This window comes from Candidatus Accumulibacter sp. ACC007, from assembly GCF_907163205.1.
GTDB lineage: Bacteria > Pseudomonadota > Gammaproteobacteria > Burkholderiales > Rhodocyclaceae > Accumulibacter > Accumulibacter regalis.
Genome location: NZ_CAJQUD010000006.1, coordinates 224,891 through 282,443, shown reverse-complemented (window position 1 = coordinate 282,443; position 57,553 = coordinate 224,891). Strand labels below are relative to the sequence as shown.

At 61.2% G+C, this 57,553-nt stretch carries 51 protein-coding genes, 2 tRNA genes and 1 riboswitch (2 of these 54 cut by a window edge); of the genes, 25 read left to right on the top strand and 28 right to left on the bottom strand.

Going from position 1 to position 57,553, the window contains the following annotated elements; genetic code table 11:
• Positions 1 to 204, bottom strand: partial view of a dihydroneopterin aldolase gene (locus QZ634_RS15130; protein WP_043562580.1) — the 5' portion only. Its footprint begins 153 nt before the window's first position; the window shows 204 of its 357 coding nt (coding positions 1–204); its start codon is at positions 202 to 204; its stop codon lies beyond the left edge, outside the window.
• Between the two features lie 160 nt (positions 205 to 364).
• Here QZ634_RS15130 and plsY point away from each other — a divergent pair, with 160 nt between their 5' ends.
• Positions 365 to 1,063: a glycerol-3-phosphate 1-O-acyltransferase PlsY gene (plsY, locus tag QZ634_RS15125; protein ID WP_291989754.1), complete on the top strand. Its 699-nt coding sequence runs from the start codon at positions 365 to 367 to the stop codon at positions 1,061 to 1,063.
• On the opposite strand, the gene tsaD is transcribed toward plsY, so the two are convergent.
• From tsaD to QZ634_RS15110, 3 genes are all read right to left on the bottom strand, one after another.
• A complete protein-coding gene (tsaD, locus tag QZ634_RS15120; RefSeq protein WP_291989752.1) occupies positions 1,060 to 2,091 on the bottom strand; it encodes a tRNA (adenosine(37)-N6)-threonylcarbamoyltransferase complex transferase subunit TsaD in 1,032 nt (343 codons plus the stop codon). The genes plsY and tsaD overlap by 4 nt on opposite strands.
• A gap of 156 nt (positions 2,092 to 2,247) precedes the next feature.
• Positions 2,248 to 4,047: a Na/Pi cotransporter family protein gene (locus QZ634_RS15115; protein WP_291989750.1), complete on the bottom strand. Its 1,800-nt coding sequence runs from the start codon at positions 4,045 to 4,047 to the stop codon at positions 2,248 to 2,250.
• 28 nt (positions 4,048 to 4,075) lie between these two features.
• Positions 4,076 to 4,576 (bottom strand): universal stress protein, encoded by a 501-nt coding sequence (locus QZ634_RS15110; protein ID WP_291989748.1) that lies wholly within the window; start codon positions 4,574 to 4,576, stop codon positions 4,076 to 4,078.
• A gap of 603 nt (positions 4,577 to 5,179) precedes the next feature.
• On the opposite strand from QZ634_RS15110, the gene QZ634_RS15105 reads away from it, so the two are divergent.
• The 8 genes from QZ634_RS15105 (at position 5,180) to QZ634_RS15070 (ending at position 13,274) form a co-directional block, all read left to right on the top strand.
• A complete protein-coding gene (locus tag QZ634_RS15105) occupies positions 5,180 to 6,721 on the top strand; it encodes a hemolysin family protein (protein WP_291989746.1) in 1,542 nt (513 codons plus the stop codon).
• A 2-nt stretch (positions 6,722 to 6,723) separates the two neighbouring features.
• Positions 6,724 to 7,998: a hemolysin family protein gene (locus QZ634_RS15100; RefSeq protein ID WP_291989744.1), complete on the top strand. Its 1,275-nt coding sequence runs from the start codon at positions 6,724 to 6,726 to the stop codon at positions 7,996 to 7,998.
• A 386-nt stretch (positions 7,999 to 8,384) separates the two neighbouring features.
• On the top strand, positions 8,385 to 8,816 hold the full coding sequence (locus QZ634_RS15095; protein WP_291989742.1) for an HIT family protein: 432 nt from the start codon (positions 8,385 to 8,387) through the stop codon (positions 8,814 to 8,816).
• 33 nt (positions 8,817 to 8,849) lie between these two features.
• Positions 8,850 to 10,460: a hypothetical protein gene (locus tag QZ634_RS15090; protein ID WP_291989740.1), complete on the top strand. Its 1,611-nt coding sequence runs from the start codon at positions 8,850 to 8,852 to the stop codon at positions 10,458 to 10,460.
• 130 nt (positions 10,461 to 10,590) lie between these two features.
• Positions 10,591 to 11,019, top strand: coding sequence for a DUF971 domain-containing protein (locus QZ634_RS15085; protein ID WP_291989738.1), 429 nt, complete (start codon positions 10,591 to 10,593; stop codon positions 11,017 to 11,019).
• Positions 11,020 to 11,051: 32 nt separating this feature from the next.
• Positions 11,052 to 11,792 (top strand): bifunctional demethylmenaquinone methyltransferase/2-methoxy-6-polyprenyl-1,4-benzoquinol methylase UbiE, encoded by a 741-nt coding sequence (gene ubiE / locus QZ634_RS15080; RefSeq protein ID WP_291989736.1) that lies wholly within the window; start codon positions 11,052 to 11,054, stop codon positions 11,790 to 11,792.
• A 13-nt stretch (positions 11,793 to 11,805) separates the two neighbouring features.
• The gene (locus QZ634_RS15075) at positions 11,806 to 12,696 is read left to right on the top strand and encodes a Tim44-like domain-containing protein (protein ID WP_291989735.1); all 891 of its coding nucleotides are present in this window, start codon (positions 11,806 to 11,808) and stop codon (positions 12,694 to 12,696) included.
• A 5-nt stretch (positions 12,697 to 12,701) separates the two neighbouring features.
• Positions 12,702 to 13,274, top strand: a complete 573-nt coding sequence (locus QZ634_RS15070; RefSeq protein ID WP_291989733.1) for a hypothetical protein — start codon at positions 12,702 to 12,704, stop codon at positions 13,272 to 13,274.
• A 105-nt stretch (positions 13,275 to 13,379) separates the two neighbouring features.
• Here the strand turns inward: QZ634_RS15070 and QZ634_RS15065 are convergent, their stop codons facing one another.
• The 13 genes from QZ634_RS15065 to mnmG all read right to left on the bottom strand — a co-directional run bounded on the left by QZ634_RS15065 (position 13,380) and on the right by mnmG (position 24,655).
• A complete protein-coding gene (locus QZ634_RS15065; RefSeq protein ID WP_291989731.1) occupies positions 13,380 to 13,799 on the bottom strand; it encodes a F0F1 ATP synthase subunit epsilon in 420 nt (139 codons plus the stop codon).
• Positions 13,800 to 13,868: 69 nt separating this feature from the next.
• Entirely contained in the window at positions 13,869 to 15,269 is a 1,401-nt protein-coding gene (gene atpD / locus QZ634_RS15060; protein ID WP_291989729.1) for a F0F1 ATP synthase subunit beta, read from the bottom strand.
• Between the two features lie 37 nt (positions 15,270 to 15,306).
• Complete coding sequence (atpG, locus tag QZ634_RS15055; RefSeq protein ID WP_291989726.1) at positions 15,307 to 16,170, bottom strand: F0F1 ATP synthase subunit gamma; 864 nt, start codon at positions 16,168 to 16,170, stop codon at positions 15,307 to 15,309.
• Between the two features lie 18 nt (positions 16,171 to 16,188).
• The gene (atpA, locus tag QZ634_RS15050) at positions 16,189 to 17,727 is read right to left on the bottom strand and encodes a F0F1 ATP synthase subunit alpha (protein ID WP_291989724.1); all 1,539 of its coding nucleotides are present in this window, start codon (positions 17,725 to 17,727) and stop codon (positions 16,189 to 16,191) included.
• A 10-nt stretch (positions 17,728 to 17,737) separates the two neighbouring features.
• Positions 17,738 to 18,274 carry a F0F1 ATP synthase subunit delta gene (locus tag QZ634_RS15045; protein ID WP_291989722.1) on the bottom strand — a complete coding sequence of 179 codons (537 nt, stop codon included), beginning with the start codon at positions 18,272 to 18,274 and terminating at the stop codon, positions 17,738 to 17,740.
• A gap of 4 nt (positions 18,275 to 18,278) precedes the next feature.
• Entirely contained in the window at positions 18,279 to 18,749 is a 471-nt protein-coding gene (locus tag QZ634_RS15040; protein ID WP_291989720.1) for a F0F1 ATP synthase subunit B, read from the bottom strand.
• A 40-nt stretch (positions 18,750 to 18,789) separates the two neighbouring features.
• Positions 18,790 to 19,047 (bottom strand): F0F1 ATP synthase subunit C, encoded by a 258-nt coding sequence (gene atpE / locus QZ634_RS15035; RefSeq protein ID WP_169065069.1) that lies wholly within the window; start codon positions 19,045 to 19,047, stop codon positions 18,790 to 18,792.
• A gap of 99 nt (positions 19,048 to 19,146) precedes the next feature.
• Complete coding sequence (gene atpB, locus QZ634_RS15030; protein WP_291989718.1) at positions 19,147 to 19,917, bottom strand: F0F1 ATP synthase subunit A; 771 nt, start codon at positions 19,915 to 19,917, stop codon at positions 19,147 to 19,149.
• 17 nt (positions 19,918 to 19,934) lie between these two features.
• A complete protein-coding gene (locus tag QZ634_RS15025; protein WP_291989716.1) occupies positions 19,935 to 20,297 on the bottom strand; it encodes an ATP synthase subunit I in 363 nt (120 codons plus the stop codon).
• Positions 20,298 to 20,442: 145 nt separating this feature from the next.
• A complete protein-coding gene (locus QZ634_RS15020) occupies positions 20,443 to 21,282 on the bottom strand; it encodes a ParB/RepB/Spo0J family partition protein (RefSeq protein ID WP_291989714.1) in 840 nt (279 codons plus the stop codon).
• Positions 21,279 to 22,088, bottom strand: coding sequence for a ParA family protein (locus QZ634_RS15015; protein ID WP_291989712.1), 810 nt, complete (start codon positions 22,086 to 22,088; stop codon positions 21,279 to 21,281). Before QZ634_RS15015 ends, QZ634_RS15020 begins: the two co-directional genes overlap by 4 nt.
• 12 nt (positions 22,089 to 22,100) lie before the next feature.
• Positions 22,101 to 22,736: a 16S rRNA (guanine(527)-N(7))-methyltransferase RsmG gene (rsmG, locus tag QZ634_RS15010; protein WP_291989709.1), complete on the bottom strand. Its 636-nt coding sequence runs from the start codon at positions 22,734 to 22,736 to the stop codon at positions 22,101 to 22,103.
• Positions 22,736 to 24,655, bottom strand: coding sequence for a tRNA uridine-5-carboxymethylaminomethyl(34) synthesis enzyme MnmG (gene mnmG, locus QZ634_RS15005; RefSeq protein WP_291989707.1), 1,920 nt, complete (start codon positions 24,653 to 24,655; stop codon positions 22,736 to 22,738). Before mnmG ends, rsmG begins: the two co-directional genes overlap by 1 nt.
• Positions 24,656 to 24,893: 238 nt before the next feature.
• Between mnmG and ahpC the strand changes: the two genes are divergently transcribed.
• From ahpC to QZ634_RS14990, 3 genes are all read left to right on the top strand, one after another.
• Positions 24,894 to 25,457, top strand: a complete 564-nt coding sequence (gene ahpC / locus QZ634_RS15000) for an alkyl hydroperoxide reductase subunit C (RefSeq protein ID WP_291989705.1) — start codon at positions 24,894 to 24,896, stop codon at positions 25,455 to 25,457.
• Between the two features lie 138 nt (positions 25,458 to 25,595).
• Positions 25,596 to 27,155, top strand: coding sequence for an alkyl hydroperoxide reductase subunit F (ahpF, locus tag QZ634_RS14995; protein WP_291989703.1), 1,560 nt, complete (start codon positions 25,596 to 25,598; stop codon positions 27,153 to 27,155).
• Between the two features lie 133 nt (positions 27,156 to 27,288).
• A complete protein-coding gene (locus tag QZ634_RS14990) occupies positions 27,289 to 29,010 on the top strand; it encodes a response regulator (RefSeq protein WP_291989701.1) in 1,722 nt (573 codons plus the stop codon).
• An 18-nt stretch (positions 29,011 to 29,028) separates the two neighbouring features.
• On the opposite strand, the gene QZ634_RS14985 is transcribed toward QZ634_RS14990, so the two are convergent.
• The 7 genes from QZ634_RS14985 to rpmH are packed head-to-tail and all read right to left on the bottom strand — an operon-like array spanning position 29,029 to position 34,442.
• Positions 29,029 to 29,808, bottom strand: a complete 780-nt coding sequence (locus QZ634_RS14985; RefSeq protein ID WP_291989699.1) for a TSUP family transporter — start codon at positions 29,806 to 29,808, stop codon at positions 29,029 to 29,031.
• Entirely contained in the window at positions 29,809 to 30,570 is a 762-nt protein-coding gene (locus QZ634_RS14980; protein WP_291989697.1) for a methyltransferase domain-containing protein, read from the bottom strand.
• 59 nt (positions 30,571 to 30,629) lie between these two features.
• The gene (mnmE, locus tag QZ634_RS14975) at positions 30,630 to 32,006 is read right to left on the bottom strand and encodes a tRNA uridine-5-carboxymethylaminomethyl(34) synthesis GTPase MnmE (RefSeq protein ID WP_291989695.1); all 1,377 of its coding nucleotides are present in this window, start codon (positions 32,004 to 32,006) and stop codon (positions 30,630 to 30,632) included.
• On the bottom strand, positions 31,972 to 33,672 hold the full coding sequence (gene yidC, locus QZ634_RS14970; RefSeq protein WP_291989692.1) for a membrane protein insertase YidC: 1,701 nt from the start codon (positions 33,670 to 33,672) through the stop codon (positions 31,972 to 31,974). The genes mnmE and yidC overlap by 35 nt, the downstream gene beginning before the upstream one ends.
• Positions 33,673 to 33,698: 26 nt before the next feature.
• Positions 33,699 to 33,908, bottom strand: a complete 210-nt coding sequence (gene yidD / locus QZ634_RS14965; protein WP_291989690.1) for a membrane protein insertion efficiency factor YidD — start codon at positions 33,906 to 33,908, stop codon at positions 33,699 to 33,701.
• A 7-nt stretch (positions 33,909 to 33,915) separates the two neighbouring features.
• Complete coding sequence (gene rnpA / locus QZ634_RS14960; protein ID WP_291989688.1) at positions 33,916 to 34,311, bottom strand: ribonuclease P protein component; 396 nt, start codon at positions 34,309 to 34,311, stop codon at positions 33,916 to 33,918.
• A complete protein-coding gene (rpmH, locus tag QZ634_RS14955) occupies positions 34,308 to 34,442 on the bottom strand; it encodes a 50S ribosomal protein L34 (RefSeq protein ID WP_081444259.1) in 135 nt (44 codons plus the stop codon). Before rpmH ends, rnpA begins: the two co-directional genes overlap by 4 nt.
• Before the next feature lie 326 nt (positions 34,443 to 34,768).
• Here rpmH and dnaA point away from each other — a divergent pair, with 326 nt between their 5' ends.
• The 7 genes from dnaA to QZ634_RS14920 all read left to right on the top strand — a co-directional run bounded on the left by dnaA (position 34,769) and on the right by QZ634_RS14920 (position 47,863).
• Positions 34,769 to 36,172, top strand: coding sequence for a chromosomal replication initiator protein DnaA (gene dnaA, locus QZ634_RS14950; RefSeq protein ID WP_291989686.1), 1,404 nt, complete (start codon positions 34,769 to 34,771; stop codon positions 36,170 to 36,172).
• Between the two features lie 211 nt (positions 36,173 to 36,383).
• Complete coding sequence (gene dnaN, locus QZ634_RS14945) at positions 36,384 to 37,514, top strand: DNA polymerase III subunit beta (RefSeq protein WP_291989684.1); 1,131 nt, start codon at positions 36,384 to 36,386, stop codon at positions 37,512 to 37,514.
• A 64-nt stretch (positions 37,515 to 37,578) separates the two neighbouring features.
• Positions 37,579 to 40,047: a DNA topoisomerase (ATP-hydrolyzing) subunit B gene (gene gyrB / locus QZ634_RS14940; RefSeq protein ID WP_291989682.1), complete on the top strand. Its 2,469-nt coding sequence runs from the start codon at positions 37,579 to 37,581 to the stop codon at positions 40,045 to 40,047.
• Positions 40,048 to 40,279: 232 nt separating this feature from the next.
• A complete protein-coding gene (locus QZ634_RS14935) occupies positions 40,280 to 41,044 on the top strand; it encodes a hypothetical protein (protein WP_291989680.1) in 765 nt (254 codons plus the stop codon).
• Positions 41,045 to 42,080: 1,036 nt separating this feature from the next.
• A complete protein-coding gene (locus QZ634_RS14930; protein WP_291989678.1) occupies positions 42,081 to 44,594 on the top strand; it encodes a sodium-translocating pyrophosphatase in 2,514 nt (837 codons plus the stop codon).
• A 119-nt stretch (positions 44,595 to 44,713) separates the two neighbouring features.
• Positions 44,714 to 45,478 carry a hypothetical protein gene (locus QZ634_RS14925; RefSeq protein ID WP_291989676.1) on the top strand — a complete coding sequence of 255 codons (765 nt, stop codon included), beginning with the start codon at positions 44,714 to 44,716 and terminating at the stop codon, positions 45,476 to 45,478.
• A gap of 156 nt (positions 45,479 to 45,634) precedes the next feature.
• A complete protein-coding gene (locus tag QZ634_RS14920) occupies positions 45,635 to 47,863 on the top strand; it encodes a 6-phosphofructokinase (protein WP_291989674.1) in 2,229 nt (742 codons plus the stop codon).
• Between the two features lie 86 nt (positions 47,864 to 47,949).
• On the opposite strand, the gene pyrF is transcribed toward QZ634_RS14920, so the two are convergent.
• On the bottom strand, positions 47,950 to 48,786 hold the full coding sequence (pyrF, locus tag QZ634_RS14915) for an orotidine-5'-phosphate decarboxylase (protein ID WP_291989672.1): 837 nt from the start codon (positions 48,784 to 48,786) through the stop codon (positions 47,950 to 47,952).
• Positions 48,787 to 48,908: 122 nt separating this feature from the next.
• On the opposite strand from pyrF, the gene QZ634_RS14910 reads away from it, so the two are divergent.
• From QZ634_RS14910 to thiC, 4 genes are all read left to right on the top strand, one after another.
• Complete coding sequence (locus QZ634_RS14910; RefSeq protein ID WP_291989670.1) at positions 48,909 to 49,520, top strand: toluene tolerance protein; 612 nt, start codon at positions 48,909 to 48,911, stop codon at positions 49,518 to 49,520.
• Positions 49,521 to 49,536: 16 nt separating this feature from the next.
• A tRNA-Ala gene (locus tag QZ634_RS14905) sits at positions 49,537 to 49,612 on the top strand.
• 25 nt (positions 49,613 to 49,637) lie between these two features.
• A tRNA-Glu gene (locus QZ634_RS14900) sits at positions 49,638 to 49,713 on the top strand.
• A gap of 263 nt (positions 49,714 to 49,976) precedes the next feature.
• Positions 49,977 to 50,076, top strand: a riboswitch (TPP riboswitch).
• Positions 50,077 to 50,187: 111 nt separating this feature from the next.
• Positions 50,188 to 52,104 (top strand): phosphomethylpyrimidine synthase ThiC, encoded by a 1,917-nt coding sequence (thiC, locus tag QZ634_RS14895; RefSeq protein ID WP_291989668.1) that lies wholly within the window; start codon positions 50,188 to 50,190, stop codon positions 52,102 to 52,104.
• Between the two features lie 235 nt (positions 52,105 to 52,339).
• On the opposite strand, the gene QZ634_RS14890 is transcribed toward thiC, so the two are convergent.
• Positions 52,340 to 52,699, bottom strand: coding sequence for a DUF1840 domain-containing protein (locus QZ634_RS14890; RefSeq protein WP_291989666.1), 360 nt, complete (start codon positions 52,697 to 52,699; stop codon positions 52,340 to 52,342).
• Between the two features lie 189 nt (positions 52,700 to 52,888).
• Between QZ634_RS14890 and QZ634_RS14885 the strand changes: the two genes are divergently transcribed.
• Complete coding sequence (locus QZ634_RS14885; RefSeq protein WP_291989664.1) at positions 52,889 to 53,611, top strand: pseudouridine synthase; 723 nt, start codon at positions 52,889 to 52,891, stop codon at positions 53,609 to 53,611.
• Between the two features lie 16 nt (positions 53,612 to 53,627).
• Positions 53,628 to 54,542, top strand: coding sequence for a hydrogen peroxide-inducible genes activator (locus QZ634_RS14880; protein WP_291989662.1), 915 nt, complete (start codon positions 53,628 to 53,630; stop codon positions 54,540 to 54,542).
• 117 nt (positions 54,543 to 54,659) lie between these two features.
• Here QZ634_RS14880 and QZ634_RS14875 read toward each other — a convergent pair whose 3' ends face one another.
• Together QZ634_RS14875 and QZ634_RS14870 are read right to left on the bottom strand one after the other, a co-directional pair.
• Positions 54,660 to 57,248, bottom strand: coding sequence for a DNA topoisomerase III (locus QZ634_RS14875; protein WP_291989660.1), 2,589 nt, complete (start codon positions 57,246 to 57,248; stop codon positions 54,660 to 54,662).
• A gap of 211 nt (positions 57,249 to 57,459) precedes the next feature.
• A protein-coding gene (locus QZ634_RS14870) for a DUF494 domain-containing protein (RefSeq protein ID WP_291989658.1) crosses the window boundary here: on the bottom strand, positions 57,460 to 57,553 show its end. 356 nt of this gene lie beyond the right edge of the window; the window shows 94 of its 450 coding nt (coding positions 357–450); its start codon lies off the right edge, out of view; it ends in the stop codon at positions 57,460 to 57,462.

Here is a 57,553-nt window from a genome sequence, read left to right as displayed (position 1 = left end):
GTGGCGCGCCGCCAACTCGCTGCGCAGGCGTTCGGCGACCGTCGCGTAATCGATGGTGTCACCGATGTCGTCACTGGCGCCGGCGCTGGCGGTCGACGTGCCGATCTGCAACGAGATTTCTATCGTCTGGGGCATCGCTTTTTCGCGCGGGTAGATGCCGATCAGCGTGGAAGCGCGAAGCGCGTCGATGAAAATGATGTCCATGCGGCGTTGCGTCAGGTCGGTGTAAAATCCCGGGCTGGTCGCGAAGTCTGCTGCGCGACGACAAGTGTGCGCATTCTAACCCAGAGCCACATCGACCATCTCACCATCCGCGCAGCCAAGCTGCCAGGCATTCCACCGTCCGCCGACCGGATCACCCCTCATGCCGCCTTCCCTGCTCACTGCCCTCGGCGTCCTGGCTGCCTATCTGCTGGGATCGATCTCGTTCGCGCTGGTCGCCAGCCGCCTTTTCGGCCTCGCCGACCCGCGCAGCTATGGCTCGAAGAATCCCGGCGCGACCAACGTCCTGCGCAGCGGTCACAAGGGAGCCGCGATATTCACCTTGCTCGGCGACGCTGCCAAGGGTTGGCTGGCGGTCTTTCTGGCCAGCCACTATTCGCGCCAGTACGGCCTGCCCGACTACACGCCCGCACTGGTCGCGCTGGCGGTTTTCTTCGGCCACCTATACCCGATTTTCCTGGGCTTCAAGGGTGGCAAGGGCGTGGCCACGGCGGCCGGTGTATTGCTGGCGATCAACGTCTGGCTGGGGCTGGCGACGCTGGGCACCTGGTTGTTCATCGCCCTGACCTTGCGCTATTCGTCGCTGGCAGCGCTGGTAGCGGCGGCAGCGGCGCCGGTTTTCGCCGTTCTGGCGTGGGGCAAGGACGGCATGGTGCTGGCCATCGGGATCATTTCGATGGCGCTGATCGGCAAGCACTGGCAGAACCTGCAGCGGCTGATGGCCGGCAGCGAACCGAAAATCGGCGGCAGGAAGGAGGCGCCGGCCAGTGGCGTCAAGCCGCCGAGACCCGTGAAATCGGCCAAATCAAGGCCCGCGACGAAGTCGACCGACTCGCGCTAAATGCAATGCAGCGGCCAGCGCGGCCGCACCTGGAAAGCACCGGCCGCTTTGCCGGCCGTGCCGGGATCGCCGGCGGTCTGCAGGCGCAAGGCGCCGGCCAGGGCGATCATCGCGCCGTTGTCGGTACAGAATTCGAGTTCGGGATAAAAGACGGCGATCCTCGCCTTGCCGGCGCGCGCGTCGAGCTGGCGGCGCAACTCACGGTTGGCGCCGACGCCGCCGGCGACGACCAACTGCTTGAGGCCGCTCGTCGCCACCGCGCGCAACGCCTTGGTGACCAGGACCTCGACGATCGCGTCCTGGAAACCGCGCGCAATGTCCGCCCGCTGCTGCTCATCGATCGTCGGCAGCTCGCGGACCTTGGTCAACACTGCCGTTTTCAGGCCGCTGAAACTGAAATCGAGATCGCCGGACTTGAGCATCGGGCGCGGCAGCTTCACCACATCCGGGCGGCCACGTTCGGCCAGCTCGGCCAGCGCCGGTCCGCCGGGGTAGCCCAGGCCGAGCAGCTTGGCGGTCTTGTCGAAGGCCTCGCCGGCCGCGTCGTCGAGCGTTTCGCCGAGTAACTCGTACTCGCCGACGCCCGTTACGCGCATCAGCTGGCTATGGCCGCCGGAAACGAGCAGGGCAACAAACGGGAAACGCGGTGGCGTGCGCGACAGCAGTGGCGACAGCAGGTGACCTTCGAGATGGTGCACCGGAACGCTGGGCCGCTCGAGCGCGGTCGCCAGCGCCTCGGCAAAGGCCGCTCCAACCAGCAAGGCACCGGCCAGACCCGGCCCCTGAGTATAGGCAACGGCGTCGATCTCGGCCAGCGAACGGCCGCTATCGGCAAGAACCTTGCGCAACAGAGGCACGACGCGCCGGATATGATCTCGCGAGGCGAGTTCCGGCACGACACCGCCGTAGTCCTGGTGCATGGCCACCTGCGAGTGCAGCGCGTGCGCGAGCAGCGCGCCGCCAGCAGAAGTGCTGTAGAGCGCCATACCCGTTTCGTCACATGAGGATTCGATTCCGAGAACCAGCATCGCGCCATTCTAACCCGGCCAGCCAGGCGACACGATTTTCGCGACTGCGACCGGTAAGCGCGGAGCAACACGACAGGCCAGGACGAAAAAAAGTCCTTGCCCGCGGAACGGGCAAGGACTTTTGCGAACGACGACTACTACGACTACTACGACTACTTAATCGCGCTGCTGAAGAACCGTCGGCAAGACGGTCTTGGCCATGCGCTTTGCGAAGTAGTAGATGCGCTTCTGCTTCTCGATGATCTCGACTTCCAGCGTGTAGGCCAGGATGCGATTGGGCTCCTCCGCCACCAGCCGGCGAGCCTCGTGCATGGCTGCCGAATCGGCGATGCGGTTGATCTCGTCCTTCATCCCGGTGACCACCTGTGCAGAGCGCTCGTTGCGCTGCGCGACGGCCATCACCGCCGCCGCAACGGCCTTGCTGATCGCGACCTGGAAGCCATTGAGTACCGCCTGGGTCTGTTCGCTGACCTCAATCTTGTCGCGAACGCGATCATGGCCGAGGACCACCAGATTGGTTTCGACGATGTCGCCGATGTTCTCCAGGTTACTCACCGCTTCCATCAGCTGCATCAACTCCCTGGTCTGTTCTTCAAGCAGCGGCTGTTTGCTGATCTTGGCCATGTAGTCGAGAATTCCCGCGTGCAGGATATCGACCGTGTCGTCCATCTGGCGTATTTCCTCGAGCGCCTTGGTATCGCCCTTGATGATCGCCGGCATGATCCCCTTCAGCATCGCGTTGACGGTCTCGCCCATGTGCATGACTTCCATGCGCACACTGTCCAGCGCCAGGGTCGGCGTGGTCAGCAGTTCCTCCTGCAGGAACTTGGTACGTACGATCATCGCTTCCTCTTCGAGCGGCTTGTCAGGCACCAGCCACTCCGCCGCCCGCGCGATATAGGTGGTGAACCAGATGAAGATGCAGCCATTGGCGACGTTGAAGAAGGTGTGCGCGTTGGCGATCTGGCGCGGTGTTTCCGCTGCGAGCAGCTCCATGCCGCTGAGCCCGGGATAAACCGGCGACATGGCGACGGCCGCATCCCTGATAACGCTGACAAACGGAAGCCACATCAGGACGCCGGTAGTGGCGAGACCGGTATGCACGATGGCGCAACGCACGGCTTCGCGCGGCTTGCCGATGGCGGCCAGCAGCGCCGTCACGCAGGTGCCGATATTGGCGCCCATGACCAGCGGGACACCGGCATCGAGGCTGATGAAACCTTGCGAGGCCATGACGATGATGATCGCGGTGGTGGCCGAGGAAGACTGGATGATCCCGGTAAAGATAGCCGAGACGAGCACGGCGAGGAGCGGGTTGGTCATCGTCTGCATCAAGTCGAGGAAGGGCTGGTAGCTGCGCAAGGGGTGCATAGCCTCACCCATCACGTGCATGCCGAAGAACACCAGGCCCAGACCCATCAGCATGCCGCCATAGGCCTTTATCTTCTCGTTCTTGGAGAGAAAGAGCATGCCGAAGCCGCCGGCGACCATCGCCAGCGCCGCCTTGGTGATCTTGAAAGCGACGATCTGGCCGGTAATCGTGGTGCCGATCTTGGCACCGATGATCACGCCAACCGATTGCGGCAGCGACATCAGCCCGGCCGAAATGAAGCCAACCAGGAGGACGGTGGTAACCGATGACGACTGGATCACCGCCGTCACCACGGCGCCGGTTCCGACGCCCGCGAAGCGGTTGACGGTCAGCTTGGCGAGGATGCTCTTCATGCGCTCGCCGGCCACCGCCTTCAGCCCTACTTCCATCTGCGTCATGCCGTAGAGGAAGAGGGCCAGGCCGCCGAGCAGCTCCATGGTCATGCCACCCCAGTTCATGGTGGCGTTGCTGCCGGTGGCGGCCAGCGCGGGCCAGGCGATGACGCCCAGAACTGCGCCGACGATGCCTAGCGCAACCAGCGCACCGTTGGTTGTCTGGGATTGTTTCAGATAGGTGTTGAGCATAGGTACGGTCTCCTCCGGTCGTTTCGACTCAGTATTTTGGTTGTTCTTTGACGATAGTCACCGGCAGCTTGGCGAGGCCAAGGACCTGCTCGGCCACGGAACCGAGCAGCAGGTGCCGCAGTCCTGTCGCACCCTTGCTGCCCATGACGACCATGCTGGCCTTCTCTTTCTCGACCACCTGCAGAATCCGCGTCACCGGAATTCCCTTGACCAGCAGCATCTCGGCCTTGTGCAAGGCGTGCCGCTCGGGATGCCGCTTCTGAACTTTGGCCATGAATTCGTCGAGCATTTCGCCCGCAATATCCGCCATTCGGGTCAGGGTCTTCTTGCCGGCCATGCGCGCGTAGTAGCCAGGCATGTTCTGTGGGTCGTGCACCACGTGCAGGACCACGAGTTTGCACCCCAGGCCGTCGGCAAAGTCACTGGCGAGCAGCAGCGCGGCCTCCGAGTGCGCCGAGAAGTCGACCGGCACGAGAATCGGGCCGCGGGGCGGTTCGTGCGAGGGTGAATCTGGTTTCTTGTCAGCCATGGGGCAAATGCTCCTCTCTTCTGGTGGCAACTGGCTTGTGCAGTCGCCGGATGGGAATCCAGGCCGCCGACCGCGGCGGGTCACGACCGTCCGGGCGCTTTCGCCGCCACCTGGAGGCCACTTCTCCAGCCAACCCGGTCACCGGCGATACCCGCAGGACAATTCATTGGAAACCCGCCTTCGGCTGTTCTTCGATCGCAACCTGTAAACGGGCAGACGCAAGAATACAATAGATTCCGTCTCTATCCCGTGTTTTTCGTGCGTAGATTACGCGACCAACGCGCATGTCTAGCGGCCAAGGACGAAGGGCTCTTGCCCTGGCAGCCACTTGGGGAGAGCTGCACCGTGTTTCGGCAAGCACGCGCAACGAATGCGCGGGATCGAGCTGCCGACGACGCCTCCGCGGCCGCCAACAGCCGGAAAAGTCGGCGTTTTTCCGCGCCAAGGCTTGTTTCGTGCCTACATTGCGCCTATCCTTGCCGCTTGCGCGTCCCCGCATGGTTTCGGCTGCCGGCCGGTTGATCAAAGGGCCGTGCACACTGCGATCCGGCACGCCAAATGGCGGTCTTTGCTGGCCAATAATTCCTGGGACGGGGGCATTTCATGGACTGGTTGAGGGAAACCGTCGACTTGATCAATCTGTCGGAGATCGATTGGGAACTGACCATTCGAATTCTGATTCAGTGCATTCTGTTCTCGTTTTCAGCGTTTTTCTCCGGCTCCGAAACCGCACTTTTCTCGCTTAGTCGCATCGATCTGCAGAAATTGCGCAACTCGCGCAACCCTCATTCCGAGAGCATTCACGCGATGCTCGACGAGCCACGGCGGCTGATCGTCTCGTTGCTCTGCGGCAACGAGTTGGTGAACATCGCGGCGGCTGCCAACATGACCATGATTCTGGTCACCATGTTTGGCGAAAAGGATGCCGGCTGGATCAATATCGTCGTCATGGTGCCGCTACTGCTGCTCTTTGGCGAAGTCACTCCGAAAACGATCGCCGTCAATGCGCCGGTAAAGTTCGCCACCAAGCTGTCAGCGCGTTTTCTGCCGAAGTGGATTTTCCTGGTCACCCCGCTGCGCGACGTCGTGCGCCTGGTTGCCGACCGGGTCACTACCTTCGTCGTTGGCGAGCACGTCGACCGCGAGAACATCCTCAAGCCGGACGAGCTGCGTACGCTGATGGCCGACAGCGAGGAGACCGGGGTCATCGAGGCGTCGGAGAGGGTGCTCATCGACAAGGTGCTCGAGGCGGCGGAAACCGAAGTGGCACGAATCATGACGCCGGGGCCGCGCATCCGCTTCCTCGACGCCGATCTGCCAATCGAGGAACTGATCGAGCGCTTTCGCGGCTATCGGCACCCGCGTGTTCCGGTTTACCGGGGCCACTGGGACAACGTGATCGGCTTCCTGCAGGCCGAGGATCTGCTGCGCCGGGTGCGCGTTGATGGCGATATCTCGAAAATCGAGCTGCCGGAAATCCTGAAACCGGCGCATTTCGTTCCGCCAACCAAGAAAGTCGACGAGATGCTGGAGTATTTCCAGCGTTTCAACACCCGCGCTGCGGTGGTCATCGGCGAGTACGGCGAAGTCCTCGGAATCGTCACCATCAAGGACGTGATGACATTCATCTTCGGCGAAATTTCCGGGAAGATGAGAGGACAGGAGCACTATCAGCAGGAACACAACAACAGCTTCACCGTCCCCGGTTATATGCGACTCGCGGATTTTCGCACGCTCACCAACTTCGACATCGACGACCCGTTGATGAACACCATCGGCGGCGTCGCGCTGGTACTTTTTGGCCGGCTGCCGCGGGTTGGCGAGAAGATCTTCAGCGCCGACTACGAGCTCACGGTGAAAGAAGTGAGCGGCATGCGCATCACCAAGGTTCGCGTCTCGTTTGGGCGAACGCAAGAGGAGGATGGCAGCTCTGCTCCGGCGGAACCGCTGGACATGGAGAGCCTTGCCGAGTCAACGTCCGACGAATCACCGGCAGATCAGGAACAGGAGTCACTCGACGAATACGAGGACGAGCTGTTGCGGGAAGCGCGGGAAGAGGAAGCGGAGTCCAGCGGCGCGCAGGCGACCGACGGCGACCAGAGCGTAGATAACACCGCTGCCGCTGATAACGAGGCGAGGAGATAACGATGGACTGGATCCCGTTCGATTGGGGCTTTCACCTGGTGGTGATCCTCATCTTCCTGATACTCAAGGGCTTCTTCTCGGGATCGGAGTTGGCAATGGTCAACGCCGACAAGATTCACCTTCGCCATCAGGCACGCCTGGGTGACCCGGGAGCGAAACTGGTGCTGGAGCTCTTTCGAACGCCCGACATCATGCTCGGGACGACGCTGGTCGGGACCAACATCGCGACGGTGACGATCACCACCATTGGCACGCTGATGTTCATCGACCTCCTGGGAGAGTCGGGTGACCTGGTTTCGGTGCTGGTGTTCACACCCTTCCTGCTGATTTTCGGCGAGATCGTTCCGAAGAGTATCTTCCAGCAGAAATCCGACTGGATCGTCACCAAAATCATCTACGGACTACGCTTCTTTTCCTACCTTTTCTATCCGGTGATTTTCGTCTTCAGCCGCGTGGCCCGCTTTGCCGCACGCCTGTTCGGCGGCGCGTCGTCGGGGCAGATCGGCTTTATCACCAAGGATGAGTTGCGCGTTTTGCTCGATCTCTCGGAAACGCCCGCTGACGGCGGCGGCGCCACCAATAAACAACGCATTCGGCGCATCTTTCGCTTCGCCGACACAACGGTCGGCGAAGTGATGACGCCGCTGGCCGAAGTCATTGGCTTCAGCGAGAATCGCGGCATGGACGAGGCGGTACGGCGAGTCTGGGAACACGGTTTCAATCGCCTGCCCGTCTTCCGCGGTAACATCACCAACGTCACCGGTGTGATGACGCTGACCACCTGGGATCTGTTGCTGCCGGACATTGGCAAGCGTTCGGTCAGCGACTTCATACGCCCGGCGCTCTATCTTTCTCCGAAGCAGACCATCGATCAGGTCCTGCCGATGCTGCGGGCGCGCAACGACCACATGGCCATCGTCGTCGACGAGTTCGGCTCGGCGATCGGTATCCTGACCATGGAAGACATCTTCGAGGAGGTCGTCGGGACGGTGGACTCGGGCTACGATTTCGACAACATGAAGCCGCCCCGGGTGGTCATCGAGTCGGAGACCGACGATCGCCATCTGGTCGGCGGGCGGGCGCCAATCTCCGAACTCAACGATTCGCTGCGGCTTAATTTGCCGGTCGGCGAAGCGCACACGCTCGCCGGCTTCCTGATCAACCGCCTGCGCCACATTCCGGTCGTCGGCGATAGCGTGGAAGAACGCGGCTTTCGCTACACGGTGATCGAAGCGGATGCGCGCTCCGTCACCAAGGTGCGCGTCGAACGCTTGTAAGGCCTGCCGTCACCGGCTGGTTTTAACCGTGCAAGCGGCGCTGCTCGAGTGGCGCCGCTTCGCTTTCCGGGTTGTTGCCGCACGGCCCGCGACCTCGTCCAGCCAGTCGCCGCTTCCCGTCCTTCGCCCTGTCGTGAGAGGCTCGTCAGCTACGGAGCACGCGGATGGCCGATCGTGCGCCGGACTGCAAGCCCGCGCTGAGTTCCTCGGCGGCGGTCTCGAGCGCCCCGTTCGGAGCTACCCGCCGCGGCTCCTGGAAACCGATGGCTTTCCCGGGATTTTGTCTCTCGGTCCGTGACCTATTTCCTCTCGCGTTTCGGCGCACAGGCCTATCGTCTCGGTCAACACGGCGCATTGGCGCCGGCCGGTCGACAAGGAGTCAGGAAGTGAGTGAAGGCGGTTTGGAGAATTGCGAGCTATGCGACTCACCAGGCGGAGAAGTCATCTGGGAGAACGGCATCTGTCGCGTGGTGATGGTAGCGGACCCGGATTATCCGGGTTTCTGCCGGGTGATCCTGCACCGCCATCTCCGCGAAATGACCGACCTGCCGCACAAGGAGAGAATGCAGCTGATGACGGTGGTGTTCGCTGTCGAGAGTGCTGTGCGCAGCCTTTACCAGCCGGACAAGGTCAATCTTGCGAGCCTGGGCAACATGACGCCACATGTTCATTGGCACCTGATTCCACGTTGGCGGGACGACAGAAACTTTCCCCAGCCGGTCTGGGCAGCCGCGAAACGGACCACTACCACACGGCGCCAGCCGGTTGATGGCCGGAAATTGGGTGACCAGATCATCGCCGCCCTGCGTACCACCTAGACCGCGGGCAGCGGTCAGCCAGGAGGCATCATCATGAGCGCAGTCCTTACCACAGCCCCAGCCACCATGAAAATTTCGGACCTGCAAACGGGTTTCAGAATTCTCTCACGCCTGCCGTTGGCCAACTCGCGTCAGGCTCAGTTCGAGATCAACAACTTCCTGGATAGCCTGCTGCAGGCTCCGCCACCGGGGGACGTCTACCTGCAACTCCTTGAGCAGACGCGAATTTCGCTGTGCTTCATTGAGGAACAGCTGGCTCGTGAATACACCAGTAAGGCGCTGCCGCTGGGCGACGCCGAGGAGGCCGCTTTTCAGCAGGTGGTCGCCACCTGGCTCAAGGCCTCGCGTGCCTACGCCCATTGCGCGCGGCTGCAACCGCCTGATGACGACGACGACGACGCCGCCGACCGGCTGGCGCTTATCCTGCATCGCTGCATCTACTACACCGGGATGGCGATCAGCGAATATCATCGCGCTCGCCGGCAACTGCCGCGCGGCATGTGGCTGAATCTGCACGGCTTCTACGCCAGCGCCGAGGAGTGGGGCGTGGCCACGCTGGCGGTGCCGGACTCCCTTGACCCGCTTGGGCGGAGTACCCACTGCACGGCGGCTTTCGCCAGTCAGCTGCTGACCGAACTGGCCGGCCCGTACAGCCTCAGCGTGCAGCAGCTCGGCGTGGTGCGACGCTGGGCGAGCAACTGGGCGCCACTGCTGACCGTCCATCCGGTGACCCCGGGCGAAGCCCTGCCGCCAACGGTCGTCGACCTGATGGAAGATGCTGGCCTGCGTCCCGCCACCGAGTGCCTGCAGACGGAAAACATTCGTCGTATCGACAGCGCCCGTCTGGCAATGCAAATCAACCAGACACGCAAGCAGTTGCAGCAGAAGATTACGCCGTCACAACTCAGTCTCGGTGAGGACTGCTCCGCCAGCCAGTGCCAGCAGCTTCTCAAACGGCTGGCCAGACCGTGGTCCTTGCTGCGCGCGGGACGCCAGTTCCGCCGTCACCCGGGTGCCGGAACGGCAAGAGTGTGCGCCGGCTTTACCGGAGTGCACTACATCATCTCAGGCAAGGAGTTCAGTCAACCGGAGAGCGCACGCATCTATTCGCGTGAGGAATTCGACAGCCTGTTTACCTTCCGTTATACGCTCGATCCAACCCAGCAGCTTGAAGTTCGCCAGACGCAGTTGGGCTTTGCGGTCGACGATTGGGAGGTGCTCGACGAGAGTGCCAATGGCTTTCGTTTGCTGCGCTCGACCGCCGGACGGCGCTTGGTTCCGGAACAGCTGCTGTCCATCTGCCCGCACGACGGGAACGCCCATCTTCTGGCCCAGGTCGTGTGGTTGATGCAGGAACAGGGCGGAGGTCTGATCGCCGGCATCTCTGCCCTACCGGGCAGGCCGCAGGCGGTAGCCGCCCGGCCGCTGGCGCGCGAGGCCGGACGGCCAGAGCCCTATAGCCGCGCCTTCATCCTGCCGGCGGTTGCTGCGATTGGTGCCCAGCAGAGCCTGGTCATCCCGCAGGGTTGGTTCTATTCCGGGCGCCTGCTGGAGATCTACGTCAACGGCGTCTGGCGGGTGAAGTTGGACCGTGTTGTCGGCTCCGGTGCAGATTTTGACCGGGTGAGCTTTTCCGTCACCTGACAGCCGTCCGAGCAGCGAGCGATTGCCGGTACGCCGGTACGCCGGTACGCCGGTACGCCGCGGATCGTCGCGGCGTGCCGGCATGCGTTTTGCGCTATCATGGTCGGCCCTATTGTTCTTAGAGGCATCCATGGCTGGCCTGGACGAGACCACGAAAATTCCGACCGAGATCAAACTGCACCAGAAGTCTCACCTCCTGGAGCTGATTTTTGCGGACGGCGAGCGTTTCGAACTGAGCTACGAATTCCTGCGTGTCTTTACGCCGTCCGCCGAGGCGCGCGGCCACGGCCCGGGTCAGGAGGTGCTGCAAGTCGGCAAGCGCGGGGTGGGCATCGACCGCGTCGAAGCCGTCGGCAACTACGCCATCCGCCCGGTCTTTTCCGATGGCCATGACAGTGGCCTTTATTCCTGGGATGTTCTCTACAATCTGGGTCGCCATCAGGAACAGTTGTGGAAGGATTATCTGGCTAAACTGGCCGCAGCCGGTGCCAGTCGTGACCCGGGGAAAGTTCCCACGCCGCCGGTCCGCAAGGCCCACGGTGGCTGCGGCAAGCATTAAGCAGCACAACTTCAGGAGCGCGAGCGGGATCGATGAGCGATAGAGGGACCACGCATTTTGGTTTTCAGGAAGTAGCGGAAGGCGACAAGGCGCAACGCGTCGCAGATGTTTTTGACTCGGTGGCACAACGTTACGACCTGATGAACGACCTCATGTCGGGCGGCCTGCACCGCTTGTGGAAAGCGTTTACCATCGCCAAGAGTGGTGTCCGTGAAGATTCACGGATCCTCGACGTGGCCGGCGGCACCGGCGACCTTGCTCTGGCCTTCGCCAGGAAACTGGGCCGCGGCGGACAGGTCTGGCTGACCGATATCAACAACGCCATGCTTACGCGCGGCCGCGACCGCCTCTGTGATCGTGGCGTGATGGTCCGGGTCGCGCAATGCGACGCGGAGAAATTGCCATTTCCGGACGACTACTTCGACTGCGTCACGGTCGCCTTCGGCCTGCGCAACATGACCCACAAGGACTTGGCTCTCGCCGAGATGCGCCGGGTACTTAGACCGGGAGGTCGCCTGCTGGTCCTCGAGTTTTCGCAGGTGTGGAAGCCTCTGGCACCCGCTTATGACTTCTACTCGTTCAAGGTCATTCCGCGCCTCGGTCAGCTGATCACTCGCGACGAGGGCAGTTATCGCTATCTCGCAGAATCGATTCGCGTTCACCCGGACCAGGAGGGCCTGAAGAGCTTGATGGAACAGGCCGGGCTAGAGCGGGTCGAATATTTCAATCTGGCGCTGGGCGTCGTTGCCCTGCACCGTGGTTTCAAGTTCTGAAGAGGAGAGAGTCGTGAAGAAATTCTTTGTTGCGTTGGCGGTGTGCGCCTTTAGTTTTGGTCTCATGGTCGCAGATGCCGAGGCCAAGCGCTTCGGCGGTGGTCGCTCGATGGGCATGCAGCGGCAGGCCACGCCAGCACCCCAGAAAGCCGCGCCGGCGCCGGCCAATGCTGCATCGCCGACGGCAGCGGCACCCAAGAGCAGCTGGATGGGCCCCCTGGCCGGTCTCGCGGCCGGCCTCGGAATAGCGGCGCTGTTGTCGCATTTCGGTCTCGGTGAGGGAATGGCCAATCTGGTGATGATCGCGCTCTTGGCGATGGCCGCGATGTTCGTCTTCAAGTGGCTGTTTCGGCGCAGGGCCGCGGCGACAGCGGGCGCTGGCCAGCCTATGAGCTATGCCGGCGCGGGCGCAGCAGGGGGGGCCGCGCCGACGGCGCGTTTCGATGCTCGCCAGGACCTTGCTGGCCGAAGCCAACCAGAGCATCTTCCAGGCGGAGCGGCCAAGATGGCCACTCAAGAACCGGCAGGCATTCCCGCCGACTTTGACGTGGATGGCTTTCTACGCGTCGCGAAGCTGAACTTCGTCCGCCTGCAGGCGGCAAATGACGCCGGCAACATGGAAGACATCCGCGCCTTTGTCAGCCCCGAGGTTTTTGCCGAGATCAAGCTGCAGATGGGCGAGCGCAGCGGCGCAAATCAGCAAACGGACGTGGTGACGGTAGACGCCGAGCTTCTCGAAGTGCTCACCGAGGGTAGCCGCCATGTCGCCAGCGTGCGAATGAACGGCATGATTCGTGAGCAGGCCGACGCGCCCGCGGTAGCTTTCGACGAGGTGTGGAATTTGACCAAGCCGGTCGACGGTTCGAGCGGCTGGGTGGTTGCCGGTATCCAGCAAGCTTCCTGAAGGGCATGTGGAGCGGGCCGCCGCTGGCGGTCATCAATCATGTACTGATGGGTGAAGACTGGGCTCGTGCTCGATTGGCCGCGTTTTCCGGGCAGACCGCGCGGGTCCAGTTTGCCAGCGTGCAGTTGCGGTTCACCATACTCGACTCCGGCCTGCTCGCCGCGGCAGAGGCGGCTTCACCCATCGCGGTCAGTATTCGCCTGCCCGACGACGCGCCGGTACGTGCGCTGAGCGACCGATCGTCGCTGTTTTCGGCGGCGACCATCGCGGGCTCGGTGGATCTCGCAGAGGCACTCGGCTTTGTCTTCCGCAACCTGCGCTGGGATGCCGAGCACGATCTTTCACAATTGCTTGGCGACATCGTCGCCCGCCGTGTCTTGCGTCTGGCAAAGGGATTGGCGCAGTGGCACGGGCGCAGCGCCCGCAATCTGGCATTTGGCGTCGCCGAGTATCTGACCGAAGAAGAGAAAGCAATTGCCCCGCGGCGCGATGTAGACGCTTTCTGCGCCGATGTCGACGCGCTTCGCGACGACTTGGCGCGCCTCGAAAAGCGGCTGGGACGGATGGAGCTTCGCTAGACCCAGCGCATGTTCCTCGACGGTGGACAAAAAAAGGGGCAGCCTGAGCTGCCCTTTTTCTTGCCGTTGTGCCAGAGCTACTACATCCCCGGCCTCGACTGTTCGTCAGCGCGTGCGCAGTTTCTTGATGGCCGCCAATTGTGCCACGGCCTGGGCCAGCTCGGCTTCCGCCGAAGCCAGACCAACATCCGAGGTATGGTCCCGAAGCATTTCCTCTGCATGGCGCTTGGCCTCGATCGCCTTGGCCTCGTCCAGATCGGCCGCACGCACCGCCGTATCGGCCAGTACCGTAATCAACGCCGGCTGCACCTCGAGCATCCCGCCGGACACATAGACCAGTTCGTACTCCTCGCGGTCGGGTACTTTGAGGCGCACGGTCCCCGGCCTGATGCGGGTCAGGAGCGGCGTATGGCGCGGATAGATGCCGAGCTCGCCAGCCTCGCCTGGAAAAACCGCGAAGTCGGTCTGCCCGGAGAAGATCAACTCCTCGGCGCTGACAACGTCGACGTGTACTCTGAGTGACATGGTGTTCTTCCCTTGCAAGTCGCTTTCGCGCCCGGAGGCGGGGCGAAAGCGACGTTCGCTGATCCCGCTTTAGAGTGTCTTGGCTTTCTCGAATACTTCTTCGATACCGCCAACCATGTAGAACGCCTGCTCTGGGATGCTGTCGCATTCGCCCTCGACGATCATCTTGAAACCCTTGATGGTGTCCTTGAGCGTGACGTACTTGCCCGGCGAACCCGTGAACACCTCTGCCACGTGGAAGGGTTGCGAGAGGAAGCGCTGGATCTTGCGCGCGCGATAGACGGCCAGCTTGTCTTCCGGCGACAACTCGTCCATCCCCAGGATGGCGATGATGTCGCGCAACTCCTTGTACTTCTGCAAGGTCATCTGCACTGCGCGGGCGACCGCATAATGCTCTTCACCGACGACCTGCGGGTCGAGCTGACGAGACGTCGAGTCGAGAGGATCTACGGCCGGATAGATACCCAGCGAAGCAATATCACGCGACAGAACGACGGTCGAGTCGAGGTGCAGGAAGGTCGTCGCCGGAGACGGGTCGGTGAGGTCGTCGGCCGGGACGTACACCGCCTGAATCGAGGTAATCGAACCGACCTTGGTCGACGTGATGCGTTCCTGGAGGCGGCCCATTTCCTCGGCCAGGGTCGGCTGATAGCCCACCGCAGACGGCATCCGGCCAAGCAGTGCCGACACTTCCGTACCAGCGAGCGTGTAGCGATAGATGTTGTCGACAAAGAAGAGGATGTCGCGGCCGTCGTCGCGGAAGCGCTCGGCCATGGTCAGGCCGGTAAGGGCGACGCGAAGGCGGTTTCCTGGCGGCTCGTTCATCTGGCCAAAGACCATCGCCACCTTGTCGAGGACGTTCGAGTCCTTCATTTCGTGGTAGAAGTCGTTACCCTCGCGAGTACGCTCGCCGACGCCGGCGAAGACCGACAGACCCGAGTGCTGCTTGGCGATGTTGTTGATCAACTCCATCATGTTCACGGTCTTGCCGACACCGGCGCCGCCAAACAGACCCACTTTACCGCCCTTGGCAAACGGACAGACGAGGTCGATAACCTTGATGCCCGTTTCGAGGAGGTCGACCGACGGCGAGAGTTCGTCGAACTTCGGTGCCAACTGGTGAATCTCGCGCCGCTCATCGGTGCCAATGGGGCCGGCCTCGTCGATCGGCCGTCCGAGGACGTTCATGATCCGACCAATGGTCGCATCACCCACCGGAACGGAAATCCCGGCACCTGTGTTGTTGATTTTCATGCCGCGGCGCAGGCCGTCGGAGGAGCCCATGGCGATCGTGCGCACGATGCCGTCGCCCAACTGCTGCTGGACTTCGAACATCAGATCCGCTTCGCACATGTCCGACTCTTCAGCCTTGTCAAGCTGAAGCGCGTCGTAGATATGAGGCATGGCGTCACGCGGGAACTGGATGTCCACGACGGCGCCGATACACTGAACTATGTTTCCTTGACTCATGGTTGTATCCCTAATCAATAAACTAACTATCGCGTGCTCAGACAGCCGCTGCGCCGCCGACGATTTCGGAAAGCTCTTTGGTGATCGATGCCTGGCGAGCCTTGTTGTAGACCAGCTTGAGTTCACCGATCACGTTCTTGGCGTTGTCCGAGGCAGACTTCATGGCCACCATGCGCGCGCTCTGCTCGGAAGCCATATTCTCGGCGACTGCCTGATAGATCATCGCCTCGACATAGCGCACCAGCAGGTCATCGATGACCGTCTTGGCGTCAGGCTCATAGATGTAGTCCCAACGGTTGCTTTCGCCACCAACCAGGTCCCCGGACAGGGGCAGAAGCTGATCGAGCGTCGGCTCCTGCTTCATGGTATTGATGAAGCGCGTATAGGCGATATACAGGACATCGATCTCGCCGTTGATGTACGCGTCCAGTTGAACCTTGATCGGTCCAATCAACCTTTCCAGATGGGGCGTATCGCCGAGTCCGGTCAGCTGCGAGACAACGCTCGCTCCAGCGCGCTGCATGAAGCCCAGGCCCTTGTTACCGATCGCCGTGACCTGCAGCTTCTTGCCCTCGGCATGCCATTCCTTCATCTTGCCGAGCGACAGGCGCAGGACGTTGGTGTTCAACCCCCCGCACAGCCCCTTGTCGGAGGTGACGGTGATCAGGCCAACTGCCTTGGCCGGCTCGCGCACGGTGAGGAAGGGATGGCGATAGTCGGTCAGGGCGTGCGAAAGATTGCCGGCGACAAGGCGGATCTTCTCGCCATAAGGGCGAGCCGCGCGCATCCTTTCCTGAGCCTTGCGCATTTTCGACGCGGCCACCATTTCCATGGCCTTTGTGATCTTGCGCGTACTCTCTACACTCTTGATCTTGTTGCGGATTTCCTTGCCGCTAGGCATCGCGAACTCCTCGATCGATCAGGCCAGCGTGGCCTTGAACTCCTCGATCGCCTTGCTGAGCGTCTGCTCGGCGTCGGCGTCAAGATCTTTGTTGGTTTCGATTTTGCTGACCAGATCGGCGTATTTCTGCTTGATGAAGCTCTGCATCTGCTTCTCGATCGCCAGCGCCGTCTTCACCTCGACATCGTCGAAATAGCCCTTGTTCACCGCGTGCAGGGTGATGGCCATCTCGGAGATCGACAGCGGCGAATACTGCGGCTGCTTCATCAGTTCGGTAACCAGGCGACCACGGTCAAGCTGCTTGCGCGTTGCCTCGTCGAGATCGGACGCGAACTGCGCAAAAGCCGCCAGCTCACGGAACTGGGCAAGCGCCAGGCGGACACCACCACCAAGCTTCTTGATCACCTTGGTCTGCGCAGCACCACCGACTCGAGAGACCGAGATACCGGCGTCGATGGCGGGACGCACACCGGCGTTGAACAAGTCGGTATCGAGGAAGATCTGGCCGTCGGTAATCGAGATCACGTTGGTCGGAACGAAGGCCGAGACGTCGCCCGCCTGGGTTTCGATGACCGGCAAGGCAGTCAGCGATCCGGTCTTGCCCTTGACCTCACCGTTGGTGAATTTCTCGACCCACTCTTCGGAGACGCGTGCGGCACGCTCGAGCAAACGCGAGTGCAGATAGAAGACGTCGCCTGGATAGGCTTCGCGCCCCGGAGGCCGGCGAAGAAGCAGCGAAACCTGGCGATACGCCCAGGCCTGCTTGGTCAGGTCGTCATAGATGATCAGCGCATCCTGGCCACGGTCGCGGAAGTACTCGCCCATGGTGCACCCGGAGTAGGGGGCGATGTACTGCAGGGCAGCGGATTCGGATGCGGTGGCGGCAACGACGATGGTGTACTCCATCGCGCCGTTCTCTTCGAGCTTGCGCACGACGTTGGCGACGGTCGACGCCTTCTGACCGACGGCAACGTAGATACAGAGGAGGTCCTGCCCCTTCTGGTTGATGATCGTATCGATGGCCACCGCGGTCTTGCCGGTCTGCCGGTCACCAATGATCAGTTCGCGCTGGCCACGCCCGATCGGCACCATCGCGTCGATCGACTTAAGACCGGTCTGCACCGGCTGCGAAACCGACTTGCGCCAGATCACGCCCGGCGCCACCTTCTCGATCTTGTCGGTCAGCTTGTTGTTGATCGGGCCCTTGCCGTCGATCGGTTGGCCAAGCGAGTTGACCACGCGGCCGAGAAGCTCAGGACCGACCGGAACTTCAAGGATGCGACCGGTGGTCTTGACCGTGTCGCCTTCGCTGATCTGATCGTACTCACCGAGAACCACCGCGCCAACCGAGTCGCGATCGAGGTTCAGCGCCATGCCGAAGATGTTGCCCGGAAACTCGAGCATTTCGCCCTGCATGACGTCGGTCAGCCCATAAACGCGGCAGATACCGTCGGTCACCGAAACGACGGTGCCCTGGGTGCGCAGATCGGCGCTGATCGCAAGATTCTCGATCTTGCTTTTGATCAGTTCGCTGATTTCTGAAGGATTCAACTGCATGAAAATTCTCCTAGTTCTTGAGCGCCAACCGCAGGCTCTCCAATTTTCCGCGTACGGAAGTGTCGAGGACCTGGTCGCCAACCACAATCTTGACGCCGCCGATCAACGATTGATCGACGACCACTTCGGCAGTCAGCCGGGTATTGAAGCGGGTTTCGAGGTCCGCGATCAGCGCTTTGAGCTGCTTTTCGTCGACCGGAAAGGCGCTGTAGATGGTTGCTTCCTTGACGCCTTCCTGGTCGGCTTTGAGCTTTTCGAAGAGGTCGGCAATTTCCGGCAGGGCGGAAAGCCGCTCGTTGGCGGCGAGAACGTCGATCAGATTGGCTTCGCTGCCCACAAGCGTGTCTCCGGCGAGCGACTTGAAAAGCTCGCTCTTCTGGGCCGCAGAGAGTTCGGGGTTGCCAATGCATGAACGCATCTGGCCATCCCCGGCGATTGCGGAAAGCAGCGACAGCCGCTCGGACCAGCTCGGCAGCGCCTTGTTTTCCAGCGCGATGCGGAAAACCGCTTCAGCGTAGGGACGCGCGATGGTTACGAGTTCGGCCATGGTCTCAGAGTTCCTGCTTGAGGGCGGTCAGGATTTCTGCATGCCCCTTGGCATCGACCTCGCGCTTCAGAATGCGCTCGGCACCGGCGACCGCGAGTTCGGCGACGCGACTGCGCAACTCCGCTCTGGCGTGTTCGGTTGCCTGGGCAATCTCGGCCTGCGCTGCGACGACGACCTTGTCGGCTTCGACTTTCGCCGCCAGCTTGGCCTCTTCGATCACCTGCAGGGCGCGCTTTTCGGCGGCGACGATGATCTCGGCCGACTTCACCTTGGCTTCGCGCAGAGAATCGGCGGAACGCTTCCCGGCGAGTTCAAGCTCATGCTTCCCGCGCTCGCCGGCGGCAAGTCCATCGGCGATCAGCGCCTGGCGATCGGCAATGGCCTTCTGTATGGGTGGCCAGACGTACTTCATGGTGATCCAGATGAAGACCCCGAACCAGACCGCTTGGCCGAACAAAGTTGCGTTGATATTCACGCTAACCTCCTTTTAAGGGTGAGTCAGAAAGGAGAAGCGATCAGCCCTTGACGACGGCGATGAAGGGGTTCGCAAAGAGCATGAACAGGGCGATACCCACACCGATCATGGTCACCGCGTCGAGGAGGCCGGCAACGATGAACATCTTGACCTGGAGGGTAGGAATCATTTCCGGCTGACGAGCAGCACCTTCGAGGAAGCGACCACCAAGAATACCAAACCCGATAGCGGTACCAAGGGCGCCCGCCCCGATCAGGATGGCGACGGCGATGGCGGTGTTACCAAGCAACATTGACAGAGCGGCTTCCATTGGTGGTTCTCCTAACAAAAAATGCTAAATGGGTTAAACAGGAACAACGTGAATTAAGCGGATGAACAGGGGACCCGGCAATCCCGACTAACCGTGCGACTCGCTGGCCATCGAGAGATAGACGATGGTCAACATCATGAACACGAAAGCCTGCAGGGTGATGATCAGGATATGGAACAGAGCCCAGGGCAGAGCCAGCGGCAGCTGCCAGACACCCAGCAGGGCGATCAGGATGAACACCATCTCGCCGGCGTACATGTTGCCGAAAAGACGCAGCGAGAGAGAGATCGGCTTGGCGATGTCTTCAATAATCCGGAAGAGCAGGTTGATCGGGGCCAGCTTGGCGCCGAACGGAACACAAAACACTTCGTGCAGAAAGCCCGACGCACCTTTTACCTTGATCCCCATGACGATCATGATCGTGAACACCGTCAGGGACATGGCGAAGGTCAGGTTGGGATCGGTGGTCGGCACGGCCTTGAAATAATTGACGCCGAACACGCCGAGAATCAGCGGCAGGAAATCGACCGGGATCAGGTCCATGGCATTCATCAGGAACACCCAGACGAAGATGGTGACCGCCAGCGGGGTCACCAGCGGGCTTCTGCCGTGGTAGGTATCCTTGACCTGCTGATCGACAAAGGACAGCAGAAGCTCGATGAAACTCTGCAACGGGCCAGGAACACCGGAAGTCGCCATCCTGGCGACCTTGGCCATGCCCAGAAAGGCGACCAGCCCGATAATTCCCGAGACGAACAAGGTATCCAGGTGAAGGGTCCAGAACCCTTCGCCAACCGTGTTGTTGGTCAGGTGATGGACGATGTATCCACTGGTCGTTAACGCTTCGCCTGAAGCCATTTTTTTCCCCTGTTTGACTAGTGCTGTCTGAGCAGCGCCATCCAATAAACGACAATTGTTGCGGCATACGCAAGGAAGAGCGGCAAGGCTGCGAGCTGTGCGTAGCCCTTGAACACCAGGGCAAACAGCAAAAGCGTGACAGCAAACTTGTACCCTTCGGCGGCAAGCTGAGAACTGAACGCCGTTTTCGCATCGGCAACTGCCGTTCCCGTTGGCCGCAGGCCCCGCCACACATAGGCCAGGGCGCTGGCGATGGCGATACCCCCGCCGAGCGCAGCAGAAACAGCCGCATCGACCCCCAGTGCAAGGCCCGCTATCAACGCAGCCACCAGGGTGACGACCGCCTGGCAGCGGAAAAACCAGCGAACCTGCGAATGCACGACCAGCCCCTCCAAAACACGGGCAGGATACCAGACTCCTATAGAGGAATCAAACCGCATGTGCAAGAAAGTTCCCTTTCCTTTGCAAAATCTGCCTTGCAGGCGGTATCCGCGCGCTGCAAAAACGCGTTAATGCTGCGCCGCGTCAATGACGCAGGCGCTGCAGGATTCCTTCGAGCTGATCAAGGTCGCCGAACTCGATCAGCACCTTGCCGGCGCCGCGCTGGTTGGCGCGGATGGCCACTTGCGCCCCAAGCAGATCGGCCAATTCTTCCTGCAAACGCAGCACATCGCGATCCGGCTTTCGCGACGGCGGCTCTTTCGGTGGGCGCAGCGCGTACTGGACCAGGCGCTCGGTTTCGCGCACCGACAAGCCCTTCTGCACCACGCGCTGCGCCAGTTGAACCTGCAGGTCACCGGCCAGGGGGAGAAGTGCGCGTGCATGGCCCATATCCACCTCGCCGCGCATCAGGAGTTCCTGGACCGGTGGCGCCAGCTGCAGCAGGCGCAGCAAGTTCGACGCCGCCGGCCGCGAACGACCGACCGCGTCGGCTGCCTGCTGGTGGGTCATGGCGAACTCGTCGATCAGGCGCTGCAGGCCCAGCGCTTCCTCGAGCGGGTTGAGGTTCTCGCGCTGGATGTTCTCGATCAGGGCCATGGCCAGCGCCGCCTCGTCGGGAATCTCCCGGATCAAGGTCGAAACCTCGCTCAAGCCGGCCATCTTCGCCGCCCGCCAGCGTCGCTCGCCAGCGATGATCTCGTAGCGCTCTTCGCTGACCGGGCGAACCAGAATCGGTTGCATCAGGCCCTGCATCCTGATCGACGCGGCCAGTTCTTCGAGCGACGCGCTGTCCATGTGCGTGCGCGGCTGGTACTTGCCGGGCTGGATGTCGGCCAGCGGCACGCTGCGCAGCTGCTCCTTGTTCTGCGCATCGTTGCCGGCCAGCAAGGCGTCGAGACCGCGGCCCAAGCCCTTGAGTTTCATGACTCGACTCCCAGTCCGGCGGTCGTCGCGCCCGCGCGCTTCTTGTCGGCGCGGCGGTCGAGAATTTCCTGCGCCAGGAGAAGATAGGCTTGCGCCCCCTTGGAACTGCGGTCGAAGGCAATCACCGGCTTGCCGTAGGACGGCGCTTCGGCGAGACGAACATTGCGCGGGATGATCGTGCGATAGACTTTCTCGCCGAAGTGTCCTTCGAGTTCGCACGAAACCTGTTGCGTCAAGGTCGATCGCGGGTCGAACATGGTGCGCAGCAACCCCTCGATCTCGAGCCTCGGGTTGAGGTTGGCGCGGATCTTCTTCAGCGTTGCAACGAGGTCGGTCAGGCCTTCCAGCGCATAGTATTCGCACTGCATCGGAATCATCACCGTATCCGCGGCCACCAGACCGTTGACGGTCAGCATGTTCAATGCCGGTGGGCAATCCATGAGGATGAAGTCGTAGTCCTCGCGGACGCTGCCAAGAGCGTCACGCAGACGATATTCGCGCTGCCCGAGGTCGATGAGGTCGACCTCGGCACCCGCCAGTTCACGGTTCGCCGGCAGCACGTCGAAGCCGAAATCACTGGTCAGGCGAGTCTGCGCAGCCGTCGACCGACCGATCAGCACCTGATAGACGGTCGGCATGGCGCCACGCTTGACAACACCGCAACCGGTGGTCGCGTTGCCCTGCGGGTCAAGGTCGATGAGCAACACGCGCTGGCCGCATTCTGCCAGGCAGGCAGAGAGGTTGACGGCGGTCGTCGTCTTGCCGACGCCGCCCTTCTGGTTGGTTACCGCGAGTATTCTTGCCAAATCAACTCCCCCTCAATGCCCGACGGCACGGCTGCTGATCAGCACCAGATGCCGCTCGCCGGCAACCCCCGGCACTGCCAGCCGATGCAGCGCGTCGACCGCGACGTCTGCTGGCAAACGCGCAATCTCGGCCTGCGGGCAGATGCCCTTCATGGCCAGCCAGTGGCCGTCCACTTGCAACAGGTGACGCGACAGCCTGACCAGTTCGGCCAGATCGGCGAAAGCGCGCGCGGTTATCGCCGCGAAAGAAAACGCTGGCCTATACTCCTCGACCCGCCCGCAGTGTACGGCAATATTCGCCAGTTCCAGCTCAATTGCCGCCTGCCGCAGGAAGGCGCTCTTCTTCGAATTGCTATCGAGCAGGAAGACGCGCAGCTCGGGGCGGGCGATGGCCAGCGGGATCCCGGGCATGCCACCGCCGCTACCAACATCGAGCAGGCTCTCGGCGCTCAGGAAGGGCAGCACAGCCAGTGAATCGAGCAGGTGATGGCTGACCGTCTGGGCCGCATTCGGTACCGCGGTCAGGCGGTAGGTCCGGTTCCATTTCTCGAGCAGGGTTGCGTAGGCGAGCAACTTTTCCTGCGCGCGCGCGCTGAGCTCGATGCCCAGATCCTGCAAGCCCCGTTCGAGTTGCTCCGCCGCAGCCATCAAGCGCTGCCAGCGGCGCGCAGGCGCTGAGCGTCCGACTCGCCGCGCTTCAGGCAAACCGTCAGGATCGAGATCGCCGCCGGCGTCATGCCCTGGATTCGCGACGCCTGGCCGAGCGTCTGCGGGCGCTGCAGGGAGAGCTTTTGCTGCACCTCTCGTGACAGGCCGCCGATAGTACCGAAATCGAAGTCGGGCGGAAAACAGCGTTCCTCGTTGGCCAGGCTCCTGGCCACTTCTTCCTGCTGGCGTTCGATGTAACCCTGATACTTGGCCTGGATTTCTACCTGCTCGATGACCTGCGCATCCGTCAAGCCAGCGTCAGCCGACGTCTCGCCAAAGCGCAGGCTCATCAATGCCGGGTAACTCACATCCGGACGGCGGAGCAGATCGTGCAGGCTGTACTCGTGCTCCAGTTCCTTGCCGAAGACGCGCTGCGCCTCGCCGTCGGCAAGCTTTCCCGGCTGTACCCAGGTCGATTTCAGGCGCTCCTGCTCACCGCCAATCGCTGCGCGCTTGGCGCAGAAAGCGGCCCAGCGTCGATCGCCAACCAGACCGAGGCGGCGACCATGCTCGGTCAGGCGCATATCGGCGTTGTCCTCGCGCAGCGAAAGGCGATACTCGGCGCGGCTGGTGAACATGCGGTAGGGTTCCGCGACGCCGCGGGTGATCAGATCGTCGACCAGCACGCCGAGATAGGCTTCGTCGCGCCGCGGGGTCCAGGACTCTTTCTGCTGCGCCAGCAGGGCGGCGTTGACACCGGCCAACAAGCCTTGCGCGGCAGCTTCCTCGTAGCCCGTCGTGCCGTTGATCTGACCGGCGAAGAACAGTCCGCCGATGGCCTTTGTTTCCAGCGACGCTTTGAGCGCGCGTGGGTCGAAGTAATCGTATTCGATGGCATAGCCCGGACGCAGGATGTGCGCGTTCTCCAGGCCGCGGATCGAGCGCACGATCGCCAGCTGGACGTCGAACGGCAGGCTGGTCGAGATCCCGTTGGGGTAAATCTCGTGCGTGTTCAGGCCTTCCGGTTCGAGGAAGATGTTGTGGCTGTCCTTGCCGGCAAAGCGATGAATCTTGTCTTCGATGGAAGGACAATAGCGCGGGCCGACGCCCTCGATGACCCCGGTGTACATCGGCGAGCGGTCGAGGTTGGCGCGGATGATGTCGTGCGTTCCGGCATTGGTACTGGTAATCCAGCACGGCAGCTGCTGCGGGTGCCGCGCCGCGTCGCCAAGAAACGAGAAGACGGGACGCGGCTGATCCGAATGTTGCTCGACCAGCCGCGAAAAATCGATGCTCCGCCCGTCGAGCCGCGGCGGCGTGCCGGTCTTCAGCCGCCCGACCGGCAATTGCAGCTCGCGCAGCCGTGCCGCCAGCGAAACCGCTGGCGGGTCACCCATGCGCCCGCCAACCATGTTTGACATGCCGACGTGGATCAGTCCGTTGAGAAAAGTGCCGGTGGTCAAGACCACCGATCGCGCCGAAAAACGCACGCCGAGCTGGGTCACCACCCCGGTAACCCGGTCACCTTCGACGATCAGATCGTCACAGGCTTGCGCGAAAATGGTCAGACTCGGCTGGTTTTCCAGGCGACGGCGGATCGCCTGCCGGTAGAGGACACGGTCGGCCTGCGCGCGCGTCGCACGCACCGCCGGACCCTTGCTGGAATTGAGCGTGCGGAACTGGATACCCGACTCGTCGGTCGCCTCGGCCATCGCTCCACCGAGAGCATCGACCTCTCTGACCAGATGCCCCTTGCCAATGCCGCCGATCGACGGATTGCAGCTCATCGCACCGAGGGTATCGAGGTTGTGCGTCAACAGCAGGGTCTTCATTCCCGTGCGCGCCGCGGCCAGCGCCGCCTCGGTGCCGGCATGGCCGCCACCGACGACAATCACCTCGAAACGGTCAGGAAAGAGCATGGGCAGTCCGGCCTTCCTCGCGCACTGAGCTGCGCAAAAGAGCGGAATTCTACGGCAGTTCGCTGAAAGATAACAGGTTTCAGCGAGCGAGCGCGCACTGCGCCGATCCTCTGAAGTTGATGCATATAGCGCTTGGCTATGACTCAAATTGCGAGAATCAATTGGAACAATGCTGTCGACTCCACTACCATCGCCTCGTCGATTCAGTTCATTCACCCAACCCGAAGGAGAACTCAAGATGTCCTTGATCAATACCGAAATCAAACCGTTCAAAACAACCGCTTTTCACAACGGCAAGTTTGGCCCCGTCTCCGACGCCGATCTGAAAGGCAAGTGGTCGGTTGTCTTCTTCTACCCGGCCGACTTCACTTTCGTCTGCCCCACCGAACTCGGTGACCTGGCCGACGAATACGCATCGTTCCAGAAACTCGGCGTCGAAATCTACGCGGTGTCCACCGATACTCACTTCACCCACAAGGCGTGGCACGACACTTCCGAGACGATCAAGAAGATCACCTACCCGATGCTCGGCGACCCGACCGGTGCGATCACCCGCAACTTCGAGGTGATGATCGAAGAGGAAGGCTTGGCACTACGAGGCACCTTCGTCATCAACCCCGAAGGGGTCATCAAGGTCTGCGAGATTCACGACCTGGGCATTGGTCGTGACGCCAAGGAGCTGCTGCGCAAGGTGCAGGCTGCCCAGTACGTCGCCAGCCATCCGGGTGAAGTCTGCCCGGCCAAATGGACGCCGGGCGACGCGACGCTCGCTCCGTCACTCGACCTGGTCGGCAAGATCTAGGGGCCATTGCACACTCGTGCGGCCCGGGGTTTCGGGCTGCACGGCGCCGGGTCCCAACGCAAAGGGGCCGCGAAGCAATGCTTGGCGGCCCCTTTGCGTTGGGACCCTTTCCATGCCACTCGACAAGGACGCATCGACATGCTCGACGCCAACATCAAGACTCAACTCGTCGCCTACCTGCAGAAACTGCAGCGACCGATCGAGATAGTCGCCTCGCCGGATAGCGGCGAAGCCGCCCGCGAAATGCTCGCCCTGCTGCAGGAGATTGCCGCGCTCAGCGACAAAGTAAACCTCAGGGAAGACGGCAGCGCTGCGCGCAAGCCGTCGTTTTCGGTCGGTCTGCCGGGTGAAACGGCGCGCATCAGTTTTGCCGGCATCCCCATGGGGCACGAATTTACCTCGTTGATTCTGGCCCTTCTACAGGTCGGCGGTCACCCGGCGAAGGTCGACGCCAGCGTGATCGAAGGAATTCGTGCCATTCCCGGCGAGTTTCATTTCGAGACCTTCATTTCGCTTTCCTGCCACAACTGCCCGGACGTCGTGCAGGCGCTGAACCTGATGGCCGTCAGCAACCCCGGCATCAGCCACCAGATGATCGACGGGGCGTTGTTCCAGGACGAAGTGAGTGCGCGCCAGATCATGGGCGTGCCGACGGTGTTTCTCAACGGTGAGCCCTTCGGCCAGGGCCGCCTGGCCCTGGAGGAGATCGTCGCCAGGATCGATTCCGGCGCCACCCGGCGCGAAGCCGAGAAGATCAGCGCCCGCCAGCCTTTCGATGTCCTCATCGTCGGCGGCGGCCCGGCGGGCGCAGCCGCCGCCATCTACGCGGCGCGCAAGGGAATACGCACCGGCGTGGTCAGCGAGCGTTTTGGCGGGCAGGTACTCGACACCCTGGCGATCGAGAACTTCATCTCGGTCAAGGCCACCGACGGTCCGAAGCTCGCTGCCGGACTCGAGGAGCACGTCAGGGAGTACGACGTCGACATCATGGATCTGCAGCGCGCCGAGGCGCTGCTGCCACAGGCCGCCGGCGGCCTGACCGAGATTCGCCTGGCCAGCGGCGCAACGCTGCGCAGCAAGACGGTGATCCTGGCCACCGGTGCGCGCTGGCGGGAGATGAACGTTCCCGGCGAAAAGGAGTACCGGGGCCATGGCGTCGCCTACTGCCCGCACTGCGACGGACCATTGTTCAAAGGCAAGCGGGTGGCGGTGATCGGTGGCGGCAACTCGGGCGTGGAAGCGGCAATCGACCTTGCCGGCATTGTCGGCCACGTGACGCTGCTCGAGTTCGAGGCGACCCTGCGTGCCGACGCGGTGCTCCAGAAGAAGCTGTTCAGTCTGGGCAACGTCGAGGTGATCACCGAGGCGCTGAGCACCCAAGTGAGCGGCGACGGCCAGAAGGTCGACGGCCTGTTGTACACCGATCGCGCCAGCGGCGAAAAGCGGCGCATCGACCTCGCCGGTATCTTCGTGCAGATCGGCCTGTTGCCGAACAGTGAGTGGCTCAAGGGGACGCTTGAGTTGTCGCCGCGCGGCGAGATCGAGATCGACGCCCGCTGCGCCACTTCACTGCCGGGCGTTTTCGCCGCCGGCGACGTGACCACCGTCCCCTACAAGCAGATCGTCGTCGCCATGGGCGAGGGCACAAAGGCTGCGCTTACCGCCTTCGATCACCTCATCCGCAGCGAGCCCTGCTGAACACAGTATGGGCAGCGAAGTCTGCGCCCGGCTCGCACCGCCAGCGGTCAGCGACGCTGCTGGGCGCTGGCCCCGCGCCGCGAGCTGATTCCCTGGCTTGCCCGCCAGGGCACGGTCAGGTAAGGTGCCAGCCATGAGGACACCCGAGACGACCGCCGATCTGCTCCACAAGATGAGCAAGGAGCTGGCGCTCAAGCGGGCCTTGCTCATCGATCGCTATCCCAACGCACGCAGCTCGCTGCGCATCATGCTTTCGGCACTGGGTGTCACCTCGGTGCATAACGCCGGCACCTCGGCCGAGGTTCTCCGGCAAGTGCGCATACATCATTTCGACATCATCCTCTCCGACTACCAGCTCGAGGACGGACGCGACGGCCAGCAGCTGCTCGAAGAACTGCGCCAGCAACGCCTGGTGGCGTTATCGACGGTATTCATGCTGATTACCAGCGAGCGCGCCTATCACAATGTCGTCTCGATCGCCGAACTGGCCCCGGATGACTACCTGATCAAACCCTTCACCGCCGACGAGCTGCACGGCAGGCTGGTACGTGCGCTGTACCGCAAGCAGTTCTTCGCGCCGCTCTACGAACATCTCGACAACGGCGCCTTCAGCGACGCGCTGAAGGCCTGCCAACGCCTGCTCGCGCAGGAGAGCGGCTTCCTTTTCGACCTGCTGCGCTTCAAGGGCGAGATTCTCAACGTGCTCGGACGTCCAGCCGAAGCCCAGGCGGTATTCGAACAGGTGCTGCAGCAGCGCGTGGTGCCCTGGGCACGCATGGGTCTGGCGACCGCGCTGCGCAGCCAGCAGCGTCTGGCCGAAGGCGAAATCGTCGCCCAGGCGCTGATCGACGATTTCCCGGAGTTCATGGCCGCCTACGATTTTCTCGCCGAAGTACGTGAAGAGATGGGCAAGCTGCGCGAGGCCCAGGAAGCCCTGCAATCTGCAGCGCTGATCTCGCCCAACAACTCGGCCCGGCAACGGATGGTCGGCGACGTGGCGGCGCGAAACCAGGACTTCAAGACCGCCGAACGCGCCTACGGAAAAGTGCTCGAGCGCAGGCGTGGATCTTCGCTGAACAACATCGACGACTATTCCAATCTCGCGCGCGCAATGCTCGATCTGGGACACGTCGAAGGTGCCAAGCGGATTGCCGGCGAACTCCGCCGCGACTGGCGCGGCAGCAAACAGGGCGAACTGGCAGCCCTGGTCGTCGATGGCTTATGCGCGAACAAGGAGGGCGATCCGACCAAAGCCAGGCTGGCCGTCGAGAAAGCTCTCGTCCTGCACGATGGCTTGAAGGCTGACGGCAAGGATGGCCTGGTTTCGAGCAAGCAGGCGCTCGATCTGGCACACGCGTGCCTGGCCACGGGCAACGAAGCCAGCGCCCAGGAAGTGGTCCGCAAGGTCGCCGCCGAGAACCACCAGGACCGCGCGATGATCGCCCAGATCGAAAGCATTTACGCCAAGACCGGAAACGAAGTAACGGGTCAGGCGCTACTCGCGCAGGTCGGCAAGGAAATTGTCGACCTCAACAACCGCGGCGTGCTTGCCGCGCGCAGTGGCGATCTCGATGGCTCGGTGAAACTGCTCATCGAAGCCGCCGAACGGGTACCCAACCTGCAGTTCCTGGTCAACGCCAGCAAAGCCATTTTCACACTTCTCGAACTCAGGGGATGGAATCCCGCGCTGGCCAAGCGTGGTCTCGGCTACCTGCAGATGGCTCAGGAAAGGGACCTGCGCAACCCCAAGGTGATTGCCGCACGCGAGATGTACCAACGCGTCTCGCGCAAGTACGGGATTGCTGTCATCCCCTTGTCGGCGACGCGCAAGCAGGGCGACAAACCGCACGCCTGAGCCGCCGAGCAGACAGACTCAAGCGAAGGTATCGTACGCAAACTTGATGATGAAAACGCTGACGACGCACAAGAACACCTTCCTGACGAAGCCGCTGCCGTGCCGCAGTGCAAGATGGGTACCGATCAGGGATCCAAGTACATTGCAGCTGGCCATGAGCACGGCAACGCCGAGCAGGATGTGACCGTTGGGCAGGAAGTAACCCATCGCCGCCAGGTTGGTGGCCACGTTCACGACTTTCGACGCTGCCGAGGCGTGCAGGAAATCGAAGCCGAAGAAACGGATGAAGAGAAAGATCAGGAAACTGCCGGTACCGGGCCCGAAGAAGCCGTCGTAGAAGCCGATTGCACCGCCAACGATCAGCGCATAGACGAACTCGCGGCGACCCGTGTGCTGTGGCCGATGAACGGCACCGAATTCACTGCGCGCGAAGGTGTAGATGGCCGCGCCGATAAGCAGCAGGAGGATCAGCGGGCGCAACAGCTCTGGCGGCATCCAGGCAACTGCCGCCGCTCCGAAATAGGAGAAGACGAATGCCGCGATTGCCGCCGGCAATGTCGTTCGCCAAGGCATGTTCACCCGACGCGAATAGCGCCAGGCGGCGTTGCTGGTTCCGAAAATGCTGGAGAACTTGTTGGTGCCGAAGAGGGTCGCTGGCACTTCGTTCGGCAGCGTCGTAAACAGCGCCGGGATCTGAATCAGACCGCCGCCGCCGACGACCGCGTCGATGAAACCGGCGAACAAGGCGGCCATCCCCAGGGCGAAGAAAACGGACACTTCGGCGGGCGTGAACTCCATTCAGAGCTGGGCCACGACGAAGACTCGCTTGAACGGGAACAAGGTGTGGCCGGCACTGGTGCGCGGATAGACGATTGCCAGCGGTGCGCGATAAGCGGCCAGAAACTGCTCTCTGGCGACCTCGTCAAGGCGAGAAAGATAGGGAACCAGCGTCGTTCCTTTCATCCATTCGATGATCGCGTCGTCACCGCCGAGTGCCTGCCAGTAGGTAGTCTCCCAGATGTCCAGATGGCGACAGTGTGGCGACAGCAGACGGTGGTACTCGGCCGGCGTGAGAACCTTGCCCATCTCGATGCCGCCGAGCGTCTGTTGCCAGCGATAGTCATCGGTCAGCTTGCGCAGGATCTGATGCGACGGAGACGTGAAGTTCGACGGCATCTGCACGGCCAGCACGCCACCGTCGGCGAGTTGCGCGATCAGCGCGGGCAACAGCTGCGGGTGATCGTCGAGCCAGTGCAGGGCGGCGTTCGAGAAGATCAGATCGGGAGCCACTGATGGTCGCCAGTCGGCAATGTCGGCCTTCTGCCAATCGATCGCTGAAGCCGTCGATGAGGCTTTCCTGAGCATTGCCGCATCACTGTCAATGCCGATGATCCTGGCCTGCGGCCAATGTTCGGCGAGCAGTCGAGTGATGTTGCCGGCGCCACAGCCAAGGTCAACCACGTTCCTGGGGCAGCTGCCGCCAAGACGGGCGATCAGATCGAGCGCCGGTCGCCGCCGGGCTTCGACGAACTTGAGGTATTGCTCGGGGTCCCAGCTCATTCCCTATAATCCTTTGTTTTGACGCGCCCTGGACAGCGGGCAGAAAGTCAGCAGCGGCCTTACTTGCCGATGCAGAAGCGTCCGAAAATCTCGCCGAGAAGGTCGTCGGCAGTGAACTCGCCGGTGATCGTCGCCAGCGCCAGTTGCGCCAGACGCAGCTCTTCCGCGAACAGCTCCAGCCGTGGCAGTTGTGCCTGCGCCTGCTCGATGCGCTCTCGGGTCTGCTGCAGGGCACGCAAATGGCGTTCGCGGGCGATGAACACGTCTTCGGCCGGATGCCAGCCAGCAATGCGCAACAGGGCCTGGCGCAGGAGGTCTACGCCGTCGCCCGATCTGGCCGAGAGGGCGATGGTCACGCCGTCGGCGTCATCGGTGCTGGTCGCGGTGCGGCCGGCGAGATCGATCTTGTTATGCACCGTCACGCGGGCAAGATGGCGGGGCAATTGCGCGACAATGGCACGGTCTGCTTCGCCAACGCCGGTGCACGCATCGACCAGCAGAACGACCACGTCTGCCCGCTCGATCTCGCGCCAGCTACGTTCGATGCCGATCTGCTCGATCGGATCGGCGGTTTCGCGCAGGCCGGCGGTGTCAATTACGTGCAGTGGAATGCCCTCCAGCTGCAGGGTGCTGCGCACGACGTCGCGAGTGGTTCCCGGCAACGGCGTAACGATCGCCAAGTCGTCGCCGGCAAGACGATTGAGCAAGCTGGACTTGCCGACATTTGGCTGGCCGGCGAGGACGACGTGCAGACCACCGTGCAGCAAGCGGCCCTGCTGAGCGCGGTCAAAGACCTGTGTCAGGCGTTGTTGCAGGCGACCGAGACGGCCGACAACGTCGGCGGCTTCGAGAAAATCGACTTCCTCTTCCGGGAAATCCAGGGTCGCCTCGACCAGCGCGCGCAGCTCTATCAGCTGTTCGAGCAAGCCATTCACTGCGCGGGAAAACTCGCCCTGCAGCGAGCGCACGGCGCTACGCGCTGCGGCTGCGGTTGCCGCGTCGATCAGGTCGATGACCGCCTCCGCCTGCGCCAGATCGAGCTTGCCGTTGAGGTAGGCGCGGCGGGTGAATTCGCCAGGCTCGGCCAGGGTCGCACCAAGCTCCAGACAACGCGCCAGGAGCATTTTCATGACCACCGGTCCACCGTGGCCGTGCAGCTCGACGACGTCTTCGCCGGTAAACGACTGCGGCGCGGGAAAGTGGAGCAGTAGACCGCTGTCGATGACGCTACCGTCAGCGGCCTTGAACTCGGCGAGCGTCGCCAGGCGAGCAGCAGGTTGCCTGCCACTCAGCGCCGTCGCGAAGTCCAGAAGCTTCGTTCCCGAGACGCGGACTATGCCGATGCCACCACGACCGGGGGCGGTCGCGATGGCGGCTATGGTCGCTGCCGTTTTGCCCGACTCAGGCTTTTGGGTCGTTGGCGGCTTTCGCGCCACCTTCCATCATCCGTGTGATCTGCCATTGCTGGGCAATCGACAGGGTGTTGTTGACCACCCAGTAGAGCACCAGGCCAGCCGGGAAGAAGAAGAACATGGCGCCGAAGATGAACGGCATCATCATCATCACTTTTGCCTGGATCGGATCCGGCGGCGTCGGATTGAGCCTGGTCTGGATGAGCATGGTGACCACCATCACCACCGGCAGCACGTAGTAGGGGTCGCTCGCCGAGAGGTCGGTAATCCAAAGTATCCACGGTGCATCACGGATTTCGACCGCACCAAGCAGGGCCCAGTAGAGGGCGATGAAGACCGGGATCTGCACCGCGATCGGCAGGCAGCCGCCTAGCGGATTGATCTTTTCGCGCTTGTAGAGCTCCATCATTTCCTGGTTGAGCTTCTGGCGGTCGCCGGCGTGCCGCTCCTTGAGCTTGACCAGAAGTGGCGTCACGGTACGCATCTTGGCCATCGACTTGTAGCTGGCTGCCGACAGCGGAAAGAACAGCAACTTGATGGCGACGGTGAGCAGGACGATCGCCCATCCCCAGTTGCCGACCACATTGTGGATCGCCTGCAGACACCAGAAAATTGGCGCGGCGATGATCGTCAGCCAGCCGTAGTCGACGACCAATGGTAACCCTTGCGCGCCGATTCCTCCTTCGGCCTTGGGCAACGCCAGATGGTCGAGGGTGCTTTGCAGCTGCGGGCCGGCGTAGAGGGGAACAGAAAAATCGACCTTTGCGCCAGGTGCTGCGACCGGCACGGGGACGATCACGCCAGCGCTAATCGCCGGACTCGAGGTGTTCTCGAGCTTGCGCATGTAGTACTCGCGCGGCAGTTTGTCAGCCGGGATCCAGGCAGCGACGAAATAGTGCTGGATCATCGCGATCCAGCCGTTGTCTGCCTGGGTGACAAATTTGGCTTTTCCGGCTTCAACGTCGGAGAAACTTACCTTCTGAAACTTCTCCTGCTCGGTATAGACGGCGGGCCCGGTGAAGGTCATCACCATCCTGCTCTCGCCTTCGGGAGCAGCAACGTCACGCTGCAGCTGATAGTAGGCGTGCGCAGCGACCTGCTTCTCCCCACCATTGTCGATCTCGAATCTGACGTCGATCAGATAACTGCCGCGGGTGAAGGTATAGATCTTGGTAGTTTTGACACCATTGCTCGCCGGCGCTTCGAGGCGCAGCTGCAGCGTCTTGGCATCGACACCGAGCTCTCGGTCAGTGGATACAACTGAAAAGACGGTCTTGTGGTTCGGCAGATCTTCGCCGATCAGTCCGCTTTGCGCGGCATACTGGTGACGTCGTTCGAAGAGAGCAAAATCCTTGCTCTTGGCCTCGGTGTCCTTGTAGTCGAAGAGAACGAGGCGAACAACATCACCGCCCTGCGCCGAAATATCGGCGACGAAAAGGTCAGTCTTGATGGTCACGATCTCGCTGGTTTTCGCCACCGGCGCAGCGGCTTCGCCGGGTACCGTCGGCACCGGCGAATGCAGGCTTGCCGACGGCTGTGGCGCCGCGGCATCGCTCGACCCGGGGGCCACCGCCCCGGCTGTCGCCATCGGCGCGACTGGTGGCGGCTGATTGTATTTCTGCCAGGCATCCCAGAGCATGACCAGCGAGAAGGAGAAAACCAGCAACAGGAGCAGGCGTCGGTTATCCATGAAAGCCTATACGATTCAATTGATATTCAGGGAACGGGGTCAAAACCACCCGGATTCCACGGATGACAGCGGAACACCCGCTGCAGGGCAAGGCGTCCTCCCTTGCCAGCGCCATACTTTTCAACGGCTTCCGCCGCGTACTCCGAACAGCTGGGGAAGAAACGGCAACGACGCCCGAGAAGGGGACTTATCGCGTAACGGTAAAAGCCTATCAGCGCGAGCAAGAACGGTTTCATCAGTCCATCATTGTGGTGAGGTCATCTTGCTCAGCAGACGCTGGATCTCCAGCGCCAAAGCTTGCCGGTCAATTGCTTTCGGCTTGACCGCCAGACGCAACACGAAATCATTGCAGCGAAGGCGGGCGCGCAGCAGGCGGAAATTCTCTCGTGCCAGTCGCTTGACCAGATTTCGATCGACCGACCGGCGCAGAAAGCGCTTGGCAACAACCAGGCCGAGCCGAGCATCGGGAATGTCCTCCGCGTCGCGAGGGCGGTAATGTAGCAGGAAATGCCGGCTTTTCAGCGCCTTCCTGAAACCAAAAACGGATGAGTACTCATCCGTTTTCAATAGGCGGTAGCGCTTTGGGAAAGAGGCAGCGGCGAACGAAAGATCGCTGACGGGATCAGCCCTGCCGCTCAAACGGCCAAGCGGTGACGACCTTTGGCTCGACGAGCACGAATGACGGCACGACCGCCACGAGTAGACATGCGGACGAGGAAGCCGTGGGTGCGCTTGCGACGAACCACCGACGGTTGATAAGTGCGTTTCATGGTTAAACCCTTGAAGTCATTGCGAAGTGAACGCGTAATTAGACAGCTTTAGAGCAAAGCTTGTCAAGACCATATTTTGACTTAAGCTGTGGATAACTTTCGTTCAACGGGTTAGAATTGACCTTTTAGCGCTCCAGACAAGACAACAAATGCGAAGCGCCGAGGGTCAGCGGCAGGTCTTCGCTATCAGCATCGTGCAGGTAACCTGCGCCACACGGCGATAGCGGTCCATCTCAATGATTTTCAAGCTGTCTTGTCATGGCGAACGGCTGCCGTTGCGCTCTTGCTTCGGCGCACTATTTCGGGATTTAACTCCATGATCATTGATGGCTAGCTTCTGGTCCGCATGTCTCAGCCAGTTCGAGCAGGAACTCCCGCCTCAGCAGTTCAGCACCTGGATCCGGCCCCTCGTTCTGCAAGGAGAGGAGGACTGCGCGCGCGGATTGCGGCTTCTGGCGCCGAACGGCTTCATTCTGAAATGGGTCAAGGAACGCTACCTGGCACGGATCGAAGAGTTGGCGAGCGAGCACTTTTCGATGCCGGTCAACGTCGTCTTGAGCCTTGGCGAACGCGTCACACCGCCAATTCCGCCAGCACCGGGAACAAATAACCGTGCGCAGCGAAATGATGGCCGCCCGATTGCTGCACTGGCAGCTGCTGCCGTCAGTGCCAACTCACTCGCCGAAAGAGACCGTAGCGCATACGAGAAGACCCGCTTGATCAAGACCTTTACCTTTGACAACCTGATCGTCGGCAAAGCCAACGATCTGGCGCGCGCCGCTTCGCGGCAGGTCTCTATCAACCCCGGGGAGACCACTTACAACCCGCTTTTCATTTATGGCGGTGCCGGCCTGGGCAAGACGCACCTGATCCACGCCATCGGCAATCACATACTCGAAAACTATCCCGACCGGGTCGTCCGTTACGTCCATGCCGAAGACTACTACTCCGACGTCGTACGCGCTTACCAGCAGAAGTCCTTCGACGTCTTCAAGCGCTACTACCGCTCGCTCGACGTTCTGCTGCTCGACGACGTGCAGTTTTTCAACGGCAAGAACCGCACCCAGGAAGAATTTTTCTACGTTTATAACGCGCTGAGCGAAACGCGCAAGCAGATCGTGATCAGCTGTGACACCTATCCGAAGAACATCTCCGGTCTTGAAGACCGTCTGATCACACGTTTCGATTGGGGACTGACCGTACAGATCGAACCTCCGGAGACGGAAATGCGGGTAGCAATTCTCAAGAAGAAGGCCGAAGGCGATGGCGTCGCTCTTGACGACGAAGTGGCGTTCTACATCGCCAAACATCTGCGCTCCAACGTTCGCGAACTCGAAGGTGCGCTCAAGAAAGTGCTCGCCTACTCGGCGTTCCACGGCCGCCTGATCTCGCTGGATCTGGCCAAGGAAGCGCTCAAGGACGTGATTGGCGCCGTCAACCGTCAGATCACCGTCGACAACATCCAGAAGACGGTGGCCGACTACTACAAGATCAAGGTGGCCGACCTGTTCTCGAAGAAGCGCACGCGAGTGATCGTGCGGCCACGGCAAATCGCCATGTGGCTGACCAAGAATCTGACCACGCTGAGCTACCCCGCCATAGGCGGCGCCTTCGGTGGCCGCGACCATACCACCGTGCTGCACGCGGTACGCACCATCGATGACCTGCGTACCAAGGAGAACGAACTCAACCACGACGTGCACGTGCTTCAGCAGGTCCTCAAGAGCTAGCGTGGCGCGTGTAGAAGTCCGTGGAAAAAGAGCAAAGGAAAAGTGGACAAAGTGGGTAGAAGGGCCCTGTGGATAAGTTGTTCGATTTGGTCCACAGGAGGAAACAGACTTTTTTCAGTTCGAGAAATCTAGTCAAAGCATTGAATAAAAAAACAAATGGCAAAGTATCAACAGACTTGTTCCGACTATAGTCTTTATAGGATTTATATATATGCTTCTTATTAAAACAAGACGCGACACTCTGCTGGCACCCTTGCAGGCGGTTTCGGGGATAGTTGAGAGGCGTCACACGTTGCCCATTCTGTCGAACGTTTTGCTCGAAAAGCGCGGCGACGTCCTGACCCTTCTGGCAACCGACATAGAAATTCAGATCACCAGCTCTACGAGCGGAGCAACCGGCGATGGCGATGGCGCCGTGACCGTCGGTGCGAGGAAGCTGCAGGAGATTCTGCGTTCCCTGCCGGAAGCCGTCGAAGTGAGTCTGGTGCTGGACGACCGGCGTTTGCAGCTAAAGGCTGGCAAAAGTCGTTTCAGCCTGCAGACCCTGCCGGCGGACGACTTTCCATGCCTGGCGATGGCTGAGGGTGAAATCCGGCGTTTCAGTGTTCCGCAGAAGGAGTTCCGCAGCTTGTTGGCGCAGACTCAGTACGCGATGGCGGCTCAGGACGTTCGCTACTACCTTAACGGTCTGCTGCTGCTCGTCGATGGCAGCGAGTTGCGCGCCGTGGCCACTGACGGACATCGCTTGGCCTACGCCAGCATGCCACTTGAAGATTCGCCCGAGGCCCTGCGCGCCGAGGGAGCAGTGCGCCAGGAATTGATCCTGCCACGCAAGACGGTAATCGAACTCAACAGGCTGCTAAACGATAGCGACGAGCCGCTGGTCATCGAAATGCTGCCCAGCCAGATTCGCTTCAAGTTCGCGAATATCACTTTGGTCTCCAAGCTTATCGACGGTCGCTTCCCTGATTATGAGCGCGTCATTCCGGCCAGCCTGAGGAACGTGGTTTCGGTTAGCCGTGCCCAGTTGCTGCAGTCCATGGTCAGGGCGGCGATTCTGACCAATGAGAAATTTCGCGGCGTTCGCCTGATGCTGGGTGAAGGCAGTCTCAAGATCATGGCCGCCAACGCCGAGCAGGAAGAGGCGCTCGAAGAGATCGAGGTGGAGTACGACGGCGAACCACTGGACGTTGGTTTCAACGTCGCTTACCTGCTCGACGTGCTGAACAACCGCTCTGAAGAGACCATCGAGTGGGGCTTCAACGATGCTAATTCGAGCGCGTTGCTGACCATACCGGGCAACGAGCGGTTTCGCTACGTGGTCATGCCGATGCGCATTTGAGGTGATGCGAGGGCTCATGAGGAGCACCCGTGGTTAAACCGATGAAAGAAATTTTGGATCTAGAATGACTGAAGAAAACGAGCAACCGGCCTACGATGAAACAAGTATTCAGCAGCTGGAAGGCCTGGAGGCGGTTCGCAAGCGCCCCGGGATGTACATCGGTGACACCTCGGACGGCACGGGTTTGCACCACATGGTTTTCGAGGTGGTCGATAACGCCATCGACGAGGCACTGGCCGGTCACTGCGACGATATTGTCATCACCATTCATGCGGACAATTCGATCTCGGTGACCGACAACGGGCGTGGAATTCCTACCGGTATCAAGTTCGATGACCGTCACGAACCGAAGCGCTCGGCTGCCGAGATCGTCATGTGCGTGCTCCATGCGGGCGGCAAATTCAACCAGAATTCGTACAAGGTTTCCGGGGGGCTGCACGGAGTTGGCGTCTCCTGCGTCAATGCCTTGTCGAAATGGTTGCGCCTGACCATTCGCCGCGACGGTCAAAAGCACTTGATCGACTTCAACCGGGGGAAGGTCGTCGATCGCCAGATCGAGATCCAGAAGGGAGTAGAGGTGTCGCCGACGAGGGTCGTCGGCAGCACCGAGAAGCGTGGCACCGAGTTGCATTTCATGGCTGACGAAGAGATCTTCGGCGTGGTCGAATTCCACTATGAAATCATCGCCAAGCGTCTGCGCGAGCTGTCGTTTCTGAACAACGGGGTCAAGATTCGCCTGGTCGACCAGCGCAACGGCAAGGAAGAGAACTTTGCCTTTCTGGGAGGCGTTCAAGGTTTCGTCGAGTACATCAATCGCAGCAAGTCGGTACTCCATCCGAACGTTTTCCACGCTGCCGGCGAGTCGATGAGCGTCAATGGTCCGATCAGCGTGGAAGTGGCCATGCAGTGGAACGACAGCTATGCGGAACAGGTGCTGTGCTTTACCAACAACATTCCTCAGGCCGACGGTGGAACGCACATGACCGGCCTGCGGGCAGCGATGACGCGGGTGATCAACCGCTATATCGAAGAAAACGAGATTGCCAAGAAGGCCAAGGTCGATATCGCCGGTGACGACATGCGTGAAGGTCTGGCCTGCGTGTTGTCGGTGAAGATGCCGGATCCGAAGTTTGCCTCGCAGACCAAAATGAAGCTGGTTTCATCGGAGGCGCGGCCGGCGGTCGAAGAGGTCGTGGCGGCCAAGCTGAGCGAATTTCTCCAGGAGCGGCCGCTCGACGCCAAGGTGATAACCGGCAAAATCGTTGAAGCGGCACGGGCACGTGACGCGGCTCGCAAAGCCAGGGAAATGACCCGACGCAAGGGCTTGCTCGACGGCGTCGGCTTGCCCGGAAAGCTGGCTGACTGCCAGGAGAAAGACCCTGCGCTTTGCGAACTGTATCTGGTCGAGGGAGACTCCGCCGGCGGGTCCGCCAAACAGGGTCGTGATCGCAAGTTCCAGGCCATCCTGCCGTTGAAAGGAAAGATTCTCAACGTTGAAAAAGCGCGCTTCGACAAGCTTATTTCGTCGCAGGAGATTGTCACCCTGATTACCGCGCTTGGTACCGGTATCGGCAAGGACGAGTACAAGCCGGAGAAGCTGCGCTATCACCGCCTGATCATCATGACCGACGCCGACGTTGATGGCGCACACATCCGTACGCTGCTGCTGACCTTCTTCTATCGTCAGATGCCCGAGTTGATCGAGAATGGCCATATGTACATAGCGCAGCCGCCGCTGTACAAGGTCAAGCACGGCAAGACAGAGCGCTACATCAAGGACGATCAGGCGCTCAAGCAGTTTCTGCTGACCCTCGCTTTGGAGGGTTCGGTGCTTACCCCGAAAGCCGGAGCGCCGGAGATTTCCGGCGCCGGTCTGGAGGAACTGGCGCGTGAGTATCTGCTCGCCGAGGCGGTCATCAACCGTCTGTCACACCTGATCAATCCCGAAGTTTTGCATGCCTTGATCGATGCCAATCTGAAGGTCGACGTCAGCGACCAGGGGGCGGCCACGGCGAGCGCCGTCGCTCTCATGCAAGCCGTTGGCGGAAAACTGGGAATCAACATTTTCGCGCGTTATGACGACGCCGAGGAACGCTGGCAGCTACGCCTCGAAAAGGTGCTGCACGGTAATCTCAAGGTCGGCGTCATCGATGACGATCTTCTGGTCAGCGGTGATTACGCGCAACTGCGCAAGACCGCCGAGATCCTGGCCGACCTGTTCGGCCCTGGCGGCGTGGTCGTTCGCGGTGAAAAGGAACAGGCCGTCGGCAGCTTCGCTGAAACAATGCAGTGGCTACTCGGCGAAGTCGAGCGTACGGTCACCAAACAGCGCTACAAAGGGCTCGGTGAAATGAACCCGGAGCAGCTTTGGGAAACGACCATGGATCCGAAAGTGCGTCGCTTGCTCAAGGTTCAGATCGAAGACGCGATCCGCGCCGACGAGATCTTCACCACCTTGATGGGCGAGTTGGTAGAACCCCGGCGCCATTTCATCGAGTCGAATGCCCTGGCGGCACGAAACATCGACGTTTGAGTAATGACCGCTGCGCTGGGTTTTCGGCAGGAAATGCTTCACACATAAATGCGCAAGACGAACGGGCAAAGTAAGTTCAAGCGGCTAGGCGCCGCCAGCCACAGCTCGTATAATTTGCACAATAGAGTCGTGGCCGCAACAAAAAATCCGCATGGGTCTATGTGTAACCATCGGCATCGTCCGTCGGTGGCACGTGGTCCATACAATCTCATTTTGGAGAAAGTACACAATCATGACGATACATCTCTACTTTTCGCTGGTCCCCGAAGCCCTGATCGCCTCAATGCTGGAACCTGAGCAGTTCGGGCAATACTACTCAACCGGCCATAGCTACAAATCCAAGGGACAAGCGATCTTCTTCGAGCTCGATCCAAAATTCCGTCATGAATTCTTCAACATTGATGAGGGTTTTGAGCGCTGTGTCGCGCACCCCGATGGCACCCCCAAGAACTCGGTCTATATTTCCGTTTACCGGGTGCTTGAGCACATTCCGGTGAGCGCTCTGGGCAAGCTGTATCTGGGCACCGCCTACGGACAGACACTGGGCTTGAGCCGCGCCGATTCGTTTCCGGCGAAGGCGAAGGGCTTGCACATGTACCAGGACCTCGCACCGATCAACAGCCTGGTGGTCAGCGCGCAGGACCCCAAGACTTACTATGAAAAGGTCACCAGTCAGCCCAACAAGTTCATTCGCTTCCCTGGCCTGTGCTTTGTTGAACTGGAACTAGGCGCACTGGCGACGGACCCGGGAGCTGGGGCCGTTGGCGATCTTCCGTACTCGTTTGTTCACCACCTCCGCGAGGCCTTGCTTGAAGTTGATCCGGCCGGCAAGCAAAGCAAGCTGGTGCATCGCGTGCACTCGCTTGAGTTCCCGTACCGAATGATCAAGAACGGTATCTATATCGGTAACGGTTCTGATCTCGTCTTCTACAAGATGCCTTCACATGAAGCGCTGCGCCAGGATCACAGCACTTGGTGGCGCTCGTGTAACCTGTAAGCGCTATTCAGAGAGGAACCGAGACGGAAGACTGTCTCGGTTTTTTTTCGCCAAGCAGCAGCTATATCGTGGTTGACGGGTTTGCAACGCCTGAAGGCCTTTGCCGAATTGGCCGGCAGGTAGTGGGCACCACGAAGACAAGCAGCGAAGACGGCGAGCTCCGCGAGCTACCGCTACGCCTCTCGGTTGATTGGCTAGTTGGTGTGTCACTTTGGCACTCCAGACTGCCGCTGCACGTGATGCGGCGAGGCGGCAAATAGGCTGCCACGTTTTCTCTCGACCGTTTCCTGCGGTTCGTCAGTCACGGACGCCATGGTCACGGCAATCACAGCAAGCTGGCCATGGGCCGAGATGGCAAGAGCATTAGCGATCGCGGCATAGACACAGCAGGAATTCGCGCTTCTCAGGCACGCGGGAATTCCCGTGCCACCTTCCAAGCCCCGTTACGCAGCACGGTCGGCGTTCTTGCCCCGTGACGGGACGGCAGCAGCCACACGTATCGAGTCACGAACGTTGAACTGACGTCCCGAAAAAAATAGTTGGTTCCCATTTGGAATCATGCGGCTTGTATGTTTCGTGAACTACCCGCAGAGGTGATTCATGACCTAGACGGCCGCCTGAAGCCTCTATTCTCGGGTGTCGCCGCGCAAGCATAGAATATTCGAAACGCGTTTTAAGAAGGCCTGAACGGATTATCGACTGCGGCTTCGAAAAGTGCGTCAGCGGCGAGAGAGTATGCGTTTGTTCTTTCCGTGTATGCGCTTAGTCGTCTCTATACATTGCCCATAACGCATTGATGTGTAATAGGGAAACTATTCGTAGTGACAGTTTGACCATGCCCGAAAAGCGTGCCGATAAGCCGCCAATAGCGCGTGAAAGGCGGTTCTGATAGGCGCCGCTGGGTACGCTTGACACGCCCTATTGGCGCGGAGATACTCGCCGCGGCGGTACTGAATCTCGAGTTCCCCTGCCCAGAAAACCGGACACTTCGAAGGATACAGCGAGCAAATATTAACTCTATCTGGACCCCACTAATATGACATTCGCTCACAATGCGCTGGCCCCTCCGCGCACCAGTTTCGCAACTTATCTGTTGTCGGCGTTACTTGTATTCTTTGCTGTGACGTCGCTTCCAGCCCTCGCCGCCACGGAGGGCCACGTCTCCGAAGTCGACCTTGTTCTTCCCGATCTGGCAGATACCGCTCTGGTGAGCTTCTTCGGTGGTATCTCGGGCTGGACACTGCTTTCCTACGGACTTCTCGTCGCTGTCGGTGGCCTCACCTTCGGTGCCGTCATCTACCGCCGGATTCGTCGCCTGCCGGTGCATCGCTCGATGGCCGAAATCAGCGAACTGATCTACGAGACCTGCAAGACTTACATGATCACTCAGGGAAAGTTCCTGCTGATTCTGCAGGCTCTCACCGCGGTTATCATGATCGGCTATTTCTATTTCGTCCAGCAGCTGGCGGTTTCCGAAGTGGCTACGATCCTGGCGTTTTCGGTGATCGGTATTGCTGGCTCGTTCGGCGTTGCCTGGTTCGGCATACGCATCAATACCCTGGCCAACAGCCGCACGGCATTCGCCTCGCTGGCCGCGAAGCCGTATCAGATTTACGCGATTCCGATCACCTCGGGGATCTCCATCGGCATGCTACTGATCTCCACCGAGTTGCTGATCATGCTCTGTATCATGCTCTTCATCCCGGCTTCACTGGCCGGCAAGTGCTTCATCGGATTTGCCATCGGTGAGTCGCTGGGCGCCGCTGCACTGCGCATCGCCGGCGGCATCTTCACCAAGATCGCGGATATTGGTTCCGATTTGATGAAGATCGAATTCGGCATCCAGGAAGATGACGCGCGCAACCCTGGGGTAATCGCGGACTGCGCCGGCGACAACGCCGGCGACTCGGTTGGCCCAACCGCCGACGGCTTCGAGACCTACGGCGTCACCGGTGTGGCACTGATTACCTTCATCATGCTCGCCGTGCCAGAACCGGCCGTCCAGGTCCAGCTACTGGTCTGGCTGTTTGCCATGCGTGTAATGATGATTGTCGCTTCGGGAATTTCATACTTCGGCAATCAGATGCTCGCGCGGCGTCTGTATGGCGACAAGCAACGCTTCGATTTCGAAGCACCGCTTACCTCACTGGTCTGGATCACCTCGCTCGTCTCGCTGGTGATCACCTTCATCGTGTCGTATCTGCTGATGGGACAGTTCGCTGTCAACGGCACAGCGTACGCGGACCTCTGGTGGCAGCTTTCGCTGATCATCACCCTTGGCACGCTGGCTGGTGCGATCATTCCGGAGGTGGTGAAGGTATTCACGTCGACCAACTCAAAACATGTGCGCGAAGTGGTGACCGCCTCCGAGGCCGGAGGCGCCAGCCTCAACATCCTGTCCGGACTCGTTGCCGGGTACTTCTCGGCATTCTGGATCGGTGTGATCATCGTCGGGCTGATGTCCGGTTCCTACCTCCTGTCGCAGTACGAGCTGACCGCGGTGATCAATCCCGACTCAGCCAAGGCCGCCATGATGGCCGCTGTGTTTTCTTTCGGGCTCGTCGCCTTCGGCTTCCTGGGAATGGGCCCGGTAACGATTGCCGTCGATAGCTACGGCCCGGTGACCGACAATGCACAGTCCGTGTATGAGCTGTCGATGATCGAGCAGGTTCCCGATATCGCTGCGGAGGTCAAGCGGGATTTCGGCTTTGATGTCGATTTCACGTCGGCGAAGTTCCTGCTCGAGGAGAATGATGGGGCGGGCAATACTTTCAAGGCCACTGCCAAGCCGGTGTTGATCGGCACCGCGGTGGTCGGTGCGACGACCATGGTCTTTTCGATTGTCATGCTGCTCACTGGCGGCTTGACCGAAAACCTCGACAAGCTGTCGTTGCTGCACCCGCCGTTTCTGCTCGGCCTCGTTGCCGGTGGCGCGACGATCTTCTGGTTTTCCGGCGCCAGCACCCAGGCCGTATCGACCGGGGCCTATCGTGCTGTCGAGTTCATCAGCACGCACATCAGACTCGATGCGGTGGTCAAGGCGTCGCCCAAAGACAGCAAGAAGGTCGTCGAGATCTGTACGATCTACGCGCAGAAAGGCATGTTCAACATTTTCATGGCGGTATTCTTCGGAACCCTTGCCTGCGCCTTCATCGAGCCGTTCTTCTTCATTGGATATCTTATTTCGCTGGCCATCATCGGTCTTTATCAGGCGGTTTTCATGGCTAACGCCGGTGGTGCGTGGGACAATGCAAAGAAGATTGTCGAAACCGAAATGCATGCCAAGGGAACCGATCTGCACAACGCTTCGGTGATCGGCGACACCGTCGGCGACCCGTTCAAGGATACCGCCTCGGTGGCCATGAACCCGATTATCAAGTTCACTACGCTCTTCGGTCTGCTGGCGGTCGAGATGGCGGTCGGCCTCCAGGCACAGGGACAGCAGGGAGTCGTAACTGCTCTGGCCGGGCTGTTCTTTGTCGTGAATCTCGTCTTCGTATTCCGTAGCTTCTACGGAATGCGCATTCTCGCCAAGAAGGCGACGGTGTAGCGGTACGCTACGTTCGCCATACATGGGGGCCCCGGGCGCCAGGGCTTCGCGGGGTATCGCCGACGTGGCAATAGCCAAGAACGTCGAATAAGGTCGACTATTTCAGGGAGGATTCAAACATGTCGGTGCATCTCTATTTTTCGCTGATTCCTGAAGCACTGATCGCGTCCATGCTGCCACCGGAGAAGTTCGGCCAATACTACGCCACGGGCCACAAGTTCAAGTCGAAGGGGCAGGCGTTGTTCTTCGAGATACATCCGTCGTTTCGCCATGACTACTTCGACATCGACGGTGCATTTGCGCGCTGCGCGGAGAAGCCGGATGGCACGCCGAAGAACTCTGTCTACATCTCGATGTATCGCGTGATGGAGCATCTCTCGATGGAGGCGATCGGCCAGCTTTACCTGACGACCGCGATGGGTGCGACGCTGGGCTTGAAGCGTGGCGAGGGATTGCCAAAACCCGACCAGGAGCGGCACATGTTTCAGGACCTGGCACCCATCAACAGCCTGGTGGTCAGCCTCCTCGAACCGGAGAAGTATTACGTGGACGTGACCACCCAACCATCGAAGTTCTTCCGCTTCCCCGGGATGTGTTTTGTCGAACTCGAACTTGGCCCGCTGGCGCGCGATCCCGAGAACGGCCAGGAAGGCGATCTGCCCTATTCGTTCCTGCTGCACCTGCGTGAAGCCTTGCTCGAATTGCGGCCAGGGTCGAAGCAGAACAAACTCGTGCATCGGGTGCACTCGCTGCAGTTCCCGTATCGAATGGTCAAGGGCGGCTTCTTCCTGGGCATTGGTGAGCAACTCGCTCACTACCCGATGCTCGCGCACGACGTACTGCGCAAGGATCACAGCAACTGGTGGCGTTCGGCCAACCTGTAACGCCAGAGGACTGTTTCACTTGATCTGGAAGAGTGTCTGCCTTTCGCCCCATCGACGATTGCGTGCTGCGCGCCATTGATTCTGACCGACTCTTTTTCCGCTTTTCGTGGACACCGGGAAAGCTCCGTTTCTAACAGTTGAAGGAAGATCGTACCGATGGTCAGCAATCTCTCGATCAGCATTGGCGTTCTGACCAGTGGCGGTGATGCTCAAGGCATGAACGCCGCGGTACGCGCCGTAGTCCGCTCGGCGCTGAACCTGGGTGTCGCTGTGCACGCCATTTTTGAGGGCTATCAGGGCATGGTCGATGGCGGCGACCGCATTCGCTCGCTGTCTTGGGACGATGTCGGGAGCATTCTCCACCGCGGCGGAACGATCATCGGGACTGCCCGCTGCCCCGCATTTCGCGAGCGGGAAGGCCGCCTTGCCGCGGCCAGAAACCTGCTCCGGCACGGGATCGACCGGCTGGTGGTGATTGGCGGCGATGGCAGCCTGACCGGCGCCAACCTGTTTCGGCAGGAGTGGGCAAGTCTCGTGGCAGAACTTGTCGAGCGCGGCGATATCGACGAGCTGACCGCGCAAAGGCACCCGGCGCTGATGATTACCGGGTTGGTGGGGTCGATTGACAACGACATGGTCGGTACCGACATGACCATAGGTGCCGATACCGCTCTGCACCGGATCGTCGAGGCCATCGACGCCATTACCAGCACTGCCGCCAGCCACCAGCGCACCTTTGTGGTCGAGGTGATGGGCCGCCATTGCGGCTATCTGGCGCTGATGAGCGCGATCGCCGGTGGTACCGACTACGTGCTCATTCCGGAGAGCCCGCCGCCAGAAAACTGGGAGCAGCAGATGTGCGATCTGCTGCGCAACGGACGGGCTGCCGGTCGTCGCGATAGCATCGTCGTCGTCGCGGAAGGCGCGTGCGACAACGCAGGCGGGCCGATCAGCAGCGACCGGGTGCGACAGGTGCTGCAAGACCGCCTTGGCGAGGACACGCGTGTGACTATCCTCGGGCACGTCCAGCGAGGCGGGACGCCGAGCGCCTTCGACCGCTGCATGAGCACGCTGGTTGGCCACGCGGCGGTGCAGGAGTTGTTGTCGGCCACCCCGGCAAGTGAACCCCAGATGGTCGGCATGCGCTACAACCGGGTACGCCAGGCACCGTTGATGCAATGTGTCGAGCAAACTCACACCGTGGCGCGCAAGATCGCTGAGCATGACTATGCCAAGGCGATGGAACTGCGCGGGAGCAGCTTCACCGAGATGTTTCAGACCTTCAAGGCGATGGCCGGTGCGCCGCCCAGCGTGATACCGCCGGCCCGCCCCCGTCGACTGGCCGTATTGCATGGTGGCGGGCTTGCGCCAGGCATGAATACCGCGGCTCGCGCCGCCGTTCGACTCGGACTGGACCGTGGCCACACGATGTTGGGGGTACGTGGCAGCTTCGAGGGACTCCTTGCCGGGCGCATCGAGGAGTTGAGCTGGGGCGACGTCGAGGGGTGGGCTGCCATGGGCGGCGCTGAACTCGGTACCACCCGGCAGGCGCCGACCGTCGAGCAGCTCTATACCGTCGCACGAGCGCTCGAAACGTACCGCATCGACGGATTACTGATCATTGGCGGCTGGCTGGCCTACAGGGTTGCCCATAACCTCTATAGCGAACGCGAGCGCTATCCGGCATTCAAGATTCCGATCATTTGCCTGCCGGCGAGCATCGACAACAACCTGCCCGGCTCTGAGTTGAGCATCGGCGCCGATACCGCTCTCAACGCCATCGTTCTGGCGCTCGACCGCATCAAGCAGTCGGCCATGGCGGCGCGGCGTTGCTTCGTGGTCGAAGTCATGGGCCGCTACTGCGGCTATCTGGCGCTGATGAGCGGCCTTGCCAGTGGTGCCGAGCGCATCTACCTGCCCGAGGAAGGGGTCTCGCTGAAGGACCTGCAAGCCGATGTGGAACGGATGATCGAGGGTTTTCATGGCGGTCGGCGTTTCTATCTCACGATTCGCAACGAGCGTGCAAACGCGCAGTACACGACCGATTTCATGTGCCGGCTGTTCGAGGAGGAAGGTCACGGCCTGTTCGACGTGCGCCAGGCAATCCTGGGTCACGTCCAGCAGGGCGGCAACCCCTCACCGTTTGACCGCGTGCTGGCAACCCGCCTGGCGGCGCATTGCATCGACTTCCTGACCCGCGAACTGGAGCGGGGTTCGGCTGCCGGTGCCTATATCGGCCTGGTCGAAGGCAAGGTGATGATCTCTCCAATCAACCGCATGCATGATGTGGTCGACCTGGAACATCGGCGGCCGACGGAGCAATGGTGGATGGACTTGCGGCCGGTCATGCAGGGGATGGCACGGCCAGCCGCGGAAGCGAGTTAACCAGAGACCGCGTCGATCGTGTTTTACACGCTCCGGACAGCGCCAGCCAGCTATCAGCGACGTTGCTGGCGTGCGCACGGTGGTTGTCAGCAGTCAGCCTCAGGCGCAGGGTGGCGATGGACATTGATCGCATGGCGAGTGTCCAGAGCAACGCGCCGTGCCGCCTGCGCGAAGTCCTCACCGCTGCCGGCATAGAGGATGGCGCGTGAGGAATTGATCAGCAGGCCGTCGCCGTGTGCCGTACGGCCGGCGCGGACGGTTGCCTCGATGTCGCCGCCCTGCGCACCGATACCCGGAACGAGTAGCGGCATGTTGCCGCTCAGTTCGCGAACGCGGGCAATTTCGCCGGGGAAGGTGGCACCGACGACGAGTGCGCACTGACCGCCCTGGTTCCATTCCTGGCTGACCAGGCGGGCGACCCGCTCGTAGAGCTTTTCGCCACCGACGTCGAGGAACTGGAGGTCGCTGCCGCCGGGGTTCGAGGTTCGGCAGAGCAGGATAACGCCCTTGTCGGCGTATGCCAGATAAGGTTCGATCGAGTCGCGCCCCATATAGGGGTTGACGGTGAGCGCGTCGGCTTTGAAGCGTTCGAAGGCCTCTATGGCGTATTGCTCGGCGGTGCTGCCGATGTCGCCGCGCTTGGCATCGAGGATCACCGGTATCGTCGGGTGAGCGTCGTGGATGTGGGCGATCAGGGCCTGTAGCTGGTCTTCGGCACGCTGAGCGGCGAAATAGGCGATCTGCGGCTTGAACGAGCACACCAGGTCGGCGGTGGCGTCGACGATTGCTTTGCAGAAGGTAAAAATGGCGTCTGGCTGACCCCGCAAGTGGGCGGGGAAGCGCGCCGGGTCGGGGTCCAGGCCAACGCAGAGCAGGCTGTTGCGGTCGTGCCAGGCAGCGTTGAGAGCGTGCATGAAGTTCATCGGACAACCATCACTCTTGGCAAAAGCTGCATTCTAACGGCCGTGACTCGAGCCGACACAGGTGATTGCGCCTGGTGTTCGCCGAAAAAGGTAGACTCGAGGCTTTCGCGTGGGGAAGCCCTTTGAAGAAGCTGGAGCACGACGAGTACCTTGCCATGCGCGCGGGAGCCGAAATCCTCGAGGCGGATGGCTTTGGCGACAAGGTCCTGCGCCTTGCTGACGGAACGATCCTCAAGCTCTTTCGCCGCAAGCGACTACTCTCTTCGGCAGCCTGGTCGCCCTATGCGCAACGCTTCGCCGACAATGCCGAGGCTCTCCACCGGCGCCACATAGCGGCGCCGGTGATCATCGCCGTGTGGCGAATTCCTTCGATTGGCCGCGATGGCGTGCACTACCACCCGCTGGCCGGCAAGACGCTGCGTGAGATGCTGCGCGAGGGCTTTGACCCGGCTATCGAGCCAGGCTTGAAGGGGGCGTTCACGGACTTCGTCATTCGCTTGCACCAGGCCGGTGTCTATTTCCGCTCGCTGCATCTCGGCAACGTGGTCTACACGCCCGATCAGCAATTCGGGCTGATCGACATTTCCGACGCGCGCATCGGACGGCGTTCGCTGAGCAAGCAGTTGCGCGCGCGCAACCTTCGCCGCCTGCAGGAGATCGAGGGGGAGCGAGACTGGGTCGATTTCTCTGCGGTGATGAACGGCGCTTTACAAGGCCCGCCTCGAACCCTATAATGCGCGCTTCTTTCGAGGGGGTATAGCTCAGCTGGGAGAGCGCTTGCATGGCATGCAAGAGGTCCGCGGTTCGATCCCGCGTACCTCCACCAGCAAGTCGAGAGATTGCTGTTCCGGGTCCCCATCGTCTAGAGGCCTAGGACACTACCCTTTCACGGTAGGTACCGGGGTTCGAATCCCCGTGGGGACGCCAGGGCCACTGCAGTTCTTGCAGCGCGCCATGCACAAGATCAACGCTTGTTTTTGCCGTACCGGGAAACCGGTGCGTGGAAGTCGGCGACCTGTTCGTGACTGCCCTATCCATTGCTCGCGACCGCGGGCAACTTCGACCTTGATTTACGAATTTTCCGACGAGCGCCGGATAGCCACTTCGCGTCAGTGCGCTTTCGCGAGCGATGAGTGCTGCCGGACGATATCGATATTCTTGCTAAATGCCAGCAGTTCCAGTAATTTGGGCACTCACGTTGGGGGTGCCGCGCGGATCACGCTGTGGCTGAGAGAGTCCCTTCGAACCTGTACGGGTCATGCCGTCGTAGGGAAGCGGAGCGCACGGGGTTTTCAGGGTGCGCAGGGTGTTGTCTTCACTCCGTCTCGCTCGTCTCGCTGGCCCCTTGCACGCTGCACGCTTGCGTAGCGCTTTTGCCGTACCCCTCTGCAAGGAAACACCATGAACGCTAACGAGAAATTCATCGCCGCTGACGCTCAAGTCGACCAGGCGGCGATCCAGCCCTTGCCGAATTCCCGCAAGATCTACGTCACTGGTAGCCGCGCCGATCTGCGCGTACCGATGCGTGAAATTTCTCAGGCCGATACCGATACCGCGTTTGGTGGCGAGAAGAACCCGCCGATTTACGTCTACGATTGCTCCGGACCGTACTCGGATCCGCAGGCGACGATCGATATCCGCCAGGGCCTGCCCGCGCTGCGCGCGCAGTGGATTGCCGAGCGCGGTGATTGCGAGGCGCTAGGCGACCTGAGTTCCGATTTCGGGCGTGTGCGCGCCGCCGACCCGGCTCTCGACGAACTGCGTTTTCCCGGCCTGCAGCGCCGGCCGCTGCGTGCCAGGAGCGGCGCTAACGTCAGCCAGATGCACTACGCCCGGCGCGGCCTCATCACACCGGAAATGGAATACATCGCCATCCGCGAGAACAACAACCGTCGCGTCTACGTAGAGCAACTGAAGGCTTCCGGGGCGCAGGGCGAACGCTTCGCAGAAATCCTTTGCCGCCAGCATGCGGGCAACAGTTTCGGGGCCAGTATTCCGGAGGAGATCACGCCGGAGTTCGTGCGCTCTGAGGTGGCCCGCGGGCGGGCGATCATTCCCTGCAACATCAATCACCCGGAAAGTGAGCCGATGATCATCGGTCGCAACTTCCTGACCAAGATCAACGCCAACATCGGCAATTCGGCGTTGGGTTCGAGCATTCAGGAAGAAGTCGAGAAGATGACCTGGTCGATCCGCTGGGGCGGCGACACGGTGATGGATCTGTCGACCGGCAAGAATATTCACGAAACGCGCGAGTGGATCATTCGCAACAGCCCGGTGCCGATCGGCACGGTGCCGATCTACCAGGCGCTGGAGAAAGTCAACGGCAAGGCCGAAGACCTGACCTGGGAGATCTTCCGCGACACCTTGATCGAGCAGGCCGAACAGGGCGTGGACTATTTCACCATTCACGCCGGCGTTCTGCTGCGCTACGTGCCACTGACCGCCAGCCGGCTGACCGGCATCGTCTCGCGCGGTGGTTCGATCATGGCCAAGTGGTGCCTCGCGCATCACCGGGAGAGTTTCCTGTACACGCACTTCGAAGAGATCTGCGCGATCATGAAAGCCTACGATGTCGCTTTCAGCCTCGGTGATGGCTTGCGTCCCGGCTCGATCTACGATGCCAACGACGCAGCCCAACTGTGCGAGCTGAAGACGCTGGGCGAACTCACCGACATCGCCTGGAAGCACGACGTGCAGGTGATGATCGAGGGGCCGGGCCATGTTCCGATGCACATGATCAAGGAGAACATGGACCTGCAGCTCGAGCAGTGCAAGGAAGCACCTTTCTACACGCTTGGCCCTCTGACCACTGATATCGCGCCCGGCTACGACCACATTACCAGCGGCATCGGTGCGGCGATGATCGGCTGGTTTGGCACCGCCATGCTCTGCTACGTGACGCCAAAGGAGCACCTCGGCTTGCCGGACAAGGACGATGTCAAGGTGGGGATCATCACCTACAAACTGGCGGCGCACGCTGCCGACCTGGCGAAAGGCCATCCCGGCGCGCAGATTCGCGACAACGCGCTATCGAAGGCACGTTTCGAGTTTCGCTGGGAGGATCAGTTCAACCTCGGCCTGGACCCCGACAAGGCACGCGAGTTTCACGACGAGACGCTGCCCAAGGAATCGGCCAAGGTGGCGCACTTCTGCTCGATGTGCGGTCCGCACTTCTGTTCGATGAAGATCACCCAGGAAGTCAGGGAGTACGCCGCAGCGCAGGGAGTCAGCGAGGCGCAGGCGCTGAGCAAGGGGATGGAGGCGAAGGCGATCGAGTTCGTCAAGGCTGGCGCCGAGGTGTATCGGAAGGTCTGAGTGCGGGGCTACGGAGCGGGTGGCGGTCGACAACACACCCTACGACGCCTGTCTGCAAGTCCTCGCGGCGGCTTGCCGTTTGCCGTTTGGCCGCGGCGCGTCCGGGCAGGTGATGTGGTCAACCGTGCGTGGTTCGGCAAGGCGACGACGCCACTGATGACCTGATGATCGCCATCAAGATCGCGAGCCAAAGCGGCGATCGATGATGCGGCGGCAGAAGCGAGCCGCGGGCCCCCTAGAAATCCTTGGCCGCTTCCCAGAGAATGTAGCCGTCCTCCTTGCGCGTCCACTCCAGGAGTTCGATCAGCGGAAAGGCGCGCTGGGCCAATCCGATTGGCGGACCGTCGGCCCTTTGATCGTCGTTGCTGTCGTCATCTTGGGCGGGGGTACCGGCTTGAGGGGGAAGCGTTTCGGTGCCGCGGCTACCGCCGCCGGCAACGGCGCGCCGCAGGCGTTCGATGGCTTCGGGCAACTGCTCGCTGGTAATCACGCCGCGCGCGGTGCAGTCCTTGTGCAGGATTTCGAGCAATTGGCGGGCGGCCGGAGAGAACATCATGATCTGCCCGGAGGTGCTCGAGTTGAATTTGACCAGCATGCTCGGCTTCCCTTCAGCTTGGGTTCAATGCCTTCCATTGTCCTCGCTGCTGCGGGGAAGAACAATAGCCGCCGATGGGACGGGGCGCTGGGTCGTGTACACTGCGGACATGAGTACAATTCTTCCCTCCCGGAAAGCTCGCTGGCCGCTGCGCACCTTGGTTTGCTGTGTCACTCTTGAGCGGCACCGATGATCGAACTGGAGCGTCTGCTGCGCTCGCAGGGCTTTGGTAGCCGGGCTGACTGCCGCGCACTGATTCGCTCGGGGAGCGTTAGCGTTGCCGGGCAGCCCTGCGCTGATCCTTTTGCTCGCTTCGAGGCGGAGGGGCTGCGCTTTGCGGTAGACGGCGTTGCCTGGCTTTATCGGCGTTTCGCGTATTTGGCCCTGCACAAACCGGCAGGCCATGAATGCTCGCAGCGACCTTTACACCACCCCAGTGTCTACTCGCTGCTTCCCGACCCTCTCATCAAGCGCGGCGTGCAAGCGGTCGGTCGGCTCGACGAGGACACGACCGGGTTGCTGCTGTTGACCGACGACGGTCAGTTCATTCACCGGTTGAGCTCACCAAAAAAAGCGGTGCCCAAGGTCTATGAGGTGACAACGCGGCATGTGGTCGACGAGTCACAGATGAGTGCGCTCTTGAGCGGCGTGGTGCTGCATGACGACCCCGAGCCGGTTGCCGCGCAGGACTGCACTCTTCTCGGTGGGCGCTGCCTGCGCTTGACGGTGACGCAGGGTCGCTATCATCTGGTCAAGCGCATGCTTGCTGCGGCCGGCAATCGGGTGGAGGCATTGCATCGGACGAGCATCGGCGGTTTCAGCTTGCCGGCGTCGCTCGAGGTGGGGCGGTGGATGTGGCTGGAAGCGGCGGAAGTGGCACTGCTGGCGGCCGACAAGGGTGGCACTTTCTGAAACGGGAGGATCGGCAGTGACCTTGACCGAGTTGCGCTACATCGCGACGTTGGCGCTCGAGAAGCACTTCGGCCGGGCCGCGGAGAAATGCCACGTCAGCCAGCCAACCTTGTCGGTGGCCTTGAAGAAGTTCGAGCAGCGCTACGGAGTGATTCTCTTCGAGCGCTCGTCGGCTGAAGTGCGCTTGACGATGCTCGGCGAACAGGTTGCCGTTCAGGCGGAGCGGGTTCTGGACGAGGCGAGCAGGCTGAAGGAACTCGTTGAACAGGGCAAGGACCCCTTGCTTGGACCGTTGCGCCTGGGGGTCATCTACACCATCGCGCCATACCTGTTGCCCCGCCTGATTCCGGCTTTGCACCTGCGTGCGCCGCGGATGCCGCTCTTCCTGCATGAGAATTTCACAGTAAACCTGAGCGCGCAGTTGCGTCGCGGCGAACTTGACGTGATTGTCGTCGCCTTACCATTTGCGGAAGCAGGGATCGTTTCGCGGGTGGTTTACGAGGAGCCTTTTTGCATGGTCTTGCCGAGCGGGCATGGGCTGACGCAGAAAACCCTGATCGACCCCAATGAGGTGGCGTCCGAGAACCTGCTCCTGCTCGGCAACGGCAATTGCTTCCGCGATCAGGTGGTCCAGGCGTGTCCGCAGCTTTCCGGCCCAGGCGGTACCGACGGGGCTAGCGAGGGAAGCTCGCTCGAAACGGTGCGCTACATGGTGGCCAGTGGCGCCGGTATCTCGGTGGTGCCGGCCTCCGCGGCGGCGTCGTGGCCGCGTGATGACCTGTTGCTGGAGTTCCGCAATTTCAGCGAGCCGGCACCGCTGCGCAAGGTGGTGATCGCCTGGCGGGCGAGCTTCCCGCGGCCGCAGGCGATCGACGTCTTGCGTGCGGCGATCCTGGACGCACCGCCGCTCGGAGTGATTGTCCGCGGATAGTGGCCGGAGAACGGCTTTCCGGCCGAGTAATTCCGGGGCTGCCGCTCGCCGCGCTGCTGTTTCACGTGAAACAGCAGCGCAACAAGGCAGCAAGGCTGCCTTGTTGCGGGTGTGCTCCTAGTTGGCCACCTTCTTGCGTGTGCTGGCGCTGGTTTTTTCGCCGGCTTCCGGCGTGTTGTTGTCAGTCTTCGCAGTGGCCACTCGGGGCTTCCTGGTCGTTGCCTTGGGTTCCCGTTTCTCGAACTCGAAGCCGACTTTTCCATCGGCGCCGCGGACCAGATACGCCGAGAACTTCCGACGTGTGCGAGCCGAGACGAAGCCGCGCAGGAGGTCGGTCCGCCCGGTACTCAGCAGCTTCTGCATCTGTTCGGGTTCGATCTGCTGCTGCAGGATGATCGTTCCCGATCGGAAGTCGCAGCTCTTGTTCGGTCCCTGCGATTTCTCGCAAACGTAGGCCATGCCGTGCGCGAATACTCGTGCGCCGCACTTCGGGCAGGCGCCCTGGGCTTCGCTTTGGGAGAAGTCGACTTCTTCGGCTGCGTCCCCAGCGCTTCCCTGGCCGAAGTCGAACTCAGGGGCGTTGTCGGCGTTAAGTTTGATGATCGCGTTGAAAGGGCGTCCCATCTTGTTGCGGAAGCCGGTCAACGGGCCGATCCTGCGTTCGGTGAGTAGCTCCTCGATCTCGCTACCTTCGAACTGGCGGCCGGCGACGATCTTCCAGAGTGCGAAGTCGCAGGCCTGGCACTGAAACTTCTTGTAGGTTTCCTTGATAAGACCGCTGCACTTGGGGCAAGGGGTCTTCAGTTCGCCGAAGTCGCCGGGGATGGTGTCGCTATCGTAGCTCTTGGCGCGAGCAACGATGCGCTCGGTCATTGCCGCGATCTCGCCCATGAATTCCTTGCGCGACATTTCGCCGCTTTCCATGCGCGCCAGCTTCCATTCCCATGCCCCGGTCAGCTCGGGCGCCGTCAGCTCGGGAATGCCGAGGCCGTTGAGCAGTGTCATCAGCGAGAAAGCCTTGGCCGTCGGCTGCAGTTCGCGGCCGTCGCGGTGAAGATACTGTTCGGCGATCAGGTTCTCGATGATTTGCGCACGTGTCGCTGGCGTGCCGAGGCCGCGTCCAGCCATCGCCGCGCGCAGCTCCTCGTCGTCCATCGACTTGCCCGCGCCCTCCATGGCCGTCAACAGAGTGGCCTCCGAGTAGCGGGGAGGCGGCTTGGTTTCGTGTGCGTTGAGGAGAACCTCGTCGCCATGAACGATTTCATTGGGCTGCACGGCGACGAGATTGCCTTCGCTGCCTTCCTGCGCGTCGCGGCCATAGACCGCGAGCCAGCCGGGATTGACCAGGACCTTGCCTTCGGTCTTGAATGGCTCGCCCTCGACGCGCGTGATGCGCGTCGTGATCAACGATTCGGCCGCGGGATAGAAAACGGCGAGGAAACGCTTGACGACCATGTCGTAGAGCTTCATCTCCGGTTCGGAGAGGTGTCTTGGCGCCTGCAGGGTCGGGATGATCGCGAAGTGATCGGAGATCTTGGCGTTGTTGAAAATGCGCTTGTTCGCGACGACCCACTGGCGAGCCAGGATGTTCGATGCAAAAGGCGCATAGCGGGCCAGGGTGGCTTCGTCGCTCCCTTTCGTGACTCCCTCGCCGGTGAGCATCGACAGCGTTGCCCGGACCGTTTCAAGGTAGTCCTCGGGCAGTGCCCGGGCGTCGGTCCGTGGGTAGGTCAACACCTTGTGCTTTTCGTAGAGCGCTTGCGCCAGTCCGAGCGTGGCTTTCGCCGAAAAGCCGAAACGGCCGTTGGCTTCGCGTTGCAGGCTGGTCAGGTCGTAGAGCAGCGGCGACAGCTGCGTAGAGGCCTTGGACTCTTCGCTGACCTCGCCGTCCCGGCCGGTGCATTTTTTCTGTAGTGCGATGGCGCGCGCTTCGTCCCACAAGCGGTCGGCACGTGCATGTTCGTCGTTGTCCTTGCCCTTGTACTTCTCGTCGAACCACTTGCCACGGTAGTCGCCGGCGGCACAAACGAAGAGCGCCTCGACTTCCCAGTAGGCGCGCGGCTTGAACTTGCGAATGCGGTCTTCACGGTCAACCATAAGCGCCAGCGTCGGTGTCTGGACGCGGCCGACGGTCGTCAGGTGGAAGCCGCCGGTCTTCGAGTTGAAGGCGGTCATCGCGCGCGTGCCATTGATGCCGACCAACCAGTCCGATTCCGAGCGGCAGACGGCCGCATCGGCCAGACCGTGCATTTCGGCGCCGCTGCGCAGGCGGGCGAAGCCGTCCCGGATAGCCTGTTGGGTCATCGACTGTAGCCACAAACGTTCTACCGGCTTGCTGTTCTTGGCGTGTTGGACGATGTAGTTGAAGATCAGCTCGCCTTCGCGCCCAGCGTCGCAGGCGTTGACCAGACCGTCGACATCCTTGCGCTTGATCAGGCGGACCAGCAGTTTTAGGCGCGCCTCTGTTTTCTGAATCGGCTGCAACGCGAAGTGCGGCGGGATCACCGGTAAATGGGCGAAAGACCACTTGCCGCGCTTGACCTCGTACTCCTCGGGGCAGGCCAGTTCGAGCAGATGTCCGACGGCGGAGGAGAGTACGTAGTCGTCACTCTCGAAATAGTCCTCGTGTCGAACGAAGCCACCGAGGGCGCGTGCGAGGTCAGCGGCGACGGAGGGTTTCTCGGTGATGATCAGTTTCTTGCTCATGGGGTCTTCATCAGTCCGGGAAAGTGGCCAAAATGCGGCTGGCCGGATGGCCCAACACTACAGGGTTCGGCGGGCCATGATAAGAGCACTCTACCGCCCTTGGCAAGCAAGGCGGGCGGCAGTGCTGTTCGCGGTAGGGTCGCCGAAACCGCTGCCTGCCCTGCCGTCGCCGGAGCGGTAGCAGCGTCCTGGTAGCGAAGGCGCGCGGTGCTCAGTGCAGCAGTCTGTGGTCACCGTCGTCGAGAAGTTCCTCGACGATCAGGGGCTCGAGCGCCTGCTCGCGACTCCAGAGGATCATCAAGACG

What these genes read in the sequence shown, in the direction of transcription:
- plsY (WP_291989754.1), top strand. Translation starts at nt 365, where the DNA reads ATGCCGCCTTCCCTGCTCACTGCCCTCGGCGTCCTGGCTGCCTATCTG.
- tsaD (WP_291989752.1), bottom strand. Translation starts at nt 2,091, where the DNA reads ATGCTGGTTCTCGGAATCGAATCCTCATGTGACGAAACGGGTATGGCG.
- QZ634_RS15115 (WP_291989750.1), bottom strand. Translation starts at nt 4,047, where the DNA reads ATGCTCAACACCTATCTGAAACAATCCCAGACAACCAACGGTGCGCTG.
- QZ634_RS15110 (WP_291989748.1), bottom strand. Translation starts at nt 4,576, where the DNA reads ATGGCTGACAAGAAACCAGATTCACCCTCGCACGAACCGCCCCGCGGC.
- QZ634_RS15105 (WP_291989746.1), top strand. Translation starts at nt 5,180, where the DNA reads ATGGACTGGTTGAGGGAAACCGTCGACTTGATCAATCTGTCGGAGATC.
- QZ634_RS15100 (WP_291989744.1), top strand. Translation starts at nt 6,724, where the DNA reads ATGGACTGGATCCCGTTCGATTGGGGCTTTCACCTGGTGGTGATCCTC.
- QZ634_RS15090 (WP_291989740.1), top strand. Translation starts at nt 8,850, where the DNA reads ATGAGCGCAGTCCTTACCACAGCCCCAGCCACCATGAAAATTTCGGAC.
- QZ634_RS15085 (WP_291989738.1), top strand. Translation starts at nt 10,591, where the DNA reads ATGGCTGGCCTGGACGAGACCACGAAAATTCCGACCGAGATCAAACTG.
- ubiE (WP_291989736.1), top strand. Translation starts at nt 11,052, where the DNA reads ATGAGCGATAGAGGGACCACGCATTTTGGTTTTCAGGAAGTAGCGGAA.
- QZ634_RS15070 (WP_291989733.1), top strand. Translation starts at nt 12,702, where the DNA reads ATGTGGAGCGGGCCGCCGCTGGCGGTCATCAATCATGTACTGATGGGT.
- QZ634_RS15065 (WP_291989731.1), bottom strand. Translation starts at nt 13,799, where the DNA reads ATGTCACTCAGAGTACACGTCGACGTTGTCAGCGCCGAGGAGTTGATC.
- atpD (WP_291989729.1), bottom strand. Translation starts at nt 15,269, where the DNA reads ATGAGTCAAGGAAACATAGTTCAGTGTATCGGCGCCGTCGTGGACATC.
- atpG (WP_291989726.1), bottom strand. Translation starts at nt 16,170, where the DNA reads ATGCCTAGCGGCAAGGAAATCCGCAACAAGATCAAGAGTGTAGAGAGT.
- atpA (WP_291989724.1), bottom strand. Translation starts at nt 17,727, where the DNA reads ATGCAGTTGAATCCTTCAGAAATCAGCGAACTGATCAAAAGCAAGATC.
- QZ634_RS15045 (WP_291989722.1), bottom strand. Translation starts at nt 18,274, where the DNA reads ATGGCCGAACTCGTAACCATCGCGCGTCCCTACGCTGAAGCGGTTTTC.
- atpB (WP_291989718.1), bottom strand. Translation starts at nt 19,917, where the DNA reads ATGGCTTCAGGCGAAGCGTTAACGACCAGTGGATACATCGTCCATCAC.
- QZ634_RS15020 (WP_291989714.1), bottom strand. Translation starts at nt 21,282, where the DNA reads ATGAAACTCAAGGGCTTGGGCCGCGGTCTCGACGCCTTGCTGGCCGGC.
- rsmG (WP_291989709.1), bottom strand. Translation starts at nt 22,736, where the DNA reads ATGGCTGCGGCGGAGCAACTCGAACGGGGCTTGCAGGATCTGGGCATC.
- mnmG (WP_291989707.1), bottom strand. Translation starts at nt 24,655, where the DNA reads ATGCTCTTTCCTGACCGTTTCGAGGTGATTGTCGTCGGTGGCGGCCAT.
- ahpC (WP_291989705.1), top strand. Translation starts at nt 24,894, where the DNA reads ATGTCCTTGATCAATACCGAAATCAAACCGTTCAAAACAACCGCTTTT.
- ahpF (WP_291989703.1), top strand. Translation starts at nt 25,596, where the DNA reads ATGCTCGACGCCAACATCAAGACTCAACTCGTCGCCTACCTGCAGAAA.
- QZ634_RS14990 (WP_291989701.1), top strand. Translation starts at nt 27,289, where the DNA reads ATGAGGACACCCGAGACGACCGCCGATCTGCTCCACAAGATGAGCAAG.
- QZ634_RS14985 (WP_291989699.1), bottom strand. Translation starts at nt 29,808, where the DNA reads ATGGAGTTCACGCCCGCCGAAGTGTCCGTTTTCTTCGCCCTGGGGATG.
- QZ634_RS14980 (WP_291989697.1), bottom strand. Translation starts at nt 30,570, where the DNA reads ATGAGCTGGGACCCCGAGCAATACCTCAAGTTCGTCGAAGCCCGGCGG.
- yidC (WP_291989692.1), bottom strand. Translation starts at nt 33,672, where the DNA reads ATGGATAACCGACGCCTGCTCCTGTTGCTGGTTTTCTCCTTCTCGCTG.
- yidD (WP_291989690.1), bottom strand. Translation starts at nt 33,908, where the DNA reads ATGAAACCGTTCTTGCTCGCGCTGATAGGCTTTTACCGTTACGCGATA.
- rpmH (WP_081444259.1), bottom strand. Translation starts at nt 34,442, where the DNA reads ATGAAACGCACTTATCAACCGTCGGTGGTTCGTCGCAAGCGCACCCAC.
- dnaA (WP_291989686.1), top strand. Translation starts at nt 34,769, where the DNA reads ATGGCTAGCTTCTGGTCCGCATGTCTCAGCCAGTTCGAGCAGGAACTC.
- dnaN (WP_291989684.1), top strand. Translation starts at nt 36,384, where the DNA reads ATGCTTCTTATTAAAACAAGACGCGACACTCTGCTGGCACCCTTGCAG.
- gyrB (WP_291989682.1), top strand. Translation starts at nt 37,579, where the DNA reads ATGACTGAAGAAAACGAGCAACCGGCCTACGATGAAACAAGTATTCAG.
- QZ634_RS14935 (WP_291989680.1), top strand. Translation starts at nt 40,280, where the DNA reads ATGACGATACATCTCTACTTTTCGCTGGTCCCCGAAGCCCTGATCGCC.
- QZ634_RS14930 (WP_291989678.1), top strand. Translation starts at nt 42,081, where the DNA reads ATGACATTCGCTCACAATGCGCTGGCCCCTCCGCGCACCAGTTTCGCA.
- QZ634_RS14925 (WP_291989676.1), top strand. Translation starts at nt 44,714, where the DNA reads ATGTCGGTGCATCTCTATTTTTCGCTGATTCCTGAAGCACTGATCGCG.
- QZ634_RS14920 (WP_291989674.1), top strand. Translation starts at nt 45,635, where the DNA reads ATGGTCAGCAATCTCTCGATCAGCATTGGCGTTCTGACCAGTGGCGGT.
- pyrF (WP_291989672.1), bottom strand. Translation starts at nt 48,786, where the DNA reads ATGAACTTCATGCACGCTCTCAACGCTGCCTGGCACGACCGCAACAGC.
- thiC (WP_291989668.1), top strand. Translation starts at nt 50,188, where the DNA reads ATGAACGCTAACGAGAAATTCATCGCCGCTGACGCTCAAGTCGACCAG.
- QZ634_RS14890 (WP_291989666.1), bottom strand. Translation starts at nt 52,699, where the DNA reads ATGCTGGTCAAATTCAACTCGAGCACCTCCGGGCAGATCATGATGTTC.
- QZ634_RS14885 (WP_291989664.1), top strand. Translation starts at nt 52,889, where the DNA reads ATGATCGAACTGGAGCGTCTGCTGCGCTCGCAGGGCTTTGGTAGCCGG.
- QZ634_RS14875 (WP_291989660.1), bottom strand. Translation starts at nt 57,248, where the DNA reads ATGAGCAAGAAACTGATCATCACCGAGAAACCCTCCGTCGCCGCTGAC.